This is a genomic window from Noviherbaspirillum sp., assembly GCF_035627455.1.
In the GTDB taxonomy this organism is placed as follows: domain Bacteria; phylum Pseudomonadota; class Gammaproteobacteria; order Burkholderiales; family Burkholderiaceae_D; genus Noviherbaspirillum.
Genome location: NZ_DASPLS010000099.1, coordinates 1 through 51963, shown reverse-complemented (window position 1 = coordinate 51963; position 51963 = coordinate 1). Strand labels below are relative to the sequence as shown.

45 protein-coding genes are annotated in these 51963 nt (G+C 65.1%); 16 read left to right on the top strand and 29 right to left on the bottom strand.

Going from position 1 to position 51963, the window contains the following annotated elements; genetic code table 11:
* Positions 1–334: 334 nt before the first annotated feature.
* Positions 335–1105 carry an SDR family oxidoreductase gene (locus tag VEC01_RS19180; RefSeq protein WP_324902521.1) on the bottom strand — a complete coding sequence of 257 codons (771 nt, stop codon included), beginning with the start codon at positions 1103–1105 and terminating at the stop codon, positions 335–337.
* Positions 1106–1107: 2 nt separating this feature from the next.
* Positions 1108–1815 carry a histidine phosphatase family protein gene (locus VEC01_RS19175; RefSeq protein WP_324902520.1) on the bottom strand — a complete coding sequence of 236 codons (708 nt, stop codon included), beginning with the start codon at positions 1813–1815 and terminating at the stop codon, positions 1108–1110.
* 110 nt (positions 1816–1925) lie between these two features.
* Here VEC01_RS19175 and VEC01_RS19170 point away from each other — a divergent pair, with 110 nt between their 5' ends.
* Positions 1926–2843 (top strand): LysR family transcriptional regulator, encoded by a 918-nt coding sequence (locus VEC01_RS19170; RefSeq protein WP_324902519.1) that lies wholly within the window; start codon positions 1926–1928, stop codon positions 2841–2843.
* Between the two features lie 31 nt (positions 2844–2874).
* Here the strand turns inward: VEC01_RS19170 and VEC01_RS19165 are convergent, their stop codons facing one another.
* The 3 genes from VEC01_RS19165 to VEC01_RS19155 form a co-directional block, all read right to left on the bottom strand.
* Complete coding sequence (locus VEC01_RS19165) at positions 2875–4452, bottom strand: methyl-accepting chemotaxis protein (RefSeq protein ID WP_324902518.1); 1578 nt, start codon at positions 4450–4452, stop codon at positions 2875–2877.
* Between the two features lie 274 nt (positions 4453–4726).
* Complete coding sequence (gene fumC / locus VEC01_RS19160) at positions 4727–6121, bottom strand: class II fumarate hydratase (RefSeq protein ID WP_324902517.1); 1395 nt, start codon at positions 6119–6121, stop codon at positions 4727–4729.
* A gap of 114 nt (positions 6122–6235) precedes the next feature.
* Positions 6236–9541 (bottom strand): EAL domain-containing protein, encoded by a 3306-nt coding sequence (locus tag VEC01_RS19155; RefSeq protein ID WP_324902516.1) that lies wholly within the window; start codon positions 9539–9541, stop codon positions 6236–6238.
* A 157-nt stretch (positions 9542–9698) separates the two neighbouring features.
* Here VEC01_RS19155 and VEC01_RS19150 point away from each other — a divergent pair, with 157 nt between their 5' ends.
* Entirely contained in the window at positions 9699–10736 is a 1038-nt protein-coding gene (locus tag VEC01_RS19150; protein WP_324902515.1) for an SRPBCC family protein, read from the top strand.
* Positions 10737–10873: 137 nt separating this feature from the next.
* Here the strand turns inward: VEC01_RS19150 and VEC01_RS19145 are convergent, their stop codons facing one another.
* The 7 genes from VEC01_RS19145 to rpsP form a co-directional block, all read right to left on the bottom strand.
* Positions 10874–11215 carry a DUF3579 domain-containing protein gene (locus VEC01_RS19145; protein WP_324902514.1) on the bottom strand — a complete coding sequence of 114 codons (342 nt, stop codon included), beginning with the start codon at positions 11213–11215 and terminating at the stop codon, positions 10874–10876.
* A gap of 323 nt (positions 11216–11538) precedes the next feature.
* A complete protein-coding gene (locus tag VEC01_RS19140) occupies positions 11539–12495 on the bottom strand; it encodes a CobD/CbiB family protein (RefSeq protein WP_324902513.1) in 957 nt (318 codons plus the stop codon).
* A gap of 84 nt (positions 12496–12579) precedes the next feature.
* Positions 12580–13248 carry a CoA pyrophosphatase gene (locus tag VEC01_RS19135; protein ID WP_324902512.1) on the bottom strand — a complete coding sequence of 223 codons (669 nt, stop codon included), beginning with the start codon at positions 13246–13248 and terminating at the stop codon, positions 12580–12582.
* Positions 13249–13378: 130 nt separating this feature from the next.
* Complete coding sequence (gene rplS, locus VEC01_RS19130; protein WP_324902511.1) at positions 13379–13762, bottom strand: 50S ribosomal protein L19; 384 nt, start codon at positions 13760–13762, stop codon at positions 13379–13381.
* A 100-nt stretch (positions 13763–13862) separates the two neighbouring features.
* The gene (gene trmD, locus VEC01_RS19125; protein WP_324902510.1) at positions 13863–14609 is read right to left on the bottom strand and encodes a tRNA (guanosine(37)-N1)-methyltransferase TrmD; all 747 of its coding nucleotides are present in this window, start codon (positions 14607–14609) and stop codon (positions 13863–13865) included.
* A 25-nt stretch (positions 14610–14634) separates the two neighbouring features.
* Positions 14635–15159: a ribosome maturation factor RimM gene (rimM, locus tag VEC01_RS19120; RefSeq protein WP_324902509.1), complete on the bottom strand. Its 525-nt coding sequence runs from the start codon at positions 15157–15159 to the stop codon at positions 14635–14637.
* A gap of 29 nt (positions 15160–15188) precedes the next feature.
* Positions 15189–15440: a 30S ribosomal protein S16 gene (rpsP, locus tag VEC01_RS19115; protein ID WP_324902508.1), complete on the bottom strand. Its 252-nt coding sequence runs from the start codon at positions 15438–15440 to the stop codon at positions 15189–15191.
* A gap of 223 nt (positions 15441–15663) precedes the next feature.
* Here rpsP and VEC01_RS19110 point away from each other — a divergent pair, with 223 nt between their 5' ends.
* Positions 15664–16011, top strand: a complete 348-nt coding sequence (locus VEC01_RS19110; protein ID WP_324902507.1) for a TM2 domain-containing protein — start codon at positions 15664–15666, stop codon at positions 16009–16011.
* A gap of 27 nt (positions 16012–16038) precedes the next feature.
* On the opposite strand, the gene VEC01_RS19105 is transcribed toward VEC01_RS19110, so the two are convergent.
* The 10 genes from VEC01_RS19105 to ugpQ form a co-directional block, all read right to left on the bottom strand.
* Positions 16039–16257 carry a DUF1059 domain-containing protein gene (locus tag VEC01_RS19105; RefSeq protein WP_324902506.1) on the bottom strand — a complete coding sequence of 73 codons (219 nt, stop codon included), beginning with the start codon at positions 16255–16257 and terminating at the stop codon, positions 16039–16041.
* Between the two features lie 185 nt (positions 16258–16442).
* Positions 16443–16880, bottom strand: a complete 438-nt coding sequence (locus tag VEC01_RS19100; protein WP_324902505.1) for a DUF4864 domain-containing protein — start codon at positions 16878–16880, stop codon at positions 16443–16445.
* A 142-nt stretch (positions 16881–17022) separates the two neighbouring features.
* Complete coding sequence (locus VEC01_RS19095; RefSeq protein ID WP_324902504.1) at positions 17023–18816, bottom strand: acyl-CoA dehydrogenase; 1794 nt, start codon at positions 18814–18816, stop codon at positions 17023–17025.
* A gap of 155 nt (positions 18817–18971) precedes the next feature.
* Complete coding sequence (locus tag VEC01_RS19090; RefSeq protein WP_324902503.1) at positions 18972–19901, bottom strand: electron transfer flavoprotein subunit alpha/FixB family protein; 930 nt, start codon at positions 19899–19901, stop codon at positions 18972–18974.
* Between the two features lie 27 nt (positions 19902–19928).
* The gene (locus VEC01_RS19085; RefSeq protein ID WP_324902502.1) at positions 19929–20678 is read right to left on the bottom strand and encodes an electron transfer flavoprotein subunit beta/FixA family protein; all 750 of its coding nucleotides are present in this window, start codon (positions 20676–20678) and stop codon (positions 19929–19931) included.
* A 263-nt stretch (positions 20679–20941) separates the two neighbouring features.
* Positions 20942–21169 carry a sulfurtransferase TusA family protein gene (locus tag VEC01_RS19080; RefSeq protein ID WP_324902500.1) on the bottom strand — a complete coding sequence of 76 codons (228 nt, stop codon included), beginning with the start codon at positions 21167–21169 and terminating at the stop codon, positions 20942–20944.
* Positions 21170–21273: 104 nt separating this feature from the next.
* Positions 21274–21792 (bottom strand): NUDIX domain-containing protein, encoded by a 519-nt coding sequence (locus tag VEC01_RS19075; protein WP_324902499.1) that lies wholly within the window; start codon positions 21790–21792, stop codon positions 21274–21276.
* Between the two features lie 7 nt (positions 21793–21799).
* On the bottom strand, positions 21800–24427 hold the full coding sequence (alaS, locus tag VEC01_RS19070; RefSeq protein WP_324902498.1) for an alanine--tRNA ligase: 2628 nt from the start codon (positions 24425–24427) through the stop codon (positions 21800–21802).
* Positions 24428–24669: 242 nt separating this feature from the next.
* Complete coding sequence (locus VEC01_RS19065; RefSeq protein ID WP_324902497.1) at positions 24670–26310, bottom strand: methyl-accepting chemotaxis protein; 1641 nt, start codon at positions 26308–26310, stop codon at positions 24670–24672.
* Between the two features lie 200 nt (positions 26311–26510).
* Entirely contained in the window at positions 26511–27275 is a 765-nt protein-coding gene (gene ugpQ / locus VEC01_RS19060) for a glycerophosphodiester phosphodiesterase (protein ID WP_324902496.1), read from the bottom strand.
* A 126-nt stretch (positions 27276–27401) separates the two neighbouring features.
* Here ugpQ and VEC01_RS19055 point away from each other — a divergent pair, with 126 nt between their 5' ends.
* Complete coding sequence (locus tag VEC01_RS19055; protein ID WP_324902495.1) at positions 27402–29972, top strand: sensor domain-containing protein; 2571 nt, start codon at positions 27402–27404, stop codon at positions 29970–29972.
* Positions 29954–31189, top strand: coding sequence for a CaiB/BaiF CoA-transferase family protein (locus VEC01_RS19050; RefSeq protein ID WP_324902494.1), 1236 nt, complete (start codon positions 29954–29956; stop codon positions 31187–31189). Before VEC01_RS19055 ends, VEC01_RS19050 begins: the two co-directional genes overlap by 19 nt.
* Before the next feature lie 66 nt (positions 31190–31255).
* On the opposite strand, the gene VEC01_RS19045 is transcribed toward VEC01_RS19050, so the two are convergent.
* The gene (locus VEC01_RS19045) at positions 31256–31912 is read right to left on the bottom strand and encodes an adenylate/guanylate cyclase domain-containing protein (RefSeq protein WP_324902493.1); all 657 of its coding nucleotides are present in this window, start codon (positions 31910–31912) and stop codon (positions 31256–31258) included.
* A 135-nt stretch (positions 31913–32047) separates the two neighbouring features.
* Between VEC01_RS19045 and VEC01_RS19040 the strand changes: the two genes are divergently transcribed.
* The 4 genes from VEC01_RS19040 to VEC01_RS19025 all read left to right on the top strand — a co-directional run bounded on the left by VEC01_RS19040 (position 32048) and on the right by VEC01_RS19025 (position 37520).
* Positions 32048–32419: a hypothetical protein gene (locus VEC01_RS19040; protein WP_324902492.1), complete on the top strand. Its 372-nt coding sequence runs from the start codon at positions 32048–32050 to the stop codon at positions 32417–32419.
* Positions 32416–33969 (top strand): M48 family metallopeptidase, encoded by a 1554-nt coding sequence (locus tag VEC01_RS19035; protein WP_324902491.1) that lies wholly within the window; start codon positions 32416–32418, stop codon positions 33967–33969. The genes VEC01_RS19040 and VEC01_RS19035 overlap by 4 nt, the downstream gene beginning before the upstream one ends.
* Entirely contained in the window at positions 33966–35621 is a 1656-nt protein-coding gene (locus tag VEC01_RS19030) for a CHASE2 domain-containing protein (RefSeq protein ID WP_324902490.1), read from the top strand. Before VEC01_RS19035 ends, VEC01_RS19030 begins: the two co-directional genes overlap by 4 nt.
* A 66-nt stretch (positions 35622–35687) precedes the next feature.
* Positions 35688–37520, top strand: coding sequence for a DUF4214 domain-containing protein (locus VEC01_RS19025; RefSeq protein WP_324902489.1), 1833 nt, complete (start codon positions 35688–35690; stop codon positions 37518–37520).
* A 113-nt stretch (positions 37521–37633) separates the two neighbouring features.
* On the opposite strand, the gene VEC01_RS19020 is transcribed toward VEC01_RS19025, so the two are convergent.
* Positions 37634–38959: a TldD/PmbA family protein gene (locus tag VEC01_RS19020; protein WP_324902488.1), complete on the bottom strand. Its 1326-nt coding sequence runs from the start codon at positions 38957–38959 to the stop codon at positions 37634–37636.
* Positions 38956–40404, bottom strand: a complete 1449-nt coding sequence (locus VEC01_RS19015; RefSeq protein ID WP_414691475.1) for a TldD/PmbA family protein — start codon at positions 40402–40404, stop codon at positions 38956–38958. Before VEC01_RS19015 ends, VEC01_RS19020 begins: the two co-directional genes overlap by 4 nt.
* A gap of 239 nt (positions 40405–40643) precedes the next feature.
* On the opposite strand from VEC01_RS19015, the gene VEC01_RS19010 reads away from it, so the two are divergent.
* The 6 genes from VEC01_RS19010 (at position 40644) to VEC01_RS18985 (ending at position 47142) form a co-directional block, all read left to right on the top strand.
* Positions 40644–42242: a gamma-glutamyltransferase family protein gene (locus VEC01_RS19010; RefSeq protein WP_324902486.1), complete on the top strand. Its 1599-nt coding sequence runs from the start codon at positions 40644–40646 to the stop codon at positions 42240–42242.
* A gap of 124 nt (positions 42243–42366) precedes the next feature.
* The gene (locus VEC01_RS19005) at positions 42367–42747 is read left to right on the top strand and encodes a DUF2306 domain-containing protein (RefSeq protein WP_324902485.1); all 381 of its coding nucleotides are present in this window, start codon (positions 42367–42369) and stop codon (positions 42745–42747) included.
* 21 nt (positions 42748–42768) lie between these two features.
* Complete coding sequence (locus VEC01_RS19000) at positions 42769–43038, top strand: 2TM domain-containing protein (protein WP_324902484.1); 270 nt, start codon at positions 42769–42771, stop codon at positions 43036–43038.
* 7 nt (positions 43039–43045) lie between these two features.
* Positions 43046–44122 carry a sensor histidine kinase gene (locus tag VEC01_RS18995; RefSeq protein WP_324902483.1) on the top strand — a complete coding sequence of 359 codons (1077 nt, stop codon included), beginning with the start codon at positions 43046–43048 and terminating at the stop codon, positions 44120–44122.
* Complete coding sequence (locus VEC01_RS18990; protein WP_324902482.1) at positions 44119–44913, top strand: LytTR family DNA-binding domain-containing protein; 795 nt, start codon at positions 44119–44121, stop codon at positions 44911–44913. The genes VEC01_RS18995 and VEC01_RS18990 overlap by 4 nt, the downstream gene beginning before the upstream one ends.
* A 225-nt stretch (positions 44914–45138) precedes the next feature.
* Positions 45139–47142 carry a methyl-accepting chemotaxis protein gene (locus tag VEC01_RS18985; RefSeq protein ID WP_324902481.1) on the top strand — a complete coding sequence of 668 codons (2004 nt, stop codon included), beginning with the start codon at positions 45139–45141 and terminating at the stop codon, positions 47140–47142.
* 160 nt (positions 47143–47302) lie between these two features.
* On the opposite strand, the gene VEC01_RS18980 is transcribed toward VEC01_RS18985, so the two are convergent.
* The 4 genes from VEC01_RS18980 to VEC01_RS18965 form a co-directional block, all read right to left on the bottom strand.
* Positions 47303–48289, bottom strand: coding sequence for a hypothetical protein (locus tag VEC01_RS18980; RefSeq protein ID WP_324902480.1), 987 nt, complete (start codon positions 48287–48289; stop codon positions 47303–47305).
* Between the two features lie 128 nt (positions 48290–48417).
* Positions 48418–49326 (bottom strand): carbonic anhydrase family protein, encoded by a 909-nt coding sequence (locus tag VEC01_RS18975; protein ID WP_324902479.1) that lies wholly within the window; start codon positions 49324–49326, stop codon positions 48418–48420.
* A 229-nt stretch (positions 49327–49555) separates the two neighbouring features.
* Positions 49556–49975, bottom strand: coding sequence for a hypothetical protein (locus VEC01_RS18970; RefSeq protein ID WP_324902478.1), 420 nt, complete (start codon positions 49973–49975; stop codon positions 49556–49558).
* 430 nt (positions 49976–50405) lie between these two features.
* Positions 50406–51482: a DUF2157 domain-containing protein gene (locus VEC01_RS18965; protein ID WP_324902477.1), complete on the bottom strand. Its 1077-nt coding sequence runs from the start codon at positions 51480–51482 to the stop codon at positions 50406–50408.
* Positions 51483–51654: 172 nt separating this feature from the next.
* Between VEC01_RS18965 and VEC01_RS18960 the strand changes: the two genes are divergently transcribed.
* Positions 51655–51963, top strand: a 309-nt coding sequence (locus VEC01_RS18960) for a class I SAM-dependent methyltransferase (RefSeq protein WP_324902476.1), incomplete at its 3' end; no start/stop codon positions are given.

Sequence of the window (51963 nt, the reverse complement as noted above, 5' to 3'; positions counted from 1 at the left end):
ATTGCCGGCGGCGCGGTTCTTCTCGATCTCGCCGAAGAATTTCGCTTCGTTCGGGTAGATGTGCTCGTCCATGAAGGCGTTGAGGCGCTTCTGAAGGTCCTTGACTTTATCGCTGTACTGGAAGTCCATGTGTTACTCCATTGAAGAAGTGTGCGCTGCGCGCGGGGTTGTTAGGGGTTGGGGTTGCCTGGGGTGGAATTGCGATTCTCGTTCTGGCTGCGGGGAGCGGGTGGAACGCGCCTTTCCTGAAAGGTTGGGCAGGACGCGGATGGCGTCCTGCCTCCCTTTTCTTCGGTACTGCTATCGTCTCCAGCCACACTCACCTGCCAAAAAATCAGCCGAGCAGATAGCCGCCGTCGACGTTGATGCAGGTGCCTGTCGTATAGCTTGCCGCATTCGACGCCAGGTAGAGCACCGCGCCGGCCATCTCGTCGGGTTGCGCCACGCGCTGCATCGGCACATGCGGCATCAGGCGCTGCAGCACTGCCGGGTTCTGCACCAGCGCCGATGCGAACTTGGTGTCGGTCGCGCCCGGCAGCAATGCATTCACGCGCACGCCGGAGGAGGCGCACTCCTTCGCAAACGCATGGGTCATCGAAATGACCGCCGCCTTGGTGATCGAATAGATGCCCTGCATGTCGCCTGGAATGATGCCGTTGACGGAGGCAACGTTGATGATGCTGCCGCCGCCATTCTTCGCCATCAGCTTCGCACCATTGACGGAACTGAAGAAGTAGCCGCGGATATTCACATCCACCGTTTTCTGGAAAGAAGACAGGTCGGTGTCGACGATGGCGCCGAAGTACGGGTTGGTCGCCGCGTTATTGACGAGCACATCGAGCCGCCCGTGTCTTTTTTCGATCGATGCGAACAGCGCGTCGATCTGCGCCATTTCGCCGATATGGCAGGCCAGCGCCTCGGCGGAACCGCCTGCGTCGCGGATCGCGGCCACCACGGCTTCGCAGCCTTCCAGCTTGCGGCTGGACACGATCACATGCGCGCCGTACGCGGCGAGGGTCCTGGCAATGGCTTCGCCGATGCCGCGGCTGGCCCCGGTGACGAGGGCGATCTTCCCGGAAAGGTCGAACAGGTTAACGTTGGTCATGTTTAACGATAGGTGATGGTATGCGGTTTGCCCAGCCATTCCAGATGGGCATAGTTGTTGAGGTAGCTGAGCGTGATGCGGCCCGGCTGGTAGAACAGCTTGGTCATCGCGCAGTTGACCAGTGTCCAGTTCAGATCGGCCACCTGGCGGTCGGACAGCCCGAGCAGGTGCTGGCAGATAGTGGAAATCGTGCCGCCGGAGGTGAACACGACGATGTTCTGCGACTTGTCCGCGCTGTCGACCAGGCGCTGCAGCGCATCCACGCAGCGCCGCTGGAACAGCGGCCATGGCTCGCGGTAGTCGGCGTCATGCGCGCCGCTCATCCAGCGCGCCATCGCAGCCTGGAAAATCTCCTGGAACGCGTACTTCGCCCTCGGGCTGGAGGCAAGGAAGCGCTTCACCTCTGCCGGATCCTCGAAGTCCGGCCGGTGGCGCACCAGCACCTCGTGGTGGTCGTACTCGTCGAACCCGGGGTCGGTCGTCCACTCGGTGTCGATGCAGTCTGCCTTGGGCAGCACCCCGATGCAGACGTCGGCGGTCTGGCGGTGGCGCTTCAGGCTGCCGGTGACGACCCGATGGAATTTCTGGTGGGAATTGGCGAACCATTCCCCGAGGAGACGGGCCTGCTCCTGGCCGAGCTCCGAGAGCTGGTCATAATTGCTGCTGCCGAATGATGCCTGTCCGTGACGGACGAGGTAAATCTGTCCCATTTCGCCCCTGCTTCCCCTGTGCCTGCGCGGTCTGCGCCAGGTTGTGGAAAGCATATCGCCGGGTATAGAATCGATCAAATGAATAGTTGTTATCGAACTATATAAATTCCATGCATATCTCCCGGGTCGACCTGAATCTCTTCACCGTCTTCGATGCAATCTATACGGAAGGCAGCGTCACGCGCGCCAGCCAGAAGCTGAACCTGACGCAGCCGGCGATCAGCCACGCGCTGGGTCGGTTGCGCCAGATGTTCGACGATCCGCTGTTCGTGCGCCAGGGGCATGCGATGGTGTCCACGCCATTGGCGCGCAGCATCATCGAGCCGATCCGGCTTGCGCTGCGCGGGCTGGAAGTCACCCTCAACGGCGTGCATGCATTCGACCCGGCGACCAGTGAAAAGCGTTTCAACATTGCGCTGCGCGATGTGCTGGAAGCAACCATCCTGCCGCCGCTGATGCTGCGCGTGCGCAGGAACGCGCCGCTGGTCGACATCGCTGCCGGCCATGTCGACCGGCGCGACCTGCAGAGCGAAATGGCGAACGGTACGCTGGACGGGGCGATCGACGTGCTGCTGCCGCTTCCCAACGACGTCATGCGCACCCGGATCTACCAGGATGCGACGGTGGTGGTTGCGCGCCAGGGGCATCCCGCCATCGACGGCGGGATCGATATCGACACCTACCTGAAGCAGGATCACATTCTCGCGAGCTCGCGCCGGCGCGGGCTTGGCCTGGAGGATTTCGAACTGTCCCGCTTCGGGCTGGAGCGCCGCGTACGGCTGCGCTGCCAGCACTACTTCGCGGCCTGCCGCGTGGTCAGCGAAACCGACATGATCCTGACTATGCCGGGACGCTATGCGCAGATCGCCAACGAACAGTTCGGCAACCAGATCCTGCCCTTTCCGATGGAAATCCCCGCCTTCGACGTATTCCTGTACTGGCATGCAAATGTCGACAACGATCCGGCGAACCGCTGGTTCCGGGAGCAGGTGATGCAGGCGGTACGTGGCCGCGACGCGGCGGACTGATCGTCCTTAGCCGCTTGCCCCCGCTGCCTTCTCAGCGCGCAAGCTGCCTCGACGGGGACTGAACGGAAGTGGCAGACCGGTAGCCGACCCGGAATCCGCCCCAATGCTTGCCGTTCACATAGATGGGCGCCGACAGGTCGTGCATCACTTCGCCGGTGTCGCGCTTGTAAGTCTGCAGCAGGAAGGGCCGGGTGTTCGATCCGCAGCGCGAGCCGGTGCGGTCGCTGAAAATGCGCTTGGTGCGGTTGTTCACCAGGTCGGTTTCATAATCCCCGGTGAGGGGATGCGAGAACTTCCTGTTGTGCGTCGGCACATAGCCCTTGCTGTCGACCGTGATCGCGAATGCAAACTGCGGCATGCTCTGCAGGATCGCTTCCTGGATCGGCGGCAGCACGCGGTCGGTGAAGGTGTCGAAGGCGCTCTTGTGCTTTTGCGGGTTGGTGTCGGGGATCGGCTTGTAACGGCGATCGAACAGCGCCGCTTCCGTGATCTGGCCGGATGCGATGGCCTGCTCGAACAGCTTGCCCACCTCGCTCGCCGCACGCTGCGCGACCACACGGATTTCGTCGTGCGAGGTCTGCGCGTCGCTCGCCGTCAAGGCGTCGAACAGGCCCTCGGCGCGTTCGGACAGGATCATCGCCGACTGTGATGCCAGCGGCAATTCCTTCTCGGTCGCCAGCATGTCGTCGCGGATGCGCAGGATCGCCCGCGCGATGATGCCGGTGGTTTCAACGTGATGACCCGACGCGTCCGCAATCTCCTCGATTTCCCGTTGCGACGCCGCGGAGGATTGTTCGATGCTGCCGAGAATGGCATGCACCTTTTCCACGTTTTGCGCGGCTTCCGTCACCCTGCCTGTAAGCGCACTCATGCCGGCGCCCGCGCGTTCCGCTTCCTCGTTGATCTCGCGCACCATCACGCCGATGTCGTCGGTGGCTTCCTTCGTGCGTTGCGCCAGTTGCCGTACTTCCCCGGCGACCACCGCGAAGCCGCGGCCGTGCTCGCCGGCGCGCGCCGCTTCGATCGCGGCGTTCAGCGCCAGCAGATTGGTGCGCGCTGCGATTTCATTGATGACCTCGGTGATGCCGTGGATGCGGCGCGCCTTTTCCTGCAGCTCGCCCATCATGCCCGACGCGGTCTGCGCTTCGTCGCGCGCGCGGCTGATCTGGCGCAGGCCCTGGTCCACCTCGGTGCGCCCGGCCACGCTCTGCGCACGCACGTCGGCGGCGACCATCGACGCCCGCTTCGCGTTGGCGGCAATCTGCTCGGTGGCACTTGCCGTCTGCTGCGCGCCGCCGACGATGTCCTGCGTCGTCTGCAGGTCCTGGTCGATTTTTTTCTTGATGGAGTCGACGAAGTACGAGGTTTCCGCCGCGCCGATCATCAGGTGGTCGATGGCATCGCCGACCTTTTGTGCGAAGGCCGGGGGATCGTCGCCTCGCTTGCCCCGTCCCGCGTTCACAGCAAGAATCCCGGCGGCACAGGCAATGAAGGCTGCGATGAACGGATGCACCACAAGTCCGCCGAGCCACTGAAACGAGGCGATCGCGGCAGCCACGGCAGCTGCGAAGGCAAACAGGATCAGGTAACGAAGCAATGGACGCTGCATTTTTATCACGCTTTCTTTTAGGTCGGCAGGTCGACGAGCATGGGGCAGGCAGCAATACGGCGGCGCGGCCCGACGTGAGGCATGACACCAATCGGGTGCGGCCGCGCCTTGCAGGTATGGGGCAGGACGCGCGGGCCGTCACGACGCCCGGACTTGTTCTCCTGCAAACTGTTGGCCGCTTGCCAGGTTGAACAGGCCGGTGCGCCTGTCGCTCACATCATGCAACTGTTTGTTTACGGCACACTTACACCGGCGCTCAGAGGCACAGGGCGGCTCAGGCGGCGGGCCCGGTCATCTGTTCCGGACGGACCCAGCGTTCGAAATCTTCCGCGCTGACGTAACCGCTGTCCAGCGCAGCCTGCTTGAGGGTGGTTCCGTCGCGGTGCGCGCTCTTGGCAATCTGCGCCGCGCGGTCATAGCCGATATGCGGCGCCAGCGCGGTGACCAGCATCAGCGATCGTTCCATCAGTTCGCCGATACGCGCCCGATTCGGCTCGATGCCCTGCGCGCAGTGGCTGTCGAAGCTGCGCGTGCCGTCGGCGAGCAAGCGTACGCTTTGCAGGAAGTTGTGCACGATGAGCGGTTTGAATACGTTCAGCTCGAAGTTTCCCGATGCGCCACCGATATTCAGCGCGACGTCATTGCCGAATACCTGGCAGCAGAGCATGGTCATCGCTTCGCACTGGGTGGGATTGACCTTGCCGGGCATGATGGAACTGCCGGGTTCGTTTTCCGGGATCGTGATCTCGCCCAGGCCCGAGCGCGGTCCGGATGCGAGCCAGCGTATGTCATTGGCGATTTTCATCAGTGCCGCGGCCACCGTCTTGAGCGTGCCGTGGGCGGCGACCATTGCGTCATGGGCCGCGAGCGCAGCAAACTTGTTGCCGGCACTGCGGAAAGGCAAGCCGATACGGCTTTCAAGTTCCGCGCAGACACGCTCGCCGAAGGCCGGGTGGGTATTCAATCCCGTGCCGACCGCCGTGCCGCCTACGGCAAGGTCGTATAACGCGGGCAGCACGCACTGCACGCAGAAGCGCGCATGGTCGAGCTGGGCGGTGTAGCCGGAGAATTCCTGGCCGAGCGTCAGCGGCGTCGCATCCTGCAGATGAGTGCGCCCGATCTTGACGATAGCGGCGAACGCGGCCGATTTCTGCCCCAGCGTCGCCCGCAATGCATGCAGTGCGGGCATCAGGCTGTTGGTGACCGCGGTGGCGGCGGCAACATGCATCGCCGTGGGGAAAATATCGTTGGACGACTGGCCGAGGTTGACGTCGTCGTTCGGGTGCACCAGCCGCCCGTCCCCGCGCGGCCCGCCCAGCAGTTCGGAGGCGCGGTTGGCGAGCACCTCGTTCATGTTCATGTTGGTTTGCGTACCGGATCCGGTCTGCCACACCGACAGCGGAAACTCTTCCGGATGCTGTCCGTCGATCACCTCATCGGCCGCGCGGATGATCGCATCCGCCTTTGCCCGTTCGAGGCGGCCGAGATCGAGGTTGACTTTGGCGCAGGCCCGCTTGACCTGCGCGAGCGCATGGATCAGTTCCGGCGGCATGCGCTCGGCGGAAATACGGAAATACTCGAGCGAGCGCTGGGTCTGCGCACCCCACAAGCGCTGCGCCGGGACGTCGATCGGACCGAAGGTATCGCGCTCTTTTCTGCTTGAACTCATTTGCGGCTCCCGTGTGGCACCTTTGCGGTTCGATCAGGGAAGCGAGCCGGCGTTCCTGCGCTCGCATGCACGCGGCGATATCCATGCCTCTTGGCAAGCTGAACAGGAAGTGCGTCAGCTTGCGCTGATGGCGGCGGTTGCCTGCAATGCCGGCGATACATGGCGGCTGCGCCTGATTCCTCCTGCGCGCATCATCCAGTAATGGCGGAAAGCATCCCTGATGCCTTCCTTGATCGCCGCATCGTCCCAGGGACGGGTGTAGAAGCGGTAGATCTCGCCATGGTTGACCGCGTCGACAACCGAGTCGACCGGCGTTTGCGCCGCCAGCAAGACGCGCACCGTGTCCGGATACAGGGTCTTGACCCGGCTCAGCAATTCATTGCCCGGCAGATCCGGCATGCCCTGCTCGCACAGCACGACCTGGATCGGATGACGAGCCAGCACGTCGAACGCATCCTGCGCGCTCAACGCCGCATACACCTGATAGCCGTCCTGGCGCAGCAGGCGCTTGAGCGCCGACGTCGTGCCCATTTCATGGTCGACGATCAGCAGCGACTGCCCGGGGCCGTCGGCACTGCCGAACGGCAGCAGCAGCTGGGTGCCGTCGCGCAGCAGCTGCCCGCATTCGGCGGCAGGCAGCGGGCGGCTGAAATAGTAGCCCTGCATGAAGTCGCAGCCGTGACGCTGCAGGTAGCCGAGCTGCGCCTCGGTCTCTACGCCTTCCGCGATCACGCGCAGGCGCAGGCTGTGCGCAAGCGATATGATCGACAGCACGATTGCGGCATCGTCAGGATCGGAGGTGATGTCGCGTACGAAAGACTGGTCGATCTTCAGCAGGTCGATCGGGAAACGCTTGAGGTAGGACAAGCTGGAATAACCGGTACCGAAATCGTCGATCGACAGATGCACGCCCATGGACTTGAGGCGGCGCAGGATGTCGACCGCGTGCTCGACATCGTTCATCATCATGCTTTCGGTCAGCTCCAGTTCGAGCAGATGCGGCGCGATTCCGGTTTCCTCCAGCACGGAAGCGATCGTGGACAACAGGTCCTGCTGGTAGAACTGGCGCGCCGACAGGTTCACCGCCACGCGCACCGCGCCCAGGCCGGCCCGCTGCCATGCCACGCTTTGCCGGCAGGCGGTGCGCAGCACCCAGGCGCCGATCGGCACGATCAATCCCATCTCTTCGGCCAGGCTGATGAAGCGCGCCGGCGAGACCATGCCGAGCACCGGATGGTTCCAGCGGATCAGCGCTTCGGCGGCAATGATGCGCCCTGTCCCCAGCTCGGCCTGCGGCTGATAATGCAGTACGAATTCCTCGCGCTCGAGCGCGCTGCGCAGATCCCCCTCCAGCCGCAGGCGCTCCATTGCGCTTTCGTTCATGCTCGACGTATAGAACTGGAAATTGTTGCGCCCCAGCTCCTTGGCGCGATACATCGCGATTCCCGCATGCTTGATCAGCTGGTCGGCATCAACGCCGTCCGTCGGACAGACAGCGATGCCGATGCAGCATCCCATCACGAATTCATGGCCCTCGATCACGATCGGCTCGGCCACCGCGTCCATGATGCGCTGGACCACGGCCGGCGACAGGCCGCCTTCCGCGCGCTCGGGCTGGATGATCACGAATTCATCGGCGCTCAGGCGGGCAATCGTGTCCGCATCGCGCAGCGCGCGGCGCAGGCGGTCGGCGACGATCTTGAGCAGCTGGTCGCCGGCGCGATGGCCGAGAGTGTCGTTGACGAACTTGAAGCGGTCCAGGTTCATGAACATCACCCACACAGGGTGGCCATAGCGCCCGGCATAGGCGCTCGCCTGGCGCAAGCGGTCATGCAGCAGGTTGCGGTTCGCCAGTCCGGTGAGGGTGTCGCGGTTGGCCTGGAATTCGAGCTCCGCCTGGTAACGCTTGGTGGCGGTAATGTCATACAGCGCCACGACGAAATGGTTGACCTCGCCCGTGTCGTCGCGCACCGGGGCGAGATAGGTGTCGCTCCAGAACATGCTGCCGTCCTTGCCATAGCCGCGCAGCACCGCATGGCCTTCGCGCTTGTCCCTCAAGGCGGCAAGCAGTTCCTCGATCTCCGGCTGGTCCCGGTCCTCGGCCCAGAGCAGGCTGCAGCTGCGGCCAAGCACTTCGGACGCACTGTAGCCGGTAATGCGCTCGAAAGCCGGGTTGACGTATTCGATCGGGTAGCGCGGCGCGAGCGCGCTCGTGATGATGACGGCATTCGCACTGGCGTCGATCGCGCGCTGGCGCAGCTGCAGCCCCTCTTCTGCGCGCCTGCGCGCGGCGATATCCTCCCGCAGCATGTCGTTCGCAAGCCGCAGCTCCGCGGTGCGCTGCTCGACCAGCTTGTGCACGCGGCGGGAACGCGAAGACAGCACCTGCGCAACAGCGGCAAGCAGCAGGCTGACCAGGCAACCGGCGAACAGGCCGTAGAGCGAATCGGTATGGCGCTCCGTGAAAAAGGCAGGCGGGGCCGAAATCACGATCCGCCAGGTCCGCCCGGCCACGTCGAAGTCCTGCACCAGGCGCTCGGGCTGGTCATGGAAAAGCCAGCGCGGCAGGAAGGATGCCGGCTCGTCCTGAACGGCCCGGGGTCCTTTGCGGAACGCCAGCGCCTCGTCGCTGAAGGTGGCGTCCGCATAGACGCTGATCGCCAGCCCCGGATCATCGAGCAGCCCGTTGGTGGCGAGGATCTTCCCGATCAGGTCATTGGCGTTGAACACCGCTGCGGTATCGCCGATGGCGGCGCGTCGCCGTGCCTCGACGGAATCGAGGGCGACACCGTGCCGATAGACCGGCAGCACGACCAGGAATCCGCGCAGGCCGCCGCCTTGGGCCAGGGTGAGCAAGCCGGTCGAGGTAACCTTGCCGCTGTCGATCGCGCGGCCGACCGCGTCGAGCAGCTGCAGGTTGGGAGACACGTCCAGTCCGAACGCGACTTCGTTTCCGCGCAAGGGTTCAAGGTATTCGACGACCAGATGGCGCTCGCGCGGCTGCGCCGGAACGGGCTTGCCGTCCTTGAGCTGGGTCAGCGCGAATTCCGGGAACTGCTTGCGCATTTGCGCTTCGTATTCTTGCCGTTCGCTGCCGGGAACAAAGCGATGCAGGTTGAAGGCCTGTACATAGGGATGGCGTTCCAGTAACGGGCTGGTAAAGATCCGGAACTGCTCCCGGCTGACCGGCTCGAAGGTCGCAAACAGCTGGTTCAGGACCTTCAGCACCTGTACGGTGTCTTCAAGTTGCTGCCGGACGGCGACAACGGGACGGTTGGCGCGTTGCTGGAAATCGAGGTTGACCTTGTCGTTCTCGAGGCGGCGCAGGCCGACGAACAGCGCAGTCGTGCTCACGAGACCGATGACCAGCGCCAGGACAGCAGCTGCAGACAGCTTGAAAGGAAGACGGCCTCTTGGCATACGACTCCGGCAACACTTTATTGAAATGCCCGCGCGACGCGGAAGTGCGCATAGCTTAGCCGATTTATTTCTTTATAGAAAGATTGAGTTTTCATCCACACCCTTGTCGCGTCATTGCCGGGGTACGGCAATGCGGAAAAGGCCGCAATGAACTAGAGTGATTTGCAAGACAAGCCACTTCCTGCTGCCCATGCAAGACTACCGCCTTCTCGCCATCTGGCGCATCGCCGCCCCATTGGCCCAAGTCTTCGACGCCGTGCTGGATTCCCTGGCATGGCCGGCGTGGTGGCCGGGGGCGGACCGGGTCGAACAGCTGGAACCGGGCGACGTGAACGGCATCGGCAGTGTTCGGCACTACACCTGGAAAGGCAGCCTGCCATACCGGCTCTCCTTCCGTGCCCGCGCCACCCGTATCGACACCCTGCGGTTCCTGGAAGCCGAGGTGGACGGCGACCTGCGGGGATCGGGCCGATGGGCCTTCAGCCATGAGGCCGGCATCACCACGGTGCGCTACGAATGGTGCGTATGCACCACCAAGCCCTGGATGAACCTTGTCGCGCCGCTCACCCGCCGGGTGTTCGAAAGAAATCATCACGCGCTGATGCATCAGGGGGCAGAGGCGCTGGCGTGCCGGCTCGGGGCACGCCTGGTCGATGCCCATTACGGCGAGCTGCCGTCACAGCCGCAGAAAAACGGCGCGCCGCCGAACTGGCCGGCCGGCGCCTTTGCCGGACTCGTCGCCGGCGCCGTCGCCACCGTGGTCCAGGTCGGGCTGTGGTGGAGCGCGTCGCTGCCGGCGATCGGCATGCTGCTGCGCGACGCGCGCCTCGCCGCGGCAATCGTCCTCGGCAGGGAGGTGCTGCCGCCGCCGGTGGCGTTCGACTGGAGCATCATGCTGGTCGCAACGCTGGTGCATCTGGTGCTGTCTGCCGTCTACGGGCTGGCGCTCGCCCCGCTCGTTGCAGGAAGCCGAACCGGCGTGGCGGCGGTTGCCGGCCTGCTCTTCGGGTTCGCGCTGTTCGCCACGAACATGTATCTCTTCACCGCGCTGTTTCCATGGTTTGAAGCCAGCCGCGACTGGATCACTGCCGCCGCGCATGGCGCGTTCGGCCTCAGCGGCGCAGTCGTGTACAAGTGGATGGAAAGGGAGCGGGCGGCCGGCGCGCGCGTGGCGCGGAAACCCTGGTGCGGTTGAGCGTAGCCGTAGACGAGCCGAGGTCGGTCTGACAAACCTATCCGTAAAGGACGTCCGGCGGGCATCGCAGGACCATTGTGGCCGGGCATGACGGGATGACGCGGTGCCGGCACCGCCGGCAGGACACGGAAGAAGCGCTACGCCTTTTTCTGGTTCGGTTCCGGCAGCAGGCAGGCATCGACGACCTGCAGGTCGTTGTCCTTGGCGAAATTGAGGACGAAGTGATAGGCCAGGGGCTCGAGCTCGCGCAGCGCCTCGTTGACGACCACCGATTTGACGCCGCCCAGGACGGTCGGGCGCACGTAGGGCGAGTAGCGCAAGTGGGCTCCGGGGCCGCGCATCCCCTCCGGGCGGAAACAGGACATCACGCCGCACAGCCGCTCCGCCCAGTCGCTCGGCCGGAACTGCCTGCCGTCGCTGGTAAGGCCTTGGATAAAGAACTCGCGCGCGACGGGCTTCTCGGTGGTGGAATCGGCCATGTGTTCGGCTTCCCTCTAATAGCAGTACTGCCTCCGGGCCGGACGCTGCATTTGCGCCCGGCTGATGTGCCTGCAGTCATTATGAGACGGCAGGCTTCAGTATTCTTGCATATTATATCTTATAGAAGACTTGAAGTGAAACAACATTTCGCACTATGAAAAATGACAATATTTAAGAGTTGGCAACCCGCCGCCAGGCAGGCCGGCACATTCTGATAGGAGAACAGAGAACGCCGCATGTTCCGCAGCAGGAAGGAAACGATCCCGGGAAAATTCATGAGAAGGCGCCGCGCGTTGCTGCGCGTCGACGCCCCGGGACCGGCTTACCCGAGCCAGACCGCGAATGACAGCAACAGAAGCAGCAGCATCCAGAGCAGCAAGGCGCGCCATACCAGCCCCACGGTGCTCTGCAACGCACGCACCGTCGCCTCTTCGCCGGGCGGGGTTTCCGGCTCGATCCCGGTGGTGTCCACCGCGGCGGCGTCGGCAACCGGCACGTCGGCGGCATTTTCGCGTGCCGTGCCCAGGCGCAGGCCCATTGCACCGCCTCCGGCCGACAGGATGATGCCGATCGCCTCATCCTGCCAGCGGTGCGCGAAATTGCGCCACGCGTAGATGGCGTCTTCGAAGTTGCCCACCACTGCGAATGCGATCGCGGTCAGGCGCGCCGGGACCCAGTCGATCCAGTAGAACGCGCGGGCGGCAAAGCGCCCGAACGGCTCGTTCTTCAGGTGTTCCGGCTCGTTCCACGCGCGCGCAAGGTATTCCGCGACGCGATACATGATCGCACCCGCCGGTCCGAGCGGCATCGCGAACCAGAAGAACACGCCGAACACGTTGCGGTGGGTGGTGACGAGCGCTTTTTCCACGGCCATCCGGGAAATGTCGTTTACGCCCAGGCCCGTCGTGTCCTGCCGGGTCCATTCCGCGAGCAGGCTGCGGGCGGCGGCCTCATCCCCGCTGTTGAGCGCGAGCTGGATGGAAGTGAAGTAATGGCTGTAGTGGCGGAAACCGAGGGTCAGGTACACGACAAGGATATTCCATGCCAGCGCGAGCAGCGGGCTGATCTTCGCGCACACCCAGTAGATCGCCAGCGTCGGCACCAGCAGGATCAGCATCACCGCGATCCATGCCATGCGGCCGTGGCCTTCCTGGCCCGCATTGAACGATGCCTCCATGCGCGCTGCCATCTGCTTGATTCCGCCGTACACAGGATTGTCCGCGCGCAGCGGTTTGAGTTGCTCGAAAAGCAGTGCGAAAAGAATGGAGAGAAAGGTCATCGGAGCGAATTGTGGATCCTGTAGGCGTAACGATAACCCAGGGAAAGGCCGGAATCAAACCGGCGCTGGGCATCGGCAGCGGCATCAGGCGCGCAGGAAATGGAACAGATTGCGCAGCATGCCTGCGGTCGCCCCCCAGATGAAAAACCGGCCATAGGGCATCGCATAGAACGTCCGGCGCCCCACTTGCGGCAGGTCGATGCTGCGGCGCTGGTGATTGGCGCCGTCCATCAGGAAGGAGAGCGGCACTTCAAAGATCTCCGCGACCTCGAACGGATCGGCGCGCAGCTCGAACGGCGGCCGCACCAGCGCCACCACCGGCGTCACGCGAAAGCCGGTGCCGGTGAAATAATCCGGCAGCGAGCCCAGCACCTCGATGTGCCGCCGATGCAGGCCGACTTCTTCCTCGGTTTCGCGCAAGGCGGTTTCGATCGCCGACGTATCGGTTTCATCCACACGGCCGCCCGGCAGGCTGATCTGGCCGGCGTGATCATTCAGATGCGCGGTTCGCTGGGTCAGCAGCAAGGTCAATCCCTCGTCGCGCAACACGATCGGCATCAGTACCGAGGCCGGCGTCGGTGCGGCCGTCAGCTTGCGCATCAGGCGCTCTTCGAAGGTCTCCGGCTGCCAGGATGGCGGATTGGCGAAGCGGGCGCGCAACCGGGCTTCAGTGAGGCGTTCCTGCGCCACGGCCGGCTCGCCGGCGTAGGAATCGATGGGGAGTGTTTCGGGATCGAAAATCAATTTGGACAAGACGTGTTCCTTGGCGCGCAGGCGTTTGCAGTCTCGATTCTAGCGTGAATGCGCGCCCTGCCGATGCCGGAACGCGCAGATGAAAAAAGGGCACCACAAGGGTGCCCTTCTTATGCGCTGCAGAAGGCAATTACTCTGCTGCCTGCGCGACCACGCGGCGGTTCGGCAGCTTTTCCTTGATGCGCGCGGACTTGCCGGAACGCTCACGCAGGTAGTACAGCTTGGCGCGACGCACGTCGCCGCGGCGCTTGACTTCGATCGACGCGATCAGCGGCGAGTACAGCTGGAAGGTACGCTCCACGCCTTCGCCCGAAGAGATCTTGCGGACGATGAAGTTGGAGTTCAGGCCACGGTTGCGGCGTGCGATGACGACGCCTTCGTAAGCCTGTGCACGCTTGCGGGTGCCTTCCACCACGTTCACGTTGACGACAACGGTGTCGCCGGGCGCGAATTCGGGGATGTTTTTGCCCAGGCGGGCGATTTCTTCCTGCTCGAGTTTCTGGATCAAGTCCATGTTCAGCTCCTTAAGCCATCATGCCGGCGCTCGTGAAATTGTGTGCCCGGTAGAGGATGGGATTTTACAAATACGGGATGACTCCCGCGCGTTACAACAACTACAGACTGCTCAAAAACTTTTCATCGGCCCGCGTCAGCAATCCTGCCTCGCGCGCCTTCACAATCAGGTCCGGCCGCTTCTTCGCTGTCGCTGCCAGCGCCTGATGGCGCCGCCATTTTTCAATCTCGGCATGGTTCCCGCCCATCAATACCGGCGGCACAGCCATGCCCTCGTATACATCCGGCCGCGTGTAATGCGGACAATCGAGCAGGCCGTTGACGAAACTGTCCTCGACCGCCGACACATCGTCATTCAGCACGCCCGGCAATTGCCGGATCACCGCATCCATCAGCGCCATCGCCGGCAGCTCGCCGCCCGACAGCACGAAATCGCCGAGGCTGATTTCCTCGTCGACGCAGCGGTCCAGCAAGCGCTGGTCGACCGCTTCATACCGGCCGCACAACAACACGACTCCGGGCTCGGTCGTGAACTGCATCACCCGTTCGTGGCTGAGCGCCCTGCCCTGCGGCGACAGATACACAACCCGCGGCTGCGGCAACCCCAGTTCCGCCTGACGCGCTTTCGCGGCCCCGATGGCGGCTTCCAGCGGCTTTGCCAGCATCACCATCCCCGGGCCGCCGCCATAGGGGCGATCGTCGATGGTGCGGTAATTGTCGCTGGTGAAATCACGCGGATTCCACAGCGACAGTGCACACTTCTTTTGTTCGAACGCGCGCCGGGTGATGCCCGACTGCGTGATCGCGGTGAACATCTCGGGAAAGAGCGTGACGACATCAAATTGCATCTCGACCCACTCCCCAGAACAGGCCTTAGTAATCCAGGCCCCAATCCACCGTTATCTTCCTTGCTTGCTGATCGACCGTCTTGACGAATGCGTCGACGAAGGGAATCAGCGATTCTTTCGGCTTGTCGCCTGCTGCGGCTTCCTGCTGCACAACCCGCAGTATCGGATGCGCGCCGTTGTCCATCAGATCGGCCACCGTTCCCAGCGCCTCACCCTGCAGGTTTTCGACCGTCAGACCGATCAGGTCGATCCAGTAGAACTCGTCATCATCCAGCACCGGAAAATGACTGCGCCGGATCTTGACCGTCGCACCCTTGAGCGCCTCGGCCGCATCGCGGTCCGCCACGCCCATCAACTGCGCAACCACGTCTTCACCGTGGACCTTTGCCTGCATGGCGTCGACATCGCGCAGGACGGGCTTGTCCAGCCACCACGTCTTCGCATGCAGCATCGCGTCCGCGTCGGCGGAATAGGGCCTGATCCTGACCCAGCCCTTGATGCCATAGGCGCCGGTCACATGACCAACCAGCACCAGGTCATCGGGGATCATGTTCCCCGCTGCACCAGTGAACGACAAACTTAAGCAGCAGCCTTGCCGGCTTGCTTGACCAGACGGGCAACGGTCGGGGACAGTTGCGCACCGACGTTCTGCCAATGGGTCAGGCGATCCTGGGCGATGCGGAAACCGGCATCATTACCGGCTGCAACCGGATTGTAGAAACCGAGGCGCTCGATGAAGCGGCCATCGCGGCGATTGCGCGAGTCGGTGGCAACGATGTTGTAGAACGGGCGCTTCTTGGCGCCGGCGCGTGCGAGACGAATAACGACCATAATTTACTTCCAAAAAGTATACGGTGACGGAAAAAGCCGGGAATTATAGCCCGCTTCCCCACCTTCCTGCAAGTTAAGTCATGCAACAACGGGAAGGGTAAGCGCCCGCATCGCGGCATGGAGGCCGGAAGACAGGCGTTGCGCGCACGAAGTCTTTCATTACCGGCGATAATGAAAGGGAAGATTTTACCAAAATAGCAAATCCACCCGACGCTTCGCATCCATGCTGCCTCATAAAAACAAGACGCTCGCCGCGTTCCTGGCCGCCGTGTTCGGCGGGCTGGGCATCCATCGCTTTTATCTTTTCGGCAAGAAAGACAAATGGGCCTGGGTCCACGTCCTGCTCTTTCCGCTGTCAGTATTCGCCGGCTTCATCGAAGCGCTGGTGATCGGATTGACGCCCGACGACAAATGGGACGCCGCGCATAACCGGGACTCCGGCAAGAAGTCCGATTCGGGCTGGCCGCTGGCGGTCCTGCTGGTGCTGACATTCGGCGGCGGGGCGACCGCGCTGATTGCCACCATCGCCCGCACCTTCGACCTGCTGTTTACAGGCGGCGCCTACGGCTGAAACGCCGGCAGGAAGGATTCATGCCGGCTACGCGGCGTGGGTGAGCGGATGCTCGACGGGTGGCGTGCCCTCCTTGAACAGCTGCCGGAGCTGCTGGCGCAGCTCCGGCGTATCCTGATGATGATGTACCGCGACCGCATGCTGGACAGCCGCATCCAGAAGCTCCTGGTCGGTATCCGCGGACAAAGCGATGGTGCAGTTCATGTCGCTCGGAAATTCGCGACAATCAATGTACTTGCGGGCCATGATAGCCTCCTCGCGAGGAAAGTATGCGCAACGACACAAAGCCTGCGGGCGCAGGCATGCAGCAGCGAGCACTGCACAGTATCGTTATATGCAGGCAGACCCGGTCCGGCAAGACAGGCGGCGCCTTGCACCATCGTGCTGCGCGCCGCCGCGGACAGTGATCGAATCCGGCGGCGTGCTATTTCTCAGATGGACACGCTGGTCGTCTCGAGCAAGTGGCAGCCGTCCACCCGCCACGCACCGTCGTCGCCCTCTTGCATCCAGAACACCGCGACCCAGACCTTGCTGTAACCGTCAGTGACGCGCACCACCTGGATGGCATCACCGTTGATCACTTCCGGGCTGGAAAAAATCACGCGCTGATAGCGGTAGATCGGAATGTACTCTTCCTTGATCATCCGCATGAAGTTGTCCGGACTGCCGATCAGCATGCGCTTTTCGGGAGTAGTCAGTTCGAAGGCGCCGACCGCATCGTCGTTGGACAGCGCATCAAGCTGGGATTGCACCACCTTGTGGATCGCGATCGCATCCGCCGTCGTGATGCCGTCGATCGCTGCGGCAGTGGTCCACCAGGGTGCACATAGGCTGGCAAGCAGGCTTGCCTTCGCCAGAAATCGTTTCATGATCGCCTCCCGACCAGAAACAAAGAGTGTTAAGGAGATATACGAGAGATTGAAAAAAATGTCACGAGTTCACCGCACATAAAAAAATAAGGCGGTCCGGCGCATGGCGGACCGCCCCACGAACTTTCGACCCGCGGTATCGTCAGAACTGTTCTTCCGTCAGCGCCATCACGCCGGCGCTGCCCTCGACGATCGCCGTGCGATAGCTGGCCGCCTGCGACAGGATGTGATCGGCAAAGAAGCGCGCGGTGCCGATTTTCGCCTGGTAGAAGCTGGCGTCGCCCTCGCCTGCCTTGAGCTTGCGCTCGGCCACCAGTGCCGCGCGCGCCATCTGCCATCCGCCCAGCACGATGCCCGCCAGCTTCAGGTAAGGCACGCTTCCTGCAAACACGCCCTTGATGTCGGACTTCATGTTGGCGACGACAAAGTCAACCACATCTTCCAGCGCCTTCGATCCGAGCGACAGTTGTGCGCGGATCGCGGCCAGGTCGGTGGACGACGAAGCCGACAGCTCCTCTTCGGTACGGCGCACCTGCACCAGGATCGCCTTGGCGGTGGCGCCCGCGTCGCGCGCGGTCTTGCGCCCGACGAGGTCGTTTGCCTGGATCGCGGTCGTGCCTTCGTAGATCGGCAGGATGCGTGCATCGCGGTAATACTGCGCGGCGCCGGTTTCCTCGATAAAGCCCATGCCGCCGTGAACCTGCACGCCGTTGGAGGCGACATCGATCGACATCTCGGTGGACCAGCCCTTCACGATCGGGACCATGTATTCGTAGAACGCCTGGTTGGCCTTGCGTGCCGCATCATCGGCGTGGTGATGCGCGGCGTCGTACGCCGCCGCCGTGACGTACGCCAGCGCGCGCGCCGCTTCGGTCTGCGCGCGCATCGACATCAGCATGCGCCGCACGTCGGGGTGATGGATGATCGCGACCGGGCCGCTCGAGCCGGCGAGGTCGCGCGACTGGACGCGCTCGCGCGCATAGGCGACGGCCTTCTGGTAGGCGCGCTCGGCAACCCCGACGCCCTGCATGCCGACGGCGAAGCGGGCGGCATTCATCATGATGAACATGTATTCGAGGCCGCGGTTCTCCTCGCCGACCAGCGTGCCGATGGCGCCGCCGTGGTCGCCGAACTGCAGCACCGAGGTCGGGCTGGCCTTGATCCCAAGCTTGTGTTCGATCGACACGCAATGCACGTCGTTGCGCGCACCCAGCGAACCATCCTGATTGACCAGGAACTTCGGCACCACGAACAGGGAAATGCCCTTCACGCCTTCCGGCGCATTCGGGGTACGCGCCAGCACGAGGTGGACGATGTTTTCCGCCATGTCGTGCTCGCCGTAGGTGATGAAGATCTTGGTGCCGAAAATCTTGTAGGTGCCGTCGCCAACCGGCTCGGCGCGGGTGCGAACCAGCGCGAGATCGGAGCCGGCCTGCGGCTCGGTCAGGTTCATCGTGCCGGTCCACTTGCCGGAGATGAGGTTGGCGAGGTAGGTCGCCTTCAGTTCGTCGGAACCGGCCGTCAGCAGCGCTTCGATGGCGCCATCGGTCAGCAGCGGGCACAGCGCGAACGACAGGTTGGCGGAGTTGAGCATTTCGATGCACGGCGTAGCCACCAGTTTCGGCAGGCCCTGGCCGCCGAATTCGACCGGATGCTGCACGCCCTGCCAGCCGGCTTCGCCGAATGCCTTGAAGGCTTCCTTGAAGCCCTTGGTGGTGGTGACCTTGTCGCCGTCGTGCCAGTAGCTTGGCTCCTTGTCGCCCGCAACGTTGAGCGGCGCAACCACTTCGCCGCAGAACTTCGCGTTTTCCTCCAGCACCGCTTCCACGGTTTCCGGGCTTGCATCTTCGCAGCCGGGCAAGGCATTCACTTGGGACAGGCCGGCGAGTTCGTTAATTACGAACAGCATGTCCTTCAACGGGGCGACATAGCTCATTTGTGACTCCAAAAAGAAATGGCAGGACTGCCGGAATTATTACGAAACCCGGAAAAAAATCCTGTCAGTCTCGCGACAAACCCGGCAAATCCTGCCCGGTATTTAGGTATTGTTGTACGCGGAGCGGGCACATCGTCCCTCCCCGCGTTTTCTTATCAGCCCAGTTCGGAAACCAGTTGCGGCACCACCTCGAACAGGTCGCCCACGATGCCGTAGTCGGCCACGGAGAAGATCGGTGCTTCCGGGTCCTTGTTGATCGCCACGATGGTCTTCGAATCCTTCATGCCGGCCAGGTGCTGGATCGCGCCGGAAATGCCGACCGCGATGTACAGCTGCGGCGCCACGATCTTGCCGGTCTGGCCGACCTGCCAGTCGTTCGGCACGAAGCCGGCATCCACTGCCGCGCGGGATGCGCCCATGGCGGCGCCCAGCTTGTCGGCCAGCGGCTCCAGGATCTTGAAGTTATCGCCCGAGCCCATGCCGCGGCCGCCGGAGACGATCACCTTGGCAGCGGTCAGTTCCGGACGGTCGGACTTGGCCATCTCGCGCGACACGAAGGCCGACTTGCCGGAATCGGCGACGGCCGAAACGGTTTCCACCGCGGCGTTGCCGCCGGTGGCGGCCGCGTCGAAGCCGGTGGTGCGCACGGTGATCACCTTCACGTTATCGATCGCCTGCACGGTTGCGATCGCATTGCCGGCATAGATCGGGCGTTCGAAGGTATCGGCGGAGACGACCTTGGTGATTTCGGACACCTGGCCGACGTCGAGGCGGGCTGCGACGCGCGGCGCGATGTTCTTGCCGTAGGCGGTGGCCGGGGCCAGCACGTGCGAGTAGCTGCCGGCCAGAGCGATCGCCTGCTCGGCGACGTTCTCGGCGAGGCCGTCGGCAAAGTGCGGGGCATCAGCCAGCAGCACCTTGGACACGCCGGCGATCTTCGATGCGGCTTCCGCCGCGCCGCCGGCATTGTGGCCGGCGATCAGGACGTGGACATCGCCGCCGCATTGCGCGGCAGCGGTGATGGTGTTGAGCGTGCTTCCCTTGAGCGAAGCATTGTCGTGTTCAGCAATGACGAGTGCGGTCATGGTGATGTATTCCTGATCTGAATTTGTTTAGATGACTTTTGCTTCGTTCTTGAGCTTGGTGACCAGCGTCGCGACATCGGGCACCTTGATGCCGGCGGTGCGCTTGGGCGGCTCGGAAACGTTCAGCGTCTTCAGGCGCGGGGTGACGTCGACGCCGACATCGGCCGGCTTGACGGTGTCCAGCGGCTTCTTCTTGGCCTTCATGATGTTCGGCAGGGTCACATAGCGCGGCTCGTTCAGGCGCAGGTCGGTGGTGACCACGGCCGGCAGCGTCAGCGACACGGTTTCCAGGCCGCCGTCGACCTCGCGGGTGACGACCGCCTTGCCGTCTTCGATCGACACGCGCGACGCGAAGGTCGCCTGCGGCCAGCCCAGCAGGGCGGCGAGCATCTGGCCGGTCTGGTTGCAGTCGTCGTCAATTGCCTGCTTGCCGAGGATGATCAGCTGCGGCTGCTCCTTGTCGGCGACGGCTTTGAGCAGCTTGGCCACCGCCAGCGGCTGCAGTTCGGCATCGGTCTCGACCAGGATGCCGCGGTCGGCGCCGATCGCCATTGCGGTACGCAGGGTTTCCTGGCATTGCGTCACGCCGCAGGACACGGCCACGATTTCGGTGACCTTGCCGCCTTCCTTCAGGCGGGTCGCTTCCTCGACGGCGATTTCATCAAAGGGATTCATCGACATCTTGACGTTGGCGATGTCTACGCCGCTGCCGTCGGACTTCACGCGGACCTTGACGTTGTAGTCGACCACGCGTTTGACTGGTACCAAGACTTTCATAGCTTTGCCTTTGTAAAGAAACAATTGACGTTAACGTAAACCAAACCGTGATTATATGCAGAACCTGAGCGTGCGACGAAATTTAGCACGACCGTTCTATTAATTGGTAGAGAGTATGCACTAAATCGCACTAAAAATCCAAAGGTCTGACGGTGCTTGGCGCTGGGAAACGGCTCGCGCGCGATGCGTAAAGCCGTGTGAAGCAGTCGAGGGGGGAGAGGGTAATGGAAAGACGGGAGGCGCGTTCTGCGCCAGCGCAGGCTTTATTTGCGTTTCATGAAAAAAGTGAACTCCTTGTCGTTTTCGCTCTGGCCGACCAGTTCGTTGCCGGTCTGCCGCGCGAACGCCTGGAAGTCGCGTACCGAACCGGGGTCGGTGGCCATCACGCGCAGGATTTCGCCGCTCGTCATTTCAGCCAGCGCCTTCTTTGCTTTCAGGATAGGCAGCGGGCAGTTCAAACCGCGTGCATCCAGCTCTTTGTGAAATTCCATGGTCACGCTCTGTAACAAGAAAGAGATAAGGAAATTCTACTCCAAATCCCCGACGCATGGTGCGCCGCAACAAGCAGTGAGAAAGTATTTAACTGCCGAAAGGCTTATTGTGCCGGCAAATCGATGAATTCGACCGGCAGACCGCGCGCCTGCATCCAGTCCGCCATCGCGTAGCCGGTGCCGGCACGCCAGGGACGGAGTTTTTCGGGGGCGATCAGGCGGTAGTCGACCAGTTCGGCCGACAGGCGGATCTCGCCGGAAGCCTTGACGTGGTAGGCGATGATGACTTCGTTCTTGCGGATGAATTCGTAGACGCCGATCAGCCTGATCTCGTCGGCGTCGAGGTTGGTTTCTTCCTTGAGCTCGCGGGCGACGCCCTGCTCCGGCGTTTCGCCGCGCTCCATGAACCCGGTGACCAGGGCGAACATCTTTTCCGGCCACGCGGCATTGCGCGCGAGAAGGATGCGCCCTTCCACTTCCACCAGGGCCGCCAGCACCGGCAGCGGATTATCCCAGTGCGTCCAGTGTCCGTCCGGGCAGGCGAGCCGGATCTTGCCGGCTTCGCCTGCGTCCGCGCGCTCGACGAGCGGCGCGGCGCATTCGGGACAGAAGCGCGGGGTCATGCCGCGGTCAGGCGCGCTCGCGCACCCAGTCGCGGACGCCTTCCAGCGCCTTCGGCAGCCCGGTCGGGTCGGTGCCGCCGGCCTGCGCCATGTCGGGACGTCCGCCGCCCTTGCCGCCGACCTGCTGCGCGACGAAGTTGACCAGCTCGCCCGCCTTTACCTTGGCGGTCGCATCCGGCGTGACGCCGGCGATCAGGCTGACCTTGCCTTCGTTCACAGCGGCGAGGACGATGGCGGCGGTCTTCAGCTTGTCCTTCAGCTTGTCCATGGTCTCGCGCAGCGCCGGCACGTCGGCGCCGTTCAGCGTCGCGGCGAGCACCTTGATGCCGTTGACGTCGACTGCCTTGGCCAGCAGCTCATCGCCCTGCGCCGAAGCGAGCTTGCCCTTGACCGCGGCGAGCTCCTTCTCCAGCGTCCGGACCTGCTCCAGCACGCTGCCGATGCGCGTCGCCAGTTCGGCCGGCGTCGCCTTCAGCGTGCCCGCGACCTGGTTGACGGTCGACTCCAGCGACTGCATGTAGGCCAGTGCGTTGTCGCCGGTGACCGCCTCGATGCGGCGCACGCCGGCGGCGACGCCGCCTTCGGCGACGATCTTGAACAGGCCGATGTCGCCGGTGCGCTGCACGTGGGTGCCGCCGCACAGCTCGCGCGACGAGCCGATGTCGAGCACGCGCACTTCATTGCCGTACTTCTCGCCGAACAGCATCATTGCGCCGACTTTCTGCGCCTCCTCGATCGCCATCACGCGCGCCTGCGTCGGATGGTTGGCCAGGATTTCGGCATTGACGAGCGCTTCCACCTTGCGGATCTGCTCCAGCGTGACCGGGCCGTTGTGGGCGAAGTCGAAGCGGGTGCGTTCGGCGTTGACCAGCGAGCCCTTTTGCTGGACGTGGGAGCCGAGCACTTCGCGCAGGGCCTTGTGCATCAGGTGGGTCGCGCTGTGGTTGCGGACCGTCCTGGCGCGCTTCTCGGCATCGACCTTGGCATTGAGCACGTCACCGACCTTGATCGAACCTTCCATGACCGTGCCATGGTGGCCGAAGACCTCTGCCTGGATCTTCAGCGTGTCTTCGACCAGGAAGCGCGCCGCGGCATTGCGCAGCTCGCCGGTATCGCCGACCTGGCCGCCGCTCTCCGCGTAGAACGGGGTGTGGTCGAGCACGACCACGGCGTCGTCGCCCGAATTGGCCTGTTCGACCGGCGAGCCGTCGAGGTAGATCGCAATCACGGTTGCGGTGTCGTGAATCAGCTTCTCGTAACCGTGGAAGGTGGTCGGGCTGCCGGCGTATTCGAGGCCCTGGGCCATCTTGAACTTGCCTGCCTCGCGGGCGCGCTGGCGCTGCTCGTCGAGCAGCACGTTGAAGCGCGCCTCGTCCACCGTCACGCCGCGCTCGCGGCAGACGTCGGCGGTCAGGTCGACCGGGAAGCCGTAGGTGTCGTGCAGCTTGAATGCGGTGTCGCCGTCGACCTGCTTCGCGCCGGAGGCGAGTGCGCGGTCGAGGATTTCCATGCCGTTGGCGATGGTGCGGAAGAAGGATTCCTCTTCCTGCTTCAGCACCTGCATCGCGCGTTCGCCGTTCTGGCGCAGTTCCGGATAGGCGTCGCCCATCTCATTGACCAGCGCCGGCACCAGCGCATGGAAGAACGGCTTGCGCGCGCCCAGTTTGTAGCCGTGGCGGATCGCGCGGCGGGCAATGCGGCGCAGCACGTAGCCCCGGCCGGCGTTGCTCGGGATGACGCCGTCGACGACGGTGAAGGTGCAGGCGCGGATATGGTCGGCGATCACCTTCAGCGACGGCGACTCCTTGTCGCAGTCGCCGGCGCCGGCGGCATCGACCGCCTTCTTGGCGGCGGCCAGCAGGTTGACGAAGGTGTCGATCTCGTAATTGCTGTGCACATGCTGCAGCACCGCGGTGATGCGCTCCAGGCCCATGCCGGTGTCTACCGAAGGCTTGGGCAGCTTGTGCATCACGCCTTCTTCGTCGCGGTTGAACTGCATGAACACGTTATTCCAGATCTCGATGTAGCGGTCGCCGTCTTCATCCGGCGAGCCGGGCGGGCCGCCGGCGACTTCCGGACCATGATCGTAGAAGATCTCGGTGCAGGGGCCGCAGGGACCGGTGTCGCCCATCATCCAGAAGTTGTCGGATGCATAGCGCGCGCCCTTGTTGTCGCCGATGCGCACGATGCGCTCGGCCGGCACGCCCACCACCTTGTTCCAGATCTCGTAGGCTTCGTCGTCTTCCGCGTAGACGGTGACCCACAGCTTTTCCTGGGGCAGCTTGAATACCTCGGTCAGCAGTTCCCAGGCGTAAGTGATCGCGTCGCGCTTGAAGTAATCGCCGAAGCTGAAGTTGCCCAGCATTTCGAAGAAGGTATGGTGGCGCGCGGTGTAGCCGACGTTTTCCAGGTCGTTGTGCTTGCCGCCGGCGCGGATGCACTTCTGCGCGGTGGTCGCGCGGGTGTACGGCCGCTTGTCGAAACCGAGGAACACGTCCTTGAACTGGTTCATGCCGGCATTCGTAAACAGCAGGGTCGGATCGTCGCCGGGGACGACCGGGCTCGACGCAACGATCGTGTGGCCCTTCGACTCGAAGAACTTCAGGAATTTTTCGCGGATTTCAGACGATTTCATGTTGGGCGGCTTAGATGGGAATGCATTGCAAACCATTGATTATACGTGATAACCCTCTTTCATTGAGACCCTGCAAAGAATGAAAAAGGCGTGCCGGGACAAGCGGCCGGGCCGCGATGGCAAGGAAAGGCTGTTGACAGGCGATCAAGCGCGCGCGTTGACATGTTAACCACCGCGACACGGCGGTCGCGGTGGCTTTCGGCAACACCTGTGCGTGGCAGGGCGCCGCGCGGCGCGGGGAATCAGGCGGACTGCTTGCCCGCGTTATTGTCGATCATCCGCAGGCGCGGCGGCGCTGACAGCGGCTCCGGCGCACCCGGTACCGGGCCTGCCGCGTTTTCCGCCGCCGACCCATGCAGCTTGAAGGCGCCAACCACCTTTTCGAGATGACCGGCGCGCTCCTGCAGCGACTGCGCCGCGGCCGCCGCCTTTTCCACCAGCGCGGCGTTTTGCTGGGTAGTATGGTCCATCTCCACAATCGCCCGGTTGACCTGCTCGATCCCTTCGGTCTGCTCGTGGCTGGCTGCGGCGATGCCGCCCATCACTTCCGTGACGTGGCGGATGCCGTCGACGATGGCCTGCATGGTGGCACCGGCCTCATGGACCAGACGGGTACCGGCGTTGACCTTGTCGACCGAGTCGTCGATCAGGGCCTTGACTTCCTTCGCCGCCGACGCGGAACGCTGCGCGAGGCTGCGCACTTCCGCCGCCACCACCGCGAAGCCGCGTCCCTGCTCGCCGGCGCGCGCCGCTTCGACGGCAGCATTCAGCGCCAGGATATTGGTCTGGAAGGCAATGCCGTCGATCACGCTGATGATGTCGACAATCTTCATCGACGCGGCATTGATGCCGTCCATCGTGCTGACCACCTGCGCGACGATCTCGCCGCCCTTCTGCGCGACCTCGGACGCCGACACCGCATTGCGGTTGGCCTGCAGCGCATGGTCGGCGTTCTGCTTGACCGTGGCGGTCAGTTCTTCCATCGAGGAAGCGGTTTCTTCCAGCGAACCGGCCTGCGCTTCCGTGCGCCCCGCCAGGTCCTGGTTGCCCTCGGCGATCTCGTGCGATGCGATGAAGATCGCATCCGTGCCTTCCCGCACATGGGACACGATCCTGACCAGGCTGTCATTCATGTCCTTAAGCGCCTGAAGCAACCGGCCCATCTCGTTGGTGGTGTCGATCCGGATGCTCTGGGTCAGGTCGCCTTCGGCGATGCCGCGCGCGATCTTCACGCCTTCCTCGAGCGGACGGGTGACGACCTTGCGGATGAACGGGTAAATCACCATCAGCACCGGAATGCAGGTGAGGATGGCGGCGAGGATGGACTTCCAGCGCTGCTCGGCGACGATCTTGTTGACGTTGTCGAGCGAAATCTTCATGCTGACCACGCCCAGCACGCTGCCTTCCGGCACCTGGTGGCACAGCGTGCAGTCCTTGCCGAGGTAGTTCTTTTGCGCAAGCGCCGGCCTGGCCGCGCGCAGGTATTCGCCCTTGCCGTCGGATTCGACCACGACGACCTCCTTGCCGGTCGCCAGCACCTGCTGCTCCACCTTGTCCGGCGTCAGGTTCTCCTGCTCCGAGCCCGGGCCGAATGCCTTCGTCACGCTCTCGCCGCGCAGCACGCGCACGTCGCGGATGGTATCGAGCTGCTTGATCTGGTCGAGGAAGACATCGCGCTGCTTGACGGTGCCGGTCACCATCATGCCGGTCAGTCCGGCCATCGTGACGTCATGCATGCTCACCGAAAAGCCGCGCGCCTGCTCAATCGCGGTTTCACGGTACACATGGTTCTGCCAGAGGATCACGGCGGACCAGACGACGAACAAGGCAGCTCCGATCGTGATCAGCAGCTGCACCCAGATTTTCATGTTGGACAGGCGCATGATTTACATCCTTTCTTGCAACCCTGCGGGCGAGCAAGAGTTCGAACCGCGGACGTTTTATCTAGATGGACGGCACGCCAGCCCTCTGGGCGAGTGCAGGTACGGCGCCGTGACATGCCAATGATCCCCGATCGGTGCTGCGAAAAACTTGATCTAGAGCAATTTTTTCCTTACTAGCATCAGGGGATTGGTTCGCGTGGCTACGAAAAATCCGGTCCGATCAAGTCGATACGATCTGTGCAAAACGCGTCAACGCCCCAGCCCAGCAGCTCCCGCGCCCGTTCCGGGGTATTGACGGTGTAGCAAAACAGCCCGTAACCGGCCTGTCGCACCGCCTGCACCCGCTCCGGCAGCAGGTTCTTGTGATTGGTATGCAGCGCGACTGCCGCCAGCTCGGACAGGCGTTCCCGCCAGTCGGGGGGAATGGCGTCGACCAGCCAGCCGCGCGGGATTTGCGGGGCAGCGTCCTGCGCTTCGGCCAGCGCGTCGAAGGAAAACGAGGAAAACAACGGCAGCGTGCGGTCATTCCCGCCTGCCCGATATGCGGCAAGCTCCGCGGCGAACAGGCGTTGCGTCCATTGCGCGACCACGCGCCCCGTTTCCCGCTCGTGGCCGGGCGCCGGCTTGATCTCGACATTCATCCAGATATTGTTTGCCTTGCAGTAATGAACCACCTGCTCATACGTCGGCACCGGCTCGCCGGCGAACTGCGGCCCCAGCCAGGACCCGGCATCCATCCGCGCCAGTTGCTGCGCGCTGGTATCGCACACCCTGCCGTGGCCGGGAACGGTGCGTCCGAACTGCGGGTCGTGCATCAGGACCGGGACGCTGTCGGCCGACAACATCACGTCGAACTCCACCGCGCGGAAGCCGCGCGCGAAACCGCAGCGCATCGCGGCGAGCGTGTTTTCCGGCGCAAGCGTGCCGCCGCCGCGGTGTGCGATCACCTTTGGATAACACCACATGATTGAACCATCCATGGAATGATCTTCGAGGATACGTAGTCTAATGCCAATCGTTAATTCCCGGCGAAGCAGGTCCGGCGGCCGCAGCGTCAGGCGCCGCCCTTCGCCCTCCTCGCCCTGCCGACCATGCCCGCCGACAGCAACTACCCCGCGCCGTTCGACACCGCGACCTTCCTGATTCCCGCGGAATGGCATGCATTCTCCGACCTGCTCGGCGGGGCAGACACCGGTCTGCTGTGCCTGCGCGACGGCGTGATCATCCATGTCAACGCCCACCTCGCGCAGCAGCTGGGTTATGACGACGATGAGCTGGTCGGCCGTCCGGCGGACTTCCTCTTCCCCCAGGAAAATGCCGGCGCAAGCGGCGACTGGCAAGCGCGCGATCCGGAAAACGCCCGGGTCCGCCTGCTGTCGAAGGGCGGGCGCATTCTGCGCTTTCACCTGATATCGAACCGCATCGACACGCTCAGCGATGCGAGCTGCACCATCTGGGTGCTGAAACCGGAGCAGGCGGCCGGCCATGCCGGGGACGCGAGCCGCCTGATCGCGATCGCGGAAAACCTGCCGGACCCGGTGGTCGTGTGCGGCGACGGCAGCGCGCTGACATTCTGCAGCCAGGCCTTCGAGAACAGCACCGGCGAAAGCAGCGGCGCACTGTCGGACTTCGTCCATCCGGAAGACCGCCCGAAGCTGCTGGCGACGCTCGGCAGCGCCCGCTCGGCGGAATCCGCGGCGGCGCGCGCCGTCGCCTTCCGCCTGCGGCACCGCGACGGCTCCTGGCGCAACATGGCGGCACTCGCCTGCCGGCTGCCGGCCGACGACGAGTCCGACAGCGTGCTGCTGAGCATGCGCGATACGACGCAGGAGCTGCAGCAGCGACAGGCCATCGAAGCGGCGCGGCGGCGGCAATTGCATTACCTGAACCGCCTGTTCCGCCTCGCCCGGCAGCCGCACGGAGACCGCGAGTCGGCGCTGAAGGCGACCGTCAAATCCGCCTGCAAGGCGCTTGGCGTGCAACGCTGCACATTCTGGGAAGCGGCGGGCGAGGACGGGCAGATGCGTTGCGCCGCCGCTTATGACGATATCCGGCAAAACTTCGTCAGCGCAGCGCCGGAACCGGCACTGCAGCCGCTGCTGCAACAGGCGCTGCAGGGCGGTGAAATGGCGGTCAACGACGTCGACCAGGATCCGCGCACCGTGCGGTATTGCGAATATTTTCATGCGGCGGCGGTGAAAGCCCTGATGACGGTGCCGGTCCGGTACGGCACGCAGGCGGCGGGATTGCTGCTCTTTGCAACGGTCGGCCAGGCGCGCGCCTGGCGCAAGGAAGAAACCGACTTTGCCTGCAACGTCGGCGAACTGGCGGCGCAGATCGTCCGGCAGGGACGCGGCAGGCAAGAAGCGCCGCCGCGCGATCCCGCCCATCAGGACAGCCTGACCGGCCTGCCGAACCGGCATTTCCTGTTCGACCAGGCCGGCGACTTCCTGCCCAAGGCGACTGCCGGCGCCACCACCGTCGCCACCTTCTTCATCAACCTTGACGGTTTCAAGCGGATCAACGCTTCGTTCGGCCATGCGCTCGGCGACGAGCTGCTGAAAGCGGCCGCGCTGCGGCTGCGCAATGTGGTGCGCAAGGACGATGTGCTGGTGCGGCTGGGCGGCGATGAATTTCTGCTGCTGGCGCGCAACCTGTCGGACATGCGGATCGCCGACGATATCGCGCAGCAGATCGTCGACACCATGCGCGGCGCGTTCTCGCTGCAGGGACGCGACCTGAAAATTTCCGCCAGCGTGGGCATCGCGATCTATCCCTTCGACGGCAGCGATATCGATACGCTGATGAAAAAGGCCGACATCGCGATGTACCAGGCAAAATCGGCGGGCCGCAACCAGTACCACGTGTTCGCGCCGAAAACCGAAGCGGTCGCCAGGCGCTCCACGCTGGAGGCGGAGCTGCGGCATGCGATCGAGGAGCGCGAGCTGCTGCACTACTACCAGCCGCAGATCGATCTGCGCACCGGCAAGGTGATCTGCGTGGAAGCGCTGCTGCGCTGGCGCCATCCGCGTCGCGGTCTGCTGCTGCCGGCCGCTTTCCTGCCGGTGGCGGAGGAAACCGGCCTGATCCGCCGCATCAGCCACTGGGTAATGAACGATGCCTGCACGCAGATGCAGGCGTGGATCGGCCAGGGCATGGACGACTTCACGCTGGCCATCAACCTGTCGGCCGGCCAGCTGATGGACCGCTCGCTGCTGCCGGTGCTGGAAAACGCGCTCGACCGTACCGGCATCCCGCCCGAGTGCCTGGAATGGGAAGTCCAGGAAAGCACCGTGATGCAGCACAATGCGATGACTTCCACCTTGCTGGACCGCCTGGCCGACCTGCGGATCGGGCTCTCGATCGACGATTTCGGCACCGGATACTCGAGCATGACGTATCTGCGGCGCTATCCGGTGCGTAAGGTTAAAATCGACAGCAGCTTTGTCGACGGCCTGCCCGGGGAGAAGGAAGACCGCGCCATTACCGAGGCCATCATCTCGATGGCGCAGCCGCTCGGGCTGGAGGTGGTGGCCGAGGGCGTGGAAACGCCGCAGCAGATGGAATACCTGCGCGAGCGCGGCTGCGACATCGCGCAAGGGTATTTTTTCACGCAACCTCTGACTGCGGAACAATTTGAAACATGGCTGATTCGCCACTGAAGAAAGCACTCGGACATATCCGCGTACTCGACCTGACCCGTGTCCTCGCCGGCCCCTGGTGCGCGCAGAACCTCGCCGACCTCGGCGCCGACGTGATCAAGATAGAACGGCCCGGCGCCGGCGACGACACCCGCCACTGGGGGCCGCCCTATCTGAAGGATGCGCAGGGGTGCGACACCAGCGAAGCCGCCTACTACCTCGCCGCCAACCGCGGCAAGCGTTCCGTCACCGTCGATATCGCCACGCCCGAAGGCCAGGACATCGTGCGCCGGCTGGCACGGCAGTCGGACGTGGTGCTCGAGAACTACAAGGTCGGGCAGCTGAAGAAGTACGGCCTCGACTATGAATCCCTCAAGCGCGAAAAGGCCGACATCGTTTACTGCTCGATCACCGGCTTCGGCCAGACCGGCCCGTATGCGCAGCGCGCCGGCTACGACTTCATCATCCAGGGCATGGGCGGTTTCATGTCGATCACCGGCGAGCGCGACGACCTGCCCGGCGGCGGCCCGCAGAAGGCGGGCGTGGCGATCTCCGACCTGATGACCGGCATGTATGCCACCATCGCCGTGCTGGCCGCGCTGGCGCACCGCGACCGCAGCGGCGAAGGCCAGTACATCGACATGGCGCTGCTCGACGTGCAGGTGGCGATGCTGGCCAACATGAATACCAATTACCTCGCCAGCGGCACGCCGCCCAGGCGCTGGGGCAATGCGCATCCGAATATCGTGCCGTACCAGACCTTCGCCACCGCCGACGGCCACATCATCGTCGCGGTCGGCAACGACGGCCAGTACCGGCGCTTCGTCGAAGCCGGCGGCCGGCCGGAACTCGCAGCCGACGAGCGTTTCGCGACCAACCCGATGCGGGTGAAGAACCGCGACACGCTGGTGCCGCTGCTGGCGCAGATGGTGAAGACGAAGACCAAGCAGCAATGGATCGATGCGCTGGAGGCGGCAGGCGTGCCCTGCGGCCCGATCAACAACCTGGATGAGGTGTTCGACAACCCGCAGGTGCGGGCGCGCGGCATGCGCGTCGACCTGGCGCATCCGGCTGGCACGGCGCAACTGGTGGGCAGCCCGATGAAGATGTCGGCCACGCCGCCGCGCTACGACCTGCCGCCGCCGCTGCTGGGCGAGCACACGGAGCAGGTGCTGCGGGAGGTACTCGGCGAGAGCAGCGAAGGCATAGCGGCGCTGCGGGAAAAGGGGGTCGTGTAGTCTTTCCGCGCAGCGCATGCGGCCGTCACCGAAGAAGCCGGCTTTCCGGCAGCCCGGCGCGCGGCCTCAACAGCCTTGCGCGTTGAAATCTTCCACCACGAAGTAGGGAAGCGTCAGTCCCGAAATCTGCGCGGCCTCCTCGCGGGTCCTTGCCAGCCCGGGCGGAAGGCTGCGGTGCGCCGCCGCCGTCAGCAGGATGTCGCTCCCCTGCCCGATGTCCTCGCCGAGCTTGCTGGCGAGATTGACCTCGTGGCCGAACAGGTCCTCGTTTCCGATATTGAGGATGCGGCCGAAGCCGATGCCGACCGATACCGAGAGCCGTTGCTCTTCCGGCAATGCATGGTTCGCCGCGCGCAGGCCGCGCACGATCGCGCCGGCCGCGGCGAGCGCCTGCGCCGGCGCGTCGAACAGGCAAAAGAGATTGTCCGCCTCCGCCTTCACCAGCAGCCCGCCGCTGCCCTCGATGCAGGGCCGGGCGATCTGCTTGACCCGATGGATCATGAAGAGCGAGGAAATGATGCCGTGCCGGACCGTGGTGCGCGAAAAACCGCTCATGTCCATCACCAGCACCGCGCGCTCCTCGCCGAAGATGCGCTCGACCTCGCGCGCGGCCTGTTCCAGTGCTTCCGGCGAAAACCGACATGCCTCCAGGATCCGCTCCAGCGTCGAGCGAGAATTGTCGTTTTGCACACCTTCCAGGTGCGCCGGCGATTCCGGTTTCATCGTGCTGCATCCCCGTTGTTGGACACGGGGTCGGCCCTTCGCTTTCGCAGCGCCCCATCCCATAAATATGGGATTGCCCACCCCTGTATTGATGCCTAGTCTAGCTCGTTTCCGTTCGACAACAAACTATCACTCATGAAACCCATCCTCGCACTTCTTGCGCTGGCTCTGTGCTGTGTTCCGCCCGCCTTCGCGCAGTCCGGCCCGAAGCAACTGGAAAGTGCCGCCGGCAAGCGGACCGCCGTCACCTCCTACGCCGATTCGGACGGCCGGCAGCCCGGGAAAAAACTGCCGGTCGCCGAGCTGGCCTTCCCGCTGCGCGTCTACGAGGAAACGCCGACCGGCATGGCTCGCATCCGGCACGGCGGCGAGGATTACTGGGTCGCGCTCGAGGACTTCAATTTCAACCTCGCGGTGCAGGCCGACTGCAACGTGGTATCGGTGAACGTGACCGCCGGCGCGACCCGCGGCGCCAATGAACGCTGCGTGGGAGTCAAGAGAAAATGACCCGGCATCGCTCCCTGCGCCGCGCCGCCCTCGCGGCGGCCCTGATCGCCGCCCATTTCGCCGCCGCTGCCCAGAGCGGCGAAGGGACGGAAAACAACAACCAGGGCGGCGGCTTTTCGCTGTTCTCCGGCATCGGCAAGAGCGTCGGCGGCCTGTTCGACGGCTCAGCCGACAAGCCGCTGCTGGCGAAGCTCACGCCCGGCCCCTATACCGCGTCGAACGAGGCGCTGGGCGACGAGCGCGACGTGGAATCGCGCCGGCTGGAAGAGTTCGGCCTGGTTCCCATCAAGGCGTACCAGGATTATGCGAACGGCGTCTACAACCGGCTCAAGGAGCTGTCCGGCGTGACCGGGCTGCCGGGCAGCGTCTACCTGCTCGCGACCAACGAACTGGCGGCGACTTCCTCGCCGGACGGCAATGTGTTCATCTCGATGGCATGGGTCAAGTCCATCGACAGCGAAGACGAACTGGCCGCCTTGCTGGCGCATGAACTGAGCCATGTGCTGCTGCACCATCACGACAGCACCTTCTTCAGCAATGCGCAAAAGCAGCTGCAATACGTGTTCAGCGCCGGTGCCGAGCTGAAAAGCAACCTCGACAAGGTGGCCGGCGGCCCCGGCGGCCTTTCCCAAGGCCAGGCAAAGTCGGTCTCGCGCATGCAGCTGCTGATCGGCCTTACCGATACGGTCATGCTGCCGGCATGGACGCGCGCGCAGGAAACGGACGCGGACCGCCTCGGCACCGACCTGCTGCGCAAGGCCGGCTATTCGTCATCGGGCATGTGGAACTTCCTGACCCGGGTCGAAAAGTGGGACAAGACGCAGGCCGAGCGGCGCAAGGAGCGCGAAGCGCAGATCCAGGGGGAAATGCAAACCCTGGTGAACAGCGGCAGCGTCGACGGCGCACTGAAGCTCGGGCTGAACGACAGCTTCAACGGCCTCAAGGAGTCGCTGTCGAGCAAGCATGAAGATGCCGAAAAGCGCAAGGACGAATTCACTGCCTACCGTGAAAAGCATCACGCCGACTGGCCGCGCGCCGTGATCCAGAAGGATGCGTACGACAGGATCCTGAAGGACCGCGCCGTCAAGCCCGTGCTGGACGCGTACGGCGAGACCATGACCGCGATGGAGCACATCGAGAAAGGCCGCTACGAGGAGGCCTACCGCCTGCTGCTGCCGATCACCAAGCCCGGCGCGCCGGGCGCTGCGCATGCGCTGCCGAACTTCGAACTCTACCTGGCCATGAAACAGCTGGGACGCAAGGAAGCGCAGGGCCAGCTGATGAAGAGCTACCGTGCAGCCGAACCGTCGTGGAAACCGTTTGCGGAAGCGATCAGGCAGGAAGCCGCGCAAGGCCGCCGCGCACAGGCGCTGGAGGTCGTTAAGGAGGCACGCGCGCGCTTCAAGGACGCGCCGGGGCTGACGCCGCGTCTGGTCGAAGTGTATGCGGAGCTGGGCTTCAATGAGGAGCTGCAGCAGGAAATGGTCACCTGCAACCTGGCCCACGTCACCTATCGCGAGCGCTGCCAGAAGGCGGCCAGGCGCAAATGACGCTGGAGCAGCAAGAACGCCAGCACCCCTACGAGCGCTATTCGGTCTTCGCCCGCGCGCTGCTGACGGTCGTGCTGTCGATCCTGGTGGGGCTGGCGCTGGCGCTGGCCACCAACGGCATGCCCGCGGCCGAAGCGGCCAAGCGGATGGCGGCGCGCGCCTACCTGCCGCTGCTGACTTCCGCCTATCCGACCGCCGGCCGTGACCGGATCACGGTGCTGGCGATCGACGACCTCGACCTGGAGCACCTGGGCCTGTCCTGGCCGGTGCCGATGGATTACTACCAGCGGCTGATCGACAAGCTCGTCAGCCTCAAGCCCAAGGCGGTGTTCATCGACATCCTGTTCCTGGATGACCGGCCGAAGCACCTGGTGGAGCGCTTCCGTTCCGCCGCCTGCGCCGCCCGCGATGCGGGCGTGCCGGTCTACATCGCGTCGCTCGAAGGCCAGCGGCGCGCGTCGCGCACCATGGAGCAGCTGGCCGAGCCCGACGCCGGCGGCAAGCCCTGCTTCCAGTTCGTCGCGCCCAACCTGCTGGACGATCACTTCGACCATTCGACCTGGGAATATCCGCTGCAGCCGGGCCTGCGCTCGCCCGCCCTGGCGCTCGCCTGCGACGTCGGGCAGGCATGCCCGAAACCGGAAGAGACGATGGCCCTGCTCTGGCCGGTCAACGGCCACCCGGTCAATCCGGAGCTCCACCTGCGCGAGAACGAGGACGGCGAACTGGAGCCGTCCTGCGTCAACCGGATCGGCTGGTACGACACGGTGCCGCTCTTGCCGCGCGTCGTGCGCAACTGGCTGCGCGGCGGCCCGCCGCAGACGATCTGCCCGTACAACCTGCAACTGCCGATCCGGGCACTGTCCGGCGTCGGCATGAGCGAGGCGGAACGCAGGGAAGCGATCGAAGGCAAGATCGTGCTGTTCGGCACCGCCTTCCAGAGCTCCGGCGACCGCGTCTCCTCGCCGCTCGGGCAAGACCTGATCGGCGTGCACGCGCACGCGATCGCGCTGGACAACCTGATCTCGCTGGAGGGCCAGTACCGCCGCAGCGGCGATTTCGAACTGGGTCGCATCACCTCGCCGGCCAGCCTGTTCACCATGAGCGCGCTGGCGCTGATCGCCGCCGGCAGCGTGCTCTGGCATTGCTTCACCTGGGGGACGAAGCGCGCCGGCGGTGCCGGTACGGGACAAGCACCTGCGCAGACGGGGTCGGTGGCGCAGTCGATCAATGCCAGGCTCGCGCGGTTCCTGCACCGGCCGCAACTCAACAGCACGCCCTGGACCCTGCGTGCCCCGGTGGTCGGGCTGCGCGTGCTGGTGATCCTGCCGCTGCTCGCACTCGGCCTCGGCCGCTGGCCGTTCCGCCCCGATCCGGACGCGCCGCCGCTGGCGCAACGCCTGCTGCGCGCGCTGCTCGCGGTGGCGCTGTTCCTGATCGGCATGCTGGCCGTGTTCTGGCTCGGCGACAGTTACTTCCAGGTCGGGCCGCTGGCCGTGATCGAGTATTTCCTGTTCCCGCTCGGCGTCGACTTCCTCGACCGCGGCAACTTCCTGGCCCGGCATGCCGCGGTGTTCATCGACGCCTGCCTCAAGCCCGACCCGGTCGGCGAGTTGCGCTACTGGATGCACAGCGAAAGCAACGACGGCTGACGGCTCCCGGTTGCGCTGCACGGCGCAGCCGGCCCGGGCCCCTTCCAACCATCCCGGTTTTAATAGATGCTCGACATTTCGCAAATCATCCCGATTACGGTGCCCTATACGGCGCTGCGCTCCGTTCTTCCGAGCGGGGACCCGGCCACCACCTTGCGCTGGAATTCGCAGCAGCCGCTCGGTACGCCGGTTTCGCTCACCTACTACTTCAGCGACTCGGGGCCGACCTATACGGAAACCAGCAACCTTTATTCGAATGCGTCGGCGTGGAGCTGGACTGCAAGCCAGAAAGCCTGCGTGGAAAGCGTGTTCGCCGCCTACGCCAAAGTCGCCAACCTGAGCTTTACGCCGGCAAGCAGCCAGGACAAGGCGGACATTTCGCTGTTCCTGTCGCGCCACATCAGCGCGGCCGGGTTCGCCTACTTCCCCGGCTCGTCGCAGACCAAGGGAAACAATGCGGGCGACGTGTTTCTCCATACTTCCTACTTTCCCGACGATGGTTCGAACGCCTACCTCGCATTCCACGAGATCGGCCACGCGCTGGGGCTGGACCATGCGTACGAAAGCGGCGCCAAACCATCGATCGAAAGCTTCGGCCTGACCCCGAGCCGCCTGTTTTCGGTGGTTGACTACAGCATGCTGGAAAACCCGTATTACCTGCGTTCGGACGGCGCACTGACCACCCTGTTCAACCCGGACATGCCGATGCTGCTCGACATTGCCGCGTTGCAAGCGCTGTATGGCGCGAACAGCGCGACCGCTGCCGGCGACGACGTGTACCGCTTCGACGTCGACCCGAATTTTTTCAAGACCCTCTGGGACGGCGGCGGCCATGACCTGATCGACCTGTCGAACCAGGTGAATCCCTGCCTGTTGTCGCTGGAGCCCGGCACCTACAGCACCGTCGCCTACCGCGACCCGAGAGCCGGCCTGTCCGCACACCTCGCGTCCTGGCTCACCGAGCAGAATGTCATCAATGATCTCGACGACGGCGCGAACCGGCTCACGATCGCATTCGGCGCCGTGATCGAGGATGCGGTCGGTTCCGCCGCATCGGACATCATTTCCGGCAACGCCGCGGCCAACAGCCTGAAGGGAGGCGGCGGCAACGACCTGCTGACGGGGGCCGCCGGCAACGACACGATCGACGGCGGCGACGGGACCGATACCGCCCGCTTCAGCGGCACGCTCGCGAAGTATGCGATTGCGAAGAACGGCAACGGCTATGTGGTGACCGACAAGACCGGCAGCGAAGGCACGGACAAGCTGTCCGGGATCGAATGCCTGAAATTTTCGGACAAGAGCTTGAATCTCACCGTGCAGGACAGCGCACGATCGATCGGCGCCGGCGACCTTCAGCGCCTGGAAGAACTGTACATCGCCTTCTTCAACCGGGTGCCGGATGCCGACGGGCTGCAATACTGGATCGGGCAGTTCAAGGCAGGCGTGACGCTGGACCAGATTGCAGACGCCTTTTACGCGGCCGGCGTGCAGAATGCCAGCGTGACAGGTTTTTCCGCGGGCATGACCAATACCGATTTCATCCAAGTCGTCTACAAGAACGTGCTCGGACGCAGCGCCGGCGCCGATGCGGAAGGGCTCGCGTTCTGGAAATCCCTGCTGGAAAGCGGCAAGGCATCGCGCGGCTCGCTGGTGACGGACATCCTCGATTCCGCGCATACCTTCAAGGGCCATGCGACCTATGGCTGGGTTGCCGACCTGCTCGACAACAAGATCGCGGTGGCCGACAAGGTTGCGGTTGACTGGGGAATCAATTTCAGCACGGCGGCCGAGTCGATCACCCAGGGCGCGCAAATCGCGGCGGCGGTCACCGCGACGTCGACGTCGGCAGCGCTAGGCCTGGTCGGCGTGTCGGCGGCCGACCTTGGCCTTGGTTGAGCTGCCGGAACGCAAGCGAAACCCGCCGTGCGCTCCAGATTCGGGGATAGCGGGTTCGCGTTGCTCTACCTCGGCCGCCCCGCCTCCCTCAGCTAATTCATCGGGTCGGTCTGCTAGAGCACGAACACGAAATCCTCGACCAGCGCGCCAGGCACCAGCGCGCTCGCGGTGCTGCGCGCGCCGTAGGTATCGGTATCGATCAGCATTTCCCGCTCGCGCGTGAGGCCGCGCAGCTTGTCCCCGAACAGCCGGAACAGCGAGTCGTCGAAGCGCATCACGTTCAGCGGCGCCTTGATCCGGCCGCCCTCCACCCAGAAGGTTGCGAACCGGGTCATGCCGGTGATGCGCGCATTGGCGCGGTCGGAGAAATTCAGGTACCAGAGATTGCCGATGAAGATGCCGGTGTCGAGCTCGGCCAGCACGTCTGCCAGCGGCAGGGTGCCGGCGCCCAGCTCGAGCGAGGCCATGCCCTCGCCCGCATCCGCGCCGTTGGTCGCGATGCCGTATTCCTTCGCGGTGCGCGGCGACACCAGGCTGCCGGCCAGCCGCCCGGATTCGATCAGCGGCACGCGCGCCGGCTTGATGAAGCCGTCGCCCTGGAAGCCCGGCGCCAGGCCGGCTTCGGTATGCTCGGCCAGGGTCACCGCCGGGCTCAGCGCGAGCCCTTCCTCGCGCATGCGGCGCAACGGGCTCTGCTTCGTGCGCAAGGCTTTTTCCGACACGCCGCCCCAGTTCAGCATGCCGAGCATTTCGTTCAGCGCGGCGGGCGCCAGGTAGGCCCGGTAGCTGCCGGGAGCCAGCGTGACCGGCTCGCGCTGCAGGATCTCCAGCTGCGCGGCGGCGTCGGCGAATTTCGCGGAGAATGCCGGGTCGTCCCACTCGAAACCGGCATAGGTCGTCTTCACCGCCTTGTCGCGGCTGTGATACAGGCTCCAGTCGAAGTTGAAGCTGGCCGTTTCATGCCAGTTGCGCTGGCCGGCGGAATCGGCAAAGCCGCGGTAGACCGGCCCGGCCGCCAGGATGCCGACCAGGTCGAGCCCGCGCGCGGCCTGCAGCACCGTGTCGACGATCCGCGCGCTTTCAGGCAGGCGCGACGGCAGGATGCGCTCGGTCGAACGCACCGCGTCCGGCCGCAGCAGGTGCGGGTCTTCAGGCAGGTCGGCAAGCTGGCTGCGCAGCACGCCGAGCATCCGCTCGAGGTCGGCGCGGTCCGCCTCGGCATTCCCGGCAAGCATGAGTCCGGCTTCGGCCTGCCGGCCGTCCCGGATCAATCCGAGCGACAAATGGATCTGGCGCACATGCCCCGCCTGCCGGACCGCGCTGCGGTTGAAGCGCACGAAATCGGAATCCTCCGCCGCCAGCCGGCAGCGCCAGGCTTCGCCCGCCTGCAGGCGGTGATCGAGCCAGGCGGCGAGGTCGTGGAAATACTGCCGCATCATTCGCCTCCGAACACGTCGACGCCGGAAAACAGGCAGGCGGGCGACGCATGGCCGACCCGGATCACCTGCGACGGCTCGCCCTTGCCGCAGAACGGCGTGCCCATCACGCTGAAGGTGGAGCGGTCGCCGACCGCCTTGAGCGCGCGCCAGAAGGTGGCGGAGATGCCGCGGTAATTCGGGTTCTTCACCATGCCCTTGCGTTCGCCGTCCTCGATCAGATATCCGACCTCGCAGCCGAACTGGAACTTGTTGCGCGAATCGTCGATCGACCAGGAAACATTGGTGTCCATCAGCACGCCGCGCTCGACCGAGCGGATCATGTCGTCCAGCGACGAGTCGCCCGGTTCGATGTTGAGGTTGGCCATGCGGTCGATCGGCGCGCGGTTCCAGCTGCTGGCGCGCGCATTGGCCACGCCCTGCATGCCGCTGCGCGCCTGCGACACCGCGCTGCCCAGCGGCCGCTCCAGAATGCCGTCGCGGATCAGGTAGCTGCGTTCGGCGCGGCTGCCTTCATCGTCCCAGCCGTAGCTGGCGAACTGTTCCGGCCGCTCCGGGTCGTGGGTGACGTTGAGCAGTTCCGAGCCGTAACGGTAATGGCCGAACATGTCGAGCGTGACGAAGCTGGTGCCGGCGAAGTTGCGCTCGTCGCCAAGGATGCGGTCGAGTTCGAGCGGATGGCCGATCGACTCGTGAATCTGCAGCATCATCTGTTCCGGCATCAGCAGCAGGTCCATGGTACCGCTCGGGCAGTTCGGCGCGGCCAGCAGTTCCAGCGCCTGCGCGGCGATGCGGCTGCCGGCGCCGTGGAAGCCGGCCTGCTCCAGCACCTCGAAACCGCCCTGCCGGCAATAGCCGTTGTACTGGCCGCCGAGGCTGCGCGTCTGGGTGTCCGTGCCGTGGCTGGCGGTGACGGCAAGATTCGGGATCAGGTACTGGAACTGTTGTTCGAGGTCGGCGCCGTCGGCCGTCAGGTAGCGCTGCGACGTCTTCACCTGCCACACCGATGCCTGCCAGTCGACCACCCGGGGGTCGATGCGGCAGGCCGCGGATTCGCGCAGCAGCAGCTCGATCAGCTGCGCGCGCGACGGCGCCGGGCGCGACGGCGCGGGCGACGCATAGCTGCCGCGCTCGCGCGCCGGCTCGACCCGGCTGTAATCCACCAGCGCGCGCCGTGCGCTGGCATCGGCCCAGCCGCAGGCGCGCGCCAGCGCCTCCTTCAGCCCGGCAGCGGACAGGTCGCTGGTCGCCGCGTAACCGCAGCCGCCGCCGCGCACCACGGTGACCATGGCGCCGCGGTCGATGTCGGCCGACGGCGGCTGCAGCACGTCCTGGCGCACCGCGAGCTGCTCGCTGGTTTCCTCGACAAAGCGCAGGGAACAGAAATCCGCTGCCGGCGCCAGCTGGCGGAACAGGGTTCGGAGGGAATCGGACAAAACCTGCCTCATCGAAATGGTGGAAACAGTACAGAGACTACGCCGCGCGCATATCGTTCATTGCCTTGCATCACGTGTTCCCTGGCAAGGAAAACATGCAGCGCATGATAATTTGCAAATCTTCCGGCGCATGCGCGCTGCGGATGCGCCTGTTGCCAGTAGAATCATTTTCCGGCCCCGGCATGCCGCACTGCCGGCAACCGGGTCCGCCGCACCTGCGGCAATCCATTGTCCCCGCGAGACGAAGCGCCATGGCCGACTTCAACTGGAGCAACCCCTACCCTAGCACGCGCGCGCCGCTGTTGGCACGCAACGTCGTTTCGACCTCGCATCCGCTTGCCGCGCAGGCCGGCCTGCGCATGCTGCTCAAAGGCGGCAACGCGGTCGACGCGGCGGTGGCCGCAGCCGCCGCACTGACCGTGGTGGAGCCGGTGGCGAACGGCCTGGGCGGCGATGCGTTCGCGCTGCTGTGGGACGGACAGCAGCTGCATGGCTTGAATGCATCCGGGCCGGCGCCCCGGGCATGGACGCCGGAATATTTCGCAAACAGGCATGGCGGCAAGATCCCGGCGCGCGGCTGGGATGCGGTGACGGTGCCCGGCATGGTGGCCGGCTGGGTCGAGCTTGCCGAGAAATTCGGCCGGCTGCCGTTCGCCGAGCTGTTCGAGCCGGCGATCGACCTGGCCGAGCGCGGCCACATGGTGGCGCCGACCGTGCAGCGGCGCTGGGCAGCCGCGGCGCCGGCACTGCAGGACCAGCCCGGCTTCGCGCGCGCCTTCCTGCCCGGCGGCCGCGTGCCGCAGGCGGGCGAGAACTTCGTTTTTGCCGATGCCGCGCATACCCTGATCCGGATCGCGGAAAGCCACGGCGAGGCGTTCTACCGGGGCGAACTGGCCGAGGCGATGGCGCTGCATGCGAAACACTGCGGCGCCGCGCTCACCGCCGACGACCTGGCCGGCTTCGCGCCGGAATGGGTGGCCCCGATCCGGAAAGACTATGCCGGTCATACGGTGCATGAACTCCCGCCGAACGGCCAGGGCATCGCCGCGCTGATCGCGCTGGGCATCCTGGCGCACCTGGACGTGGCGCGCTTCCCGCCCGATTCCGCCGACAGCCTGCACCTGCAGATCGAAGCGATCAAGCTGGCCTTCGCCGATACCTACCGCTGGGTCGCCGACAGCGGATCGATGAGCCGGGTCGGCGCGCAAGACCTGCTGGACGACGATTACCTGAAGCAGCGGGCGCAGCTGGTCGACCCGCGCCGCGCCGGCGACTACGGCCACGGCACGCCGCCGGGCGGCGGCACCGTCTACCTCGCCGCCGCCGACGAGAACGGCATGATGATCAGCTTCATCCAGTCGAATTTCGGCGGTTTCGGTTCCGGCGTGGTGGTGCCCGAGACCGGGATCAGCCTGCACAACCGCGGCGCCGGCTTTTCGCTCGATCCGGCCCATCCGAACTGCGTGTCGCCCGGCAAGCGGCCGTTCCATACCCTGATCCCCGGCTTCCTGACCCGCGACGGCATGGCGCAGATGTGTTTCGGCGTGATGGGCGCCAACATGCAGCCGCAGGGGCACCTGCAGGCGCTGGTGCGCATGCTGGACTACGGCCAGCAGCCGCAGGCCGCCTGCGACGCGCCGCGCTGGCGGGTGCGGGAAGGCTTCGGGCTCGACCTGGAGCGCGGCGTCGCGCCGGACGTCGCGGCCGAGCTCGCCGCGCGCGGCCATGCGGTCAATACCGATACCGACAGCACCCGGGATTTCGGCGCCGGCCAGTTCATCTGGAAGACCGCCGGCGGCTATATCGCGGCCAGCGACGCCCGCCGCGACGGGCAGGCGGTCGGCTTCTGACGCCGTTCGCTCCCGAAAACCCGCGTTTTGCTCCCGTTCGGCGCAGTTCGTCGCATTCCGGTGTTTCTTCGGCGCCCGAGCGGCAATAATGCCTCCATCGAATCCGTTGTCGCTGGAGGCCATCATGGAATTCACGCCGCTCATCCTGATCCACATCGCCACCGCCGCCGGCGCGCTGGTATCCGGCGCCGTCACCCTCGGCATGCGCAAGGGCACCCGCACGCACCGCATCTTCGGCCGCACCTGGGTGCTGCTGATGGCCGCCACCCTGCTGGTGTCGTTCGGCATCCGTACTTCCGGGCATTTTTCCTGGATCCACCTGCTGTCGGCCGGCACCCTGGTGGCGCTGGCGGCATCGATTTACGCGGTCCTGCACGGCAACATCCGCGCGCACCGCAGGGGCATGGTCTCTGCATACATCGGCCTGGCGGTCGCCGGCGCGTTCACGCTGCTGCCCGGACGCTCCCTCGGCGGCCTGCTGTGGCAGGCGGTCGGCGTCATCTGAATTCACACGAAGGAGAACATCATGGACAATACCGAGGCTTACCGCGATGCAAAGCGCCATGTGGAACGCAAGGTCGGTTTTTTCATCCATCTCGCGGTGTACCTGGTGGTGAACGCGGGCCTGATCCTGTTCAACCTTCTGGCGGTGCCGGGCAAGGTATGGGCGGTATGGCCGCTGCTCGGCTGGGGCATCGGCCTGCTGTTCCACGGGCTGGCGGTGTTCCTGTATGCGCCGGGAGCGGCGTGGAAGGAACGCATGATCGACAATGAAATGAAGAAACGCGAACGATAACAACAACATGAACACCGCCCTGCCCGTCTCCGCCGCGCCCTATCCGCGCCTGCGCCGCTTCGCGATCGATTTCCTCATCACGCAGGTGTTCAACCTGATCATCGCGGTACTGATCACCTACGTGGTGCGCGCGCACGATTCCTTTTTCACCAACCTCGTGATTTCGGTGTGCATCGGTTCGCTCGCGGTCACCTTCATCGACGGCGGCCGGCTGCTGCTCTGGCGCGAAGACCGGCCGCCGCGCGTGCCGTTCGCGCTGCTGGTGCTGGCATCGTTCGCCGCAGCCCAGTTCTTCGGCAAGATCATCGCGTCGCAACTGCTGGATATTCCGCTGACGGAATTCTCGACGGTGCGCGGCGGCAACGCGGCGGCGATGCTGATCGGGTCGACCTTCACCTTCGCCTTCATCATCTGGTTCTTCTGGAGCCGCGCCCGCATGGCTTACCTGAGCGCCGCCGCGGAAGCGGAAAAGGCGCGCGCGGCCGCGGTCGAGCGCCAGGCGATGCAGGCGCAACTGCAGATGCTGCAGGCGCAGATCGAGCCGCACATGCTGTTCAACACGCTGGCCAACCTGCAGGGCCTGATCGCGGTCGATCCGGCGCGCGCGCAGCGCATGCTGGAGCAGCTGATCCAGTACCTGCGCGCCACCCTGTCGTCGTCGCGCGCGGAGCAGGTGCCGCTGGCGCACGAGTTCTCGCTGATGGACGCCTATCTCGGCCTGATGAAGGTGCGCATGGGGTCCCGGCTCGCCTACACGCTCGACCTGCCGCCGGCGCTGAAGGACCTGCAGGTACCGCCGATGCTGCTGCAGCCGCTGGCGGAAAACGCGATCAAGCACGGCCTCGAACCGAAGGTCGAAGGCGGCAGCATCACGGTGCGCGCGGAACGGCGCGGCGACGCGCTGCTGCTGACCGTGGCCGATACCGGGCTCGGCCTCGACGGCGCCCCCGCCAGCGACGGCACCCGCGTCGGCCTGTCCAACATCCGCGAACGCCTGCAGGCGTTGTACGGCGTACGCGGCGGGTTTTCCCTCCTTCCCAACACGCCGAACGGCGTCATTGCCCAGATCACCATCCCGCTATGAACAAGATTCGCGCCCTCATTGCCGAAGACGAACCGATCCTCGCCCACACGCTGCTCTTGGCGCTGCAGCGGCTCTGGCCCGAGCTGCAGGTGGGCGGCGTGGTGGAAAACGGCATCGCCGCCGTGGCCGAGGCGCTGGCGCAGCGGCCGGATGTGCTGTTCCTCGACATCAAGATGCCCGGCAAGACCGGGCTGGAAGCGGCGCAGGAACTGGCGGAGGACTGGCCGGAAGACGTGCCCTTCCCGCTCGTGGTGTTCGTCACCGCCTACGACCAGTATGCGCTGCAGGCGTTCGACCAGGCGGCCGCCGACTACGTGCTCAAGCCGGTCAGCGACGAGCGCCTGGGGAAGACGGTGGAACGGCTCAAGGCCAGGCTGGCCGCGCATACCGAGCGCAACGCGGAGCTCGAGCGCATCGTCGGCCAGCTGCGTTCCCTGGTCCCGCACGCGCCGGCCGCTGGCGGCGAACGCCTGTCCGTCATCCGCGCCGCGGTCGGCAACCAGGTGCGCCTGATCCCGGTCGCCGAAGTCCTGTATTTCGAAGCCACCGACAAGTATGTGAACGTGGTGACCGCCGACAGCGAATCGCTGATCCGCACCAGCCTGCGCGAACTGCTGCCGCAGCTCGACTCCGAGCGTTTCTGGCAGGTGCACCGCGGCACCGTGGTCAACATCGGCGCGGTGCAGGCGGCGGTGCGCGACGAAGCCGGCAAGCTGTCGCTGAAACTGCGCGGGCGCCCGGAAAGCCTTCCTGTCAGCAGGGTTTTCGCCCACCTGTTCAGGCAGATGTAAATCCCCGCCGCCGCGGTTGCGCCGACCGCACCGACTAGTCCGGACTAAGCCTTAATGCTTATTGCAAGGCTATTTCCCCGCAGTTATAAATCTTCCTCGGCCTGAACGAGGAAGCTGCCGTCGCGCGCGCGTCGCGCGAGCTGCCCGCACGCCGCCATGACCGGCAACGCGGTCCTCGTCACGGAGCCGATTCCGGCCATACGCCCGACCGATAAGGACACCACCATGCACGCCCTGTTGAACCGTCTCCTGCTCTGGCATAAATTCGCGCTGATGGGCCTGTTCAGTTTCATCCTGATCGCGACGCCGCTCATCCTGTTCGTCAACGAAGCCAACAAATCCATCGACGCCGCTGAAGCCAAGGTGCAGGGCCTGGTGCCGTCGCGCGCGGTGCTGAAGGTGGTGATCCTGCTGCAGCAGCACCGCGGGCTGTCCGCGATGGCGCTGGCCGGCAACGACGCGGCGCAGGCCCAGCGCGCGGCCAAGCAGGATGAAGTCAACAAGGCGTTCCAGGCCGCCGACGCAGCCGTGCTGGAAGCGGCGGATGCGGCGATCGCCAGCCGCTGGCAGGAAGTGAAGAACCGCTGGTCGCCGCTGGCGGGCAAGGTGGCGCAGAAGGCGCTCTCCGGCAAGGAAAGCTTCGCCGAACACAGCTTCCTGATCGGCCACCTGATGAAGACCAGCGAGATGATCGGCGACCGCTTCGGGCTCCTGCTCGACACCCGCGCCGACAGCTACCACCTGGTCGACGCCGCGCTGGTGCAGTCGCCGGTGCTGATGGAGACGCTCGGGCGCATGCGCGGACGCGGTTCCTCGCTGCTGACCGAAAAGAACGCGAGCGCCGAAGACCGCGCGCTGATGATGTCCATGCTGGACAAGGCCAACGACCGCTATGACGAAATCGCCGCCGCGATCGAGAAGGCGGCCGCGGCCAATCCCGCGCTCAAGGACAAGCTGCTGCCGGCGCAGCAGGCGGCGCTGGCGGCCGGCAAGCAGGTGCTGCAGCTGACCCAGGACAAGATCGTCAAGGCCGAGCAGCTGGACTACGCCGGCCCCGACTACTTTGCGAAATCGACCGAGGCGATCGGCGCGCAGCTGAAGTTCTACGACCTGGCGTCCGACACGCTGGAAAAGACGCTGCAGGAACGCCGCTCCGCGCTCACGTCCACCAAGTACCTGCTGATCGGCATCGTGCTGCTGCTGTCGGCGGTGATCGGCGTGATCGGCCTGTTCGTCAGCCGCTCGGTCACCGTGCCGATCGCGGAAGCGGTGGCGGTCGCGCGCCGTGTTGCTTCCGGCGACCTCGGCGCGCACATCGACGTGCGGCACGGCGGCGAGGCCGGCCAGCTGCTGCAGGCGCTGCAGGACATGAACAACGGGCTGGTGCGCATCGTGACCGAGGTGCGCAGCGGCACCGATACCATCGCCACCGCGTCCGACCAGATTGCGGCGGGCAACATCGATCTCTCCTCGCGCACCGAGGAGCAGGCCGGCTCGCTGGAAGAAACCACGTCGTCGATCGGCGAGATGGCCGGCACGGTGCGCAAGAATGCCGAAAACGCGCGCCAGGCAAACGTGCTGGCGCATGCGGCCGCCGACGTCGCCGTGCGCGGCGGCGCGATGGTCACGCATGTGGTCAACACGATGAGCACGATCAACGATTCCTCCAAGCGCATCTTCGACATCGTCAGCGTGATCGACAGCATCGCGTTCCAGACCAATATCCTGGCGCTGAACGCAGCGGTCGAGGCGGCCCGTGCCGGCGAGCAGGGCAAGGGCTTCGCGGTGGTCGCGACCGAAGTGCGCAACCTGGCGCAGCGTTCTTCCGCGGCGGCGAAGGAAATCTCGGAGCTGATCAACGATTCCGTGGCCAAGGTCGATGCGGGCGCGCAATTGGCGACCGAAACCGGCGCCACGATGGAAGAGATCGTCGCGAGCATCAAGCGCGTGGCCGGCATCGTCGAGGAGATCGCCATCGCCAGCAGCGATCAGAGCGCGGGCATCGAGCAGGTGAATGAAGCGATGATGCAGATGGACAAGGTGACGCAGCAGAACGCGGCGCTGGTGGAAGAAGCGGCGGCCGCCGCCGAAGCGCTGCAGGAACAGGCGCAAAGCCTGGCCGAGGTGGTCAGCGTGTTCCGGCTGCAGGATCCGTCGTCCTATACGGGCACGCCGGCGCCCGCCGCACGGCAGACGGCAGCCTTGGGCGCGCCGCGCCTCGCCGCTTAGTCCGGTCAGTTCTGCAGGGGATAGTAGTTGTAGGTTGTGTGGGGCCGCCGAGGTAGAGCGAAGCGAAACCCACCGTTTTGACTAGGCCCATCGAGGCGCATGGTGGGTTTCGCTTCGCTCTACCCACCCTACCATCCTTTACATTTATCTGGACGGCCTACTAGTCCAGGCTGCGATCGAAGAAATCGACCACTTCGCGCTCCAACCGCCGGTGGAATGCCGCGCGGTCGAAGCCGGCCGGGTCGCTCCCGGGATCGCCGGCGTCGGATGCGATGGGAAAACTGGTGCGCGCCATGAACGCGAAGTGGCCCGCGCCGGCGACTTCCTCGAAGCGCACGCCCGGAATCGCGCGCAGCCGCTCGCCATGGTATTTCCCCTTGAGCACTTCATCGTGCTGCGCGGTGTAGACCTGCACCGGCAGCTTCATGTTTTCCAGCGATGCCTGCGTGAAGACCACCGCCAGCGGCGCCATCGCGACCACCGCGCGGATGCGCGCATCCGCCGCGCTGACATCCACGGCTGCCGGCGCCGCCGCCCGCTGCTTCGCGTTTTCACCGCCGAGGCTGCAGAACTTCGCATCGTCGGCCGGCGGCCTGCAATGCGTCGCCAGCACGGACGGATCGGCAATGCCGCCCGCCAGCGCCAGCACGGTGTAGCCGCCGGCGGAATGGCCGAGCGCGCCGATGCGGCCCGCCGGGATCCGGTCCTTCCATTCCGGGTGCGCCAGCAGCGCGTCGAGCACGCGCGACGCCTGCTTCGGCCGTTCGCTAAAGTACGCCGCGGTCGCCGAAAGCGAACGGTCGCGATAGTTGTCGCGCGGATGCTGCAGCGCCGCCACCAAATAACCATGCCGCGCGAGCCCCTGCGCGAGATTGTGATGCCCGAGCTCGCTGCCGCCGGTGCCGTGCGACAGCAGGATCAGGCCCTTGACCGCCGACGCCGGCAGCGCCTGCATCGCCACCTCCGGGGTGAACGGTCCCATCGGGATGTCCCGCGCCGGTGCCTGCGTCGGATAGAACAGCGATACCGGGACGGGTTCCTCGCCCGGCAGGGTCAGCATGCGCAGACCCGCCTGGAAATCCTGCGCATGGGCGGCGGCGGCGGCCAGCAGGCCGGCAAACAGTGCGACGACGGTGGTTTTTTTCATGGACATCCTCCTAGTTGAACACGGGGAGGATTGTGGCCGGCGCTTGCCGGAGGGTCACGCGCAATGCGACGAAGCGCGGAAAACGCGGCGCGGGACGCCGCCAACGGGCGTCGGGCGTCAACGTGCGTTCAGTTGGATTCCTTGATCAGCCGTCCCGCCAGCGCCTGCACCGGCCGCGCATTCATCGGATACAGCCGAGCGAAGATGTCGAGCTGCTGCGGCGACGCCTGGATCGGTTCCTTCATCACGATCCACAGCACGCCCTCGGTGCACGGCGGCGTAGTCATGGAGCCCATGAAGGTGTAGTAATCGCGCCGGGCCGGCAGCATCAGCGCCGGGTCGAAGGTCGTGACCGGCACCACCGGTTCGTGCTTTTCCAGCGGCAGGTTGTTCCACACCGCCTGGATGCCGGCATGCTGCGTGCCGCCTTCGATCAGCACCGCGACCACCGCCAGCCTGCCCTCGTCGTCCTTGTGCACCAGGTGCGCGACCATGTCGAATGCGCGGCCGTTCACCTTTTCCTCGGACGGGCGGTGGAAGTGGAACTGCTGCAGCTCGTAGCTGCGGCCGGTGAGCGTGATGCGGTTGCCGGGCGCCACGTCGACCTGCACGGTGTGGCCGTTGTTGAGCACGTTGAAGGCCGATGCCTGGTAGTCGAACGCGACCGGTTCCAGGTCCACCCGGATGCCGTCGCGGATGTCGATCGGCGCCTGGCGGTTGCCGGAATCGCATTTCGCCCAGGCCGGATTGATCTTGCCCCAGCGCAGCGGTCCGGCCTCGCCTTCATAGCTCCAGTGATTGGAGGCATGCCTGCCGGCCGGCGGCGATTCCGCTGCCTTCGCGGCGGCCGCCTTCGCCCGGGCGCGGCGCATCGCTTCCAGGCGCAGCTTCACCAGCGCGGCCACCTCGGCGTCGGTGAGCGGCCGGCGCGCCTCCTTCGGCGGCTCCTTCTTCGGCTCTTCCTTGGGCGCGGAAACCAGCACGCGGCTGCCGGCACGCCGTTCCGGTTCTTTCGCAAGGACGGTCGTGGCGAGCATGCTCGCGCATGCAATTAAGCTAATGGAGATACGCATGGAATGGGCACCGTGAAGTCAGGCAGGCATTGCGACCAGGAAATATTCTACCTGACTTGCCGCGGCCCCCGGCGCTTCCTTTGCGCCGTCGCGACAGGTAATGCATTACCGGCAAGCCGTGCCGGTGCCGGCTTCAGCGGCAGCAGCGCATCGGGATCAGAACGACAAACGGGAACGGGAAGCGGCGCGGCACTCAGGCCGATACCTGCTGCAGCGCCACCACCGCCAGCGGCAGCGATGCCATGATCACCGCCGACAGCACGCGCAGGCGGCCGCCGAAGCCGCGGCGGCGGAACCAGGCCGCCAGTCCGAGGCCGACGACGATGTAGCCGGCGGCGAACAAGACCAGCGCCGCATTGCCCGCCGCATCCATGAAGCGGCTCGCGAACAGCACCCCGAACAGCGAAGCGGTCACCACCGCCAGGAATGCGGCGGCGTAGGACAGCGCCGCGTTCAGGCGGGAATAGGCGTTTGCCTGCGTCTGCGCCACCAGCGCCTGTCGCTGCGCCCGTATGTCGCGCTGCAGGAGGAACACCAGCAGCGGATCGATCTGCCGGTATTGCAGGAGACCCGCTGCGGCGGCCGCCACCAGGTCTTCGCGTCTAATCGTCATGCACAGCTCCTTCCGTTATCGTCGTTGGAGCGGCTCTGCCATCGTTACCCGTCGAAACCGTTCCAGAGCCGGATGGCGTGCCTTGCTCCCCAGCAGGCGCACACAGAAACGGTTTCCCGCAGCACGCGGAAATGCAATGCCCGTCCCGCGCCGCGGTCGGGCGGTGCGGGTCGTGGTGCGTGTATTACCGGATGCGGGCAAGGCACTGCGCCGGGCGCAGCGGCCCTGCCTGATGCTTGTTATGGATGTCCTTGCGGACGTGTGGAAGACCCCACACGCGTATTTAATCGGCTCCGCATGCGGCGACGTAGAGATAGATCAATCGCGGACCGCCGATTGCCACAACTCTTATACGATGTCAAATACAGATCATCGATAGATGAATTGCAGGAAATCGGCATGCCGCCGCTTTGCCGACGGACATGCCCGCTCACCCGGGGCGGCGCGCCTCCAGCAACTCGCGCACCGCGCCGGGCAGCACCGAGCGCAAGCGGCCGGCGATCGCTGCTTCATGCCGGCTCCACCACAGCCCGATGCCGATCAGGCCGAAGCCGAGCAGCGTCAGCACCAGCACGAACGCAATGCTGTCCTTGAACAGGTTCCATGACAGGTCGCCCAGCACCAGCGCGATCCCGAGCCCGCCGAACACCGCGAACACGCGCCGGCCCAGCACCGCGCCGGCGAACACCAGCAGGAAATTGATCGCGAGATAAACCAGCTTGCCCGACAGCGCGCCGCTGCCCATCGCGCTCAGCGCGCCCCAGAACGACAGCAGGCCGAACAGGTAGAGCCAGTACGCGTAATCCTTGCCGTGGCGCGAACGCAGATCCACGAAGAAAGCCAGCAGCAGCATCAGCATGCCGAACAGCAGCGCGATCCGCTTGCGCAATGCCCACGCTTCCTGCCCCCAGGCATCGCCCTGCAGCAGCAACGCGGGCACGATATCCATGCCCATGTACCAGAGCGTGAGCGCGACCGGCATCATCAGGAACGGATAGCGGAAGCGCCACAGCAGCGCCGCGCCGGCCGCCAGCGTGGCCAGCTCCATCAGCAGCCAGCGCCAGTCGACATGGCGGTGATAGTCGCGGTAGTGCTGCGCCTGCGCGCCGTCCTGCCAGAAGCCGAGCAGATGCTGCAGGGCATACACCGCCAGCGGCACCAGCGCGATCGCGAGCGTGGCGAAGATGCCCGCCGGGATGCCGAAGCCGTGCTTCTCCAGCTTCGTGGCAATGCCGAGCGCCGCCGCCGCGTACAGCAGCGACAGTACCAGCAGCGCGCCCATGCCCGCCGCCTCCACCGCGATGGTGGCAAACAGCGATGCGGCGCCGATCGCAAGCATGCCGCCCAGGTAATACAGCACGTGCGTGCCGGAAAAACGCGCCCCACCCTGCTTCGGCGACTGCGCATCGCGCTGTGCGAGGAAGGCCAGCAGGCCGTCGATCTCCGCCGGATTCAGCACGCCGGCGTCGGCGGCCGCCTGCAGGTCTTCGCGTTTGACCATCATCATCTGCTCCTTTGTTGTCTGCTGCGTACCCCGCGTACCTTACCCGGGGGGCGCGGGAACGTGCACTGCCGGCGCAAGAGCGTAGCGCGACGATACGTCCGGTCTTGCCTGCCGATACCGCGCCCGCGGCGATCTGCGGTATCGTTGCGGCTGTCGCATCAATCGGGAAAAATACATGCAGCAGGACCGCTGGCTGGAACGCTGGGTGGAAACAATACGGCGGCAGGCGCCCGAGCCGGCCCTCCTCGAGCTCGGCTGCGGCCCGGGCGAGGACACCGCCTTCCTCGCGGCGAAAGGCTTTGTGCGGATCACCGCCACCGACCTGTCGGCGCAGGCGCTCGCAGCCTGCGCGCGACGTGCGCCGGGCGCGCGGCAAGTCTGCCACGACCTGCGCGAGCCGCTGCCGTTCGCGGACGGCCGTTTCGACGCGGTGCTGGCGAGCCTGTGCCTGCATTACTTCGAATGGGACCAGACCGAAGCCATC

Bases quoted from the DNA above. Each gene is read 5' to 3' on its own strand.
- VEC01_RS19145 (WP_324902514.1), bottom strand. From the start codon at position 11,215: ATGGCCGATTCCACCACCGAGAAGCCCGTCGCGCGCGAGTTCTTTATC.
- VEC01_RS18990 (WP_324902482.1), top strand. From the start codon at position 44,119: ATGAACAAGATTCGCGCCCTCATTGCCGAAGACGAACCGATCCTCGCC.
- ugpQ (WP_324902496.1), bottom strand. From the start codon at position 27,275: ATGTGGTGTTATCCAAAGGTGATCGCACACCGCGGCGGCGGCACGCTT.
- trmD (WP_324902510.1), bottom strand. From the start codon at position 14,609: ATGCAATTTGATGTCGTCACGCTCTTTCCCGAGATGTTCACCGCGATC.
- alaS (WP_324902498.1), bottom strand. From the start codon at position 24,427: ATGAAATCGTCTGAAATCCGCGAAAAATTCCTGAAGTTCTTCGAGTCG.
- VEC01_RS19080 (WP_324902500.1), bottom strand. From the start codon at position 21,169: ATGGAATTTCACAAAGAGCTGGATGCACGCGGTTTGAACTGCCCGCTG.
- VEC01_RS19040 (WP_324902492.1), top strand. From the start codon at position 32,048: ATGAAACCCATCCTCGCACTTCTTGCGCTGGCTCTGTGCTGTGTTCCG.
- VEC01_RS19105 (WP_324902506.1), bottom strand. From the start codon at position 16,257: ATGGCCCGCAAGTACATTGATTGTCGCGAATTTCCGAGCGACATGAAC.
- VEC01_RS19000 (WP_324902484.1), top strand. From the start codon at position 42,769: ATGGACAATACCGAGGCTTACCGCGATGCAAAGCGCCATGTGGAACGC.
- rpsP (WP_324902508.1), bottom strand. From the start codon at position 15,440: ATGGTCGTTATTCGTCTCGCACGCGCCGGCGCCAAGAAGCGCCCGTTC.
- VEC01_RS18980 (WP_324902480.1), bottom strand. From the start codon at position 48,289: ATGAAAAAAACCACCGTCGTCGCACTGTTTGCCGGCCTGCTGGCCGCC.
- VEC01_RS19035 (WP_324902491.1), top strand. From the start codon at position 32,416: ATGACCCGGCATCGCTCCCTGCGCCGCGCCGCCCTCGCGGCGGCCCTG.
- fumC (WP_324902517.1), bottom strand. From the start codon at position 6,121: ATGAGTTCAAGCAGAAAAGAGCGCGATACCTTCGGTCCGATCGACGTC.
- VEC01_RS19085 (WP_324902502.1), bottom strand. From the start codon at position 20,678: ATGAAAGTCTTGGTACCAGTCAAACGCGTGGTCGACTACAACGTCAAG.
- VEC01_RS19050 (WP_324902494.1), top strand. From the start codon at position 29,954: ATGGCTGATTCGCCACTGAAGAAAGCACTCGGACATATCCGCGTACTC.
- VEC01_RS19175 (WP_324902520.1), bottom strand. From the start codon at position 1,815: ATGGGACAGATTTACCTCGTCCGTCACGGACAGGCATCATTCGGCAGC.
- VEC01_RS19110 (WP_324902507.1), top strand. From the start codon at position 15,664: ATGCTGCCTCATAAAAACAAGACGCTCGCCGCGTTCCTGGCCGCCGTG.
- VEC01_RS19005 (WP_324902485.1), top strand. From the start codon at position 42,367: ATGGAATTCACGCCGCTCATCCTGATCCACATCGCCACCGCCGCCGGC.
- VEC01_RS19030 (WP_324902490.1), top strand. From the start codon at position 33,966: ATGACGCTGGAGCAGCAAGAACGCCAGCACCCCTACGAGCGCTATTCG.
- VEC01_RS19055 (WP_324902495.1), top strand. From the start codon at position 27,402: ATGCCCGCCGACAGCAACTACCCCGCGCCGTTCGACACCGCGACCTTC.
- VEC01_RS19165 (WP_324902518.1), bottom strand. From the start codon at position 4,452: ATGCAGCGTCCATTGCTTCGTTACCTGATCCTGTTTGCCTTCGCAGCT.
- VEC01_RS18970 (WP_324902478.1), bottom strand. From the start codon at position 49,975: ATGACGATTAGACGCGAAGACCTGGTGGCGGCCGCCGCAGCGGGTCTC.
- rimM (WP_324902509.1), bottom strand. From the start codon at position 15,159: ATGATCCCCGATGACCTGGTGCTGGTTGGTCATGTGACCGGCGCCTAT.
- VEC01_RS19155 (WP_324902516.1), bottom strand. From the start codon at position 9,541: ATGCCAAGAGGCCGTCTTCCTTTCAAGCTGTCTGCAGCTGCTGTCCTG.
- VEC01_RS18965 (WP_324902477.1), bottom strand. From the start codon at position 51,482: ATGATGATGGTCAAACGCGAAGACCTGCAGGCGGCCGCCGACGCCGGC.
- VEC01_RS18975 (WP_324902479.1), bottom strand. From the start codon at position 49,326: ATGCTCGCCACGACCGTCCTTGCGAAAGAACCGGAACGGCGTGCCGGC.
- VEC01_RS19045 (WP_324902493.1), bottom strand. From the start codon at position 31,912: ATGAAACCGGAATCGCCGGCGCACCTGGAAGGTGTGCAAAACGACAAT.
- VEC01_RS19020 (WP_324902488.1), bottom strand. From the start codon at position 38,959: ATGATGCGGCAGTATTTCCACGACCTCGCCGCCTGGCTCGATCACCGC.
- VEC01_RS19025 (WP_324902489.1), top strand. From the start codon at position 35,688: ATGCTCGACATTTCGCAAATCATCCCGATTACGGTGCCCTATACGGCG.
- VEC01_RS19170 (WP_324902519.1), top strand. From the start codon at position 1,926: ATGCATATCTCCCGGGTCGACCTGAATCTCTTCACCGTCTTCGATGCA.
- rplS (WP_324902511.1), bottom strand. From the start codon at position 13,762: ATGGACTTGATCCAGAAACTCGAGCAGGAAGAAATCGCCCGCCTGGGC.
- VEC01_RS19180 (WP_324902521.1), bottom strand. From the start codon at position 1,105: ATGACCAACGTTAACCTGTTCGACCTTTCCGGGAAGATCGCCCTCGTC.
- VEC01_RS19065 (WP_324902497.1), bottom strand. From the start codon at position 26,310: ATGCGCCTGTCCAACATGAAAATCTGGGTGCAGCTGCTGATCACGATC.
- VEC01_RS19100 (WP_324902505.1), bottom strand. From the start codon at position 16,880: ATGAAACGATTTCTGGCGAAGGCAAGCCTGCTTGCCAGCCTATGTGCA.
- VEC01_RS19090 (WP_324902503.1), bottom strand. From the start codon at position 19,901: ATGACCGCACTCGTCATTGCTGAACACGACAATGCTTCGCTCAAGGGA.
- VEC01_RS18995 (WP_324902483.1), top strand. From the start codon at position 43,046: ATGAACACCGCCCTGCCCGTCTCCGCCGCGCCCTATCCGCGCCTGCGC.
- VEC01_RS19140 (WP_324902513.1), bottom strand. From the start codon at position 12,495: ATGACCTTTCTCTCCATTCTTTTCGCACTGCTTTTCGAGCAACTCAAA.
- VEC01_RS19075 (WP_324902499.1), bottom strand. From the start codon at position 21,792: ATGACCCCGCGCTTCTGTCCCGAATGCGCCGCGCCGCTCGTCGAGCGC.
- VEC01_RS19010 (WP_324902486.1), top strand. From the start codon at position 40,644: ATGGCCGACTTCAACTGGAGCAACCCCTACCCTAGCACGCGCGCGCCG.
- VEC01_RS19015 (WP_414691475.1), bottom strand. From the start codon at position 40,404: ATGAGGCAGGTTTTGTCCGATTCCCTCCGAACCCTGTTCCGCCAGCTG.
- VEC01_RS18985 (WP_324902481.1), top strand. From the start codon at position 45,139: ATGCACGCCCTGTTGAACCGTCTCCTGCTCTGGCATAAATTCGCGCTG.
- VEC01_RS19095 (WP_324902504.1), bottom strand. From the start codon at position 18,816: ATGAGCTATGTCGCCCCGTTGAAGGACATGCTGTTCGTAATTAACGAA.